Raw genomic sequence first — 51,602 nt, 5'->3', positions numbered from 1 at the left:
GGCCACACCGATACTCGTAAGAAACGCATCTTCCCCTCCCCGCCCAGGGGGTTGTATCCGGTCACCCGTACAGCAGGAGGCCCCGTTCCCGTCCGGGACCGGCGCCTCGTGCGTGTGATGCCGAGACCGCCTTTCCCCCGCAGGGGAAAGGCGGTCTGCGTACGGCAGGGCCGTGCGGCCTGACGTGAGGGAACGTCAGTCGTTCTTGCGGACGTTCCCGAAGGCCGGGTTCGGCAGGCCGATCACGTTGACGGAGTTCCCGCAGACGTTGACGGGCACGTGGACCGGCACCTGGACGAGGTCGCCGGACAGGATGCCCGGGAAGTGGGCCGCCTCGCCCGACGCGTGGCTGTCGGCGGCGGCAGCGGCGGAGAGGGCGAGAGCCTTGGCGGTACGCGACATGAAGAAGCGCTCCTCTTGATGTGGAGCTGTGGCCGGGCGTTCTCGCCCGGCCTACCGATCAACGCAGACCAGGCCCCGGGTTGTGGCCCGACCGGGTGAACTCAGCGGTTGATGCAGGTGTGGCCGAAGGCGGGGTTCGGCAGGCCGATCACGTTGACGGTGCTTCCGCAGACGTTGACGGGCACATGGAACGGCACCTGGATGAGGTCGCCGGACAGGACGCCCGGGAAGTGGGCCGCCTTGCCGTCCGCGTGGCTGTCGGCGCCCGCGACACCGGCGCTCGTACCCACCATTGCCACGGACTTGGCAATTCGATTCATCACTTTTTCCTTTCACGCCAAAGCAGGGCATTCCTCAACGAGGCCGCTTTACGATCGGATACGGATGATCACCCGATGGGACACTCCGAAACACATTCATGACGATCCCCGGCGATGAATACGGCTACAGTTGCTCCCCACCCATTGACCAAGCGAAACGGCAGTAAGTCGGATGCTCAGCCATCCGGCTCAGCAATTCAGAATTCCGTGACCGACCCCGGGGAACGACACCCGTTCGACGGTCCGCTTATACGAATACCTTCAGATGAGCGGAGTGACTGCGCGTGCAGCCGCAATTCCCCGAGGCCGAGGCCGAAGCCGGACCCGGGCCCGGGCCCGTACACGTCCTGCACCTCGTGCAGCCCGTCGACGGCGGAGTGGCCCGGGTCGTCGCCGACCTGGTGCGGGATCAGCTCCTGCGCGGAATGCGGGTGTCGGTGGCCTGCCCGGGCGCGGGGCGCCTGGGCGCGGAAGCGGCCCGGCTCGGCGCCGACACGTACACCTGGGAGGCGACCCGCGCCCCGGGCCCTGGCCTGCTCGGCGAGACCCTCCGGGCCGCCCGCCTCATCCGCCGCATCCGGCCCGACGTCGTCCACGCGCACAGCGCCAAGGCCGGGGTGGCCGCGCGGCTCGCGGTGCGCGGGCGGGTGCCGACCGTGTTCCAGCCGCACGCCTGGTCGTTCGAGGCCGTCACCGGCCCCGTCGCGCTCGCCTCGCGCGCGTGGGAGCGGGCCGCGGTGCGCTGGACGGCGCGGGTGGTCTGCGTCAGCGAGGGCGAGCGCCGCACCGGCGAGCGCGCCGGGGTCCGTAGCCGCGCGGTCGTCGTCCCCAACGGCGTCGACCTCGACCGCTACCGCCCGCCCGCACCCGGCGAGAACCCGCGCGCGCAGCTCGCCGCGCTCCGAGGGGTGGACGCGGACGCGCCGCTGGTGGTGTGCGTGGGGCGGCTGTGCCGCCAAAAAGGCCAGGACGTGCTCCTCGACGCCTGGCGGGCGCTGTCCGCCGAACTGCCCGCCGCCCGCCTCGTCCTGGTCGGCGACGGCCCCGACGAAGCGGCCCTGCGGGCGGCCGCGCCCCCGTCCGTCCTGTTCGCCGGGGCCATCGACGATGTCACCCCCTGGTACCGGGCCGCCGACGTGATCGTCCTGCCGTCCCGCTGGGAGGGCATGGCGCTCGCGCCCCTGGAGGCGATGGCCTGCCAGAAACCCGTCGTCGTTACTGATGTGGGCGGCTCCTCGCAGAGCCTGCCGCCCGGGCACGCGCTGTTCTGCCTCGTCCCACCGGACAGCCCGCAGGCGCTGGCCCGGTCCGTCGGCGCGCTGCTCGTCAACGCGCCGCTGCGCACCGCCCTGGGCGACCAGGGCCACCAGCACGTGACCACCACCCACGATGTACGCCAGACGGCGGAAGCGATCGCGGACCTCTACCGCGAACTGTCCGGCGCCCGGCGCTCCGAGTGCAGGGAACCCACCGACAAGTCAACCAGCCGATGTTGAGGAGCCGGACTCGTAGCCCGGCTTTCACATCGCTTCGCGCTCCCGACCGCCCCCCACGACAGGGCGGTCACGGGTCGCATCCACCACAAGAAACGAGGTTATGTGCCTTGCAGTGCGGGACTGCTGACGAAGCCCCACGCCGAGCGTGCGCGGCTGCGCACGCTGACCCCGGCGACGTGGTCGGCGGGCCCAGCGAGGCCGCACCGACGACAGCGGAAGAGGTCCCGCGTGGGCCGGTCGGCCCGCTCGGCGTCGCCGCAGCGCGGACAGCGCTGCGACGTGTACGCCGCGTTCACCTCAAGGAACGGCACCCCGGCACGCTCCGCCTTGTAGGCGAGGAATCCACCGAGTTGGTGAAACGGCCAGGAAGAGAGCGCGGCCCGCTGGTCGCGGGAGGGCCGTACCCGTTCGCGGATGCCGCTGAGCTCCTCAAGGGCAAGGTCACGACCGGTGCGTTGGGCGACGGCCACGATCTCCTTGCTGATGGTGTGATTGGTACGGGTGGCGTGCCTCGCCTCGCGCTTCGACATGCGTGTGGCCCGGCGGGTTGCCGAACGTGTCTGCTTGCCCTGTCTCCCTCTGGAGATCGTTCCGGGACCGCTTGCCCGTCCGGAACGCGACCTCAGAGGCCCGATTGGCCGCAGCGTTGCAGGCATGCAGGGCCGCCTCGAGTGCCGCCGCCTGAGCGGGCGCCGGCAACAGCTTCACCTGCACCACGACCTTCACCCGTTCACCGTAACCGGAGCCGCTGACAATGCCCGCTGACCAGGGGCTCCGGTATAGCCGGAGTGATGCGGGGGCGCTTCGCGCCACCAGCCCAAGAACATCGTTCCCGCCCCCTCCAAAGGGCCGAGATTCCAAGCGAGACATCCGGTGACTGCGGACCACACCGTCCCCTCCCCAGGAGGGGGCGTTCCTTCCCCGGCGGGTCCGCGCCGGGGCGGCGGGGGTGCGGCGGGGGCCGTTTCGGTGGTGGCGGGGCCCGGCAGGGCGTCCGCCGCCCCGCCGCCGCTGCCCGCGCGGGCCGCGCCCCGGCCCCGTACGGACACCGTCCTGATGGCCGCGGACGGCTGCGCCGTGCTGCTCGGGGCGGCGGCCGGCGGCGCGGGACTGCCGCGCCCGGCGGCCGCCGCGCTGGTGCTGTGCGTGCTCGTCCTGAACGGGCACGCCGGGCTGTACCGGCCGGGCGGGATCACCGTGGCGCGCGGCGTCCTCGACGAGGTGCCCGCGATCGTCTTCCGGGCGGCCGTCGCGTGGTGCGTGCTCGCGGCCGTGCGGCCGGGACCCGCGCTCGGGCTCTCGGTGCTCGCCGCCTCCTGCGCCGTACAGACGGCGGTGAGCGTGGCGGCGCGGGCCGGGGCGTACGGGGTGCGCAGGCGGCGCGCCGCGCGCTCACCGCGCTCCGCCCTCGTGGTGGGCCCGGCGACGGCGGCGCTCAGGGTGACGGCCGCGCTCGGGCGGCGCCCGCAGGGCGGGATCCGGCCCGTCGGCGTCGTGGTCCCGGTGCTCCAGCCGGTGCCCGAACCGACCGGGGTGCCGGTGCTGCGCACCATCGAGGAGGTGCAGCGCGCGGTCATCCAGAACAGCGTCCGCGACATCCTGTTCACCGACCCGGACGCCGCCGACCCCTCCCACTCCGTACTGCTGCGCCAACTGGAGGGCTGGGGCTGCGCCCTGTGGTACGTCGACACCCGCGCCCCCGGGGCGGGCGGCGGGACGGTGCGGGGCGCCCAGCTCGCCGGGTTCCCCGTGCGCCGGGTGCAGGCGGCCGGCATGAGCCGTCCGGGGTTCGCCGTGAAGCGGCTGCTCGACCTGTGCGTGGCCCTGCCCGCGCTGCTGCTCACCACGCCCGTGCTCGCGGTGTGCGCGGTGCTGCTGCGCACCAGCGACGGACCCGGCGTGGTGTTCCGCCAGGAGCGCGTGGGACGCGACGGGCGCCCCTTCACGCTCTGCAAGTTCCGTACGCTGCGCCCCGCCGACACCCACGAGGCCGCCACCCGCTGGAGCGTCGCCGGCGACGAGCGGATGAGCCGCACCGGCCGCGTCATGCGGCTGACCTCGCTGGACGAGCTCCTCAACCTGTGGAACGTGGTGCGCGGCGACATGAGCCTGGTGGGGCCGCGCCCCGAACGGCCCTACTTCGTCGCGCAGTTCGGCCAGACCCTCCCCGGCTACCCGGCCCGGCACCGGATGCCGGTCGGCATCACCGGTCTCGCCCAGGTCGAGGGGCTGCGCGGGGACACCTCCATCGAGGACCGGGCCAGGTACGACAACTACTACATCGACCACTGGTCGCCCTGGCAGGACGTGTGCGTGCTGCTGCGCACGGCGGCGTCCCTGGCACGTCCGACGGGGAGCTGACGATGGGTGAGACCGCGGCGGCGATGCCCGGGACCGCAGCCCCGCCCGCGGCCGCCTTGACCACGGCCGCCGTACGCCGCCACGCGCACCTGCTGCCGCTGCTCGCCGTCCTCGCCCTGCTCGCGGTGCCGCCACCGGGCGGCGCGGGCGCCGAGGACTCGGGCACCGGAACCCTCGCGGACGCCGCCTCCGGCGTCCTCGTCCTGTGGGCGCTCGGCTCGTCGCTGCGGTCCGGGGCGCGGCCCCTGACGCGGCTCGCGGCCGGGGTGTTCGCGGTGGCCGCCGCCGGGATCGCGGTGGCCGCCGCCGGAGCCGGGGACCCGGGCGAGGCGCTCGCCGGGATGGCCCGCTACCTCCAGATCTTCGTCCTCGTACCCGTCTCGGTGCTGCTCCTGGTGCGCGACCGGCGCGACTTCACGGTGGTCACCGCGGCGCTGGTGGCGCTCGCCCTGTTCGAGGGCGCGGTGGGCGTCCACCAGTACCTCACCGTGACCGGCGCCTCGTACATGGGCGAGGACATCCGCGCGGTCGGCACCTTCGGCGCCTCCGACATCATGGGCATGGCCACCGTCGTCGCCTACGGGCTGGTGGCCGCGGTCGCCTTCGCGCTCGCCCCCGGCGCCCGCGCGGGCCGCGCCCAGCGTCCGGCGGCGCTGGTGTGCGCGGGGCTGCTGCTCCTGCCGCTCGCGCTGTCGTTCAGCCGGGGCGCCTGGATCGCGACGGCCGTCACCTGCGTGGTGGTGCTGCTCCTGGCGGGCGTACGGCGGGCCCTGCGCGTCGCGGTGACCGCCGTCGCGCTCGCCGTGGTCGTGGTGGGCGGCGCCGGGGCCGGGACCGCGCTGCTCCAGGAGCGCCTGACCAGCATCACCCAAGTGGCCGACGCACCCGACCAGTCGGTCACCGACCGGTACACGCTGTGGAGCGCGGCCGCCGGGATGTGGCGCGAGTCGCCGCTGACCGGCGTCGGCCTCAAGGGCTTCCCGGCCCACCGCGACAGCCACGCCCCGCTCGCCCTGTCCTCCGGCAGCGACACGGCGGGCGCGGGCGCCGCCTTCCGCCGCCAGCCGCTGCTCTCCCCGCACAACATGTACCTCCTGGTCCTGAGCGAGCAGGGCCTGGTGGGGGTGTGCACGCTGGTGGCGGGCTGGGCGGCGCTCCTCGTGTGCGCACTGCGACGGCTGTACACGGCGGCCAGGGCCCCGGGCCACCACGGGGACAGGGACTGCGGACTGGCGGCCACCGGCCTCCTCCTCTGGCTCCTCGTCGACTTCTTCTACGGCGACATCGGCGGCCCCTCCACCATCCTGACCGCCTTCGCGCTCGGCCTGGCCGCGTGGTGGGCGCTGGCGCGCCGGGACGGTGCCGGGGAGGCCCCGCGGCGATGAGCGACGCCTCCCGTACGCTGCCCGGGCCCGCGCCGACGGACCGTCAGACCGATGACCACCGCCTGCACTCCCCCTCCGGCGGGTTCCTGGCCCGGGCGGCCGCCGTCACCGCCGCGCTGACGGTGGCGGGGGCGGTGCTCGGGCTGCTGCGCGACCAGACGTTCGCGCACGTCTTCGGCGCGGACACCGGCACCGACGCGTTCCTGGTGGCGTGGACGGTGCCGGAGGTCGCGGCCACGCTGCTCATCGAGGACGGGCTCGCCCTCGTGCTCGTACCGGCGTTCAGCCTCGCGGCGGTGCGACGCGGGCACGGCGGCCCCGACCCGGTCCGGGCGCTGGTCGCGGCCACCCTGCCCCGCCTCATGCTGGCGCTGACCGGGGTCGCGGCGCTGCTGATCGCGACGGCGCCCGCCCTGGTGGAGCTGCTCGCGCCGGGGCTGCCCGAGCCGGATCTGGCCGTCGACTGCACCCGCCTCACCACGACCTGCGCGCTCACCTTCGGGCTCGCCGGATACTGCAGCGCCGCGCTGCGCGGCCACGGCCGCTTTCTCGCCCCGGCGACGATCTACGTGGCGTACAACGTCGGCATCATCACCGTGCTGCTCACCTTCGGCGGCCACTGGGGCGTACGGGCGGCGGCGGCCGGGGTCGCGGCCGGCGGCTGCCTGATGGTGGCGGCCCAGGCGCCGTCGCTGTGGCGGGGGATGCGGCGGACGGGGCGGCCCGGAGCGCAGTGGGGCGACGGGTGGCTGCACGGCCTGCTGGGGCGCGCCGGACGCCCGCGCGGCGGCCGGGGTCGCGGCCGGCATTCGGGCCCCGGATCCCGCAGACTGCCCGCGCCCCGCGCACTGCCCGGCCCCAAGAAGCACTCCGCCCCGAAGCACTCCGCCCCGAAGCAGCCCACCGGCGCCCTGCGCCTGGCCATGGTCGCCCCCGTCGTCGTCTTCGCGCTCAGCCGCCAGTGCCAGACCCTCGTCGAGCGCCATCTCGCGGCACCGCTGCCCGCCGGGGCCATCTCGCACCTCAACTACGCCCAGAAAGTGGCGCAGATGCCGATGGTGCTCTCCCTGATGCTCTGCACGGTCACCTTCCCCGTGGTCGCCCGGGCGCTGGCGGCGGGCGAGACCGAGGTTGCCCGGCGGCGCGTCGAGGGCGACCTGATGGCGGCGGGCGCGATCGTGCTGCTCGGCGGCGCCGTCGTCATCGGCTGCGCCCCGCAGATCGTCGAAGTGCTGTTCCAGCGCGGCGCGTTCGGGCCGGCCGACACCGCCGCCACCGCCTCCGTGATGCGCGTGTACGCACTGGGCCTGCTCGCCCAGACCATGGTGGGCGTCCTGGTCCGCTCCTACTTCTCGGCGGCCCGCCCCACCTGGTACCCGGCCGCCACCATGCTGGTGTGCCTCGCGGTGACGGCCGCCGCCGGGGCGTGGGCCGCGCCCCTCTGGGGGGCGCGCGGCATCGCCGCCGCCAACGCGCTCGGCATCGTGACCGGCGCCCTGCTGCTGCTCGCCGGCACCGACCGCCGCTCGGTCGGGCTCGCCCGGGGCCGGGTCGGCGGCGAACTGCTGAAACTGGCCGCCGCCGGGGCCGGGGCGACCGCCGTCTGCTGGTGGTGCGCGGCCCGCGTCGCCGACCCGGTCGCCGCGATCGCCACCGGCGCGCTGGCGGCCGTGATCGTCTTCCTCGCCCTGGCCCGCGCCGCCCGCGTACGCGGCCTCGACCCCCTCGCCCTCCTTCTGACCCTGCTCCGTCTGATGTCCCGCCCCGTCACCCGAAGGCTGAAGCATGCCCGTTGACACCCCTGCCCTGTGGGCTGCGATGTACCACTCGGTCGGCGCCCGCGCCGACGACCCGTACAACATCACCGTCACCCCCCGCCGTCTGCAGCGGCAGCTGCGCTGGCTGCGCGCCCGGGGGCTGCTCGGTGTCGGCATGGCCCGGCTGCTGCGGGCCCGCGCGGCCGGCGGCGGCACCCGCCTGGTGGGCCTCACCTTCGACGACGGGTACGCGGACTTCGCCGAGGAGGCGCTGCCGCTGTTGCGCCGCTACGACTGCACCGCCACCCTCTTCGCCCTGCCCGGGCGCCTGGGTGGCGCCAACGACTGGGACCCGCTCGGCCCGCGCCGCCTCCTCCTGGACGAGCACGGCATCCGGCGCGCCCTGACCTGGGGCATGGAGATCGGCTCGCACGGCCTGCTCCACACCGACCTCACCACCGCCGACGACGACACCCTGCGCCGCGAGACCGAGGAGAGCCGCGCCCTGCTGCGCTCGCTCACCGGCCGGGACGTGCTGGGCTTCTGCTACCCGTACGGATCGGTCGACCAGCGGGCCCTCGACGCGGTGCGCGCGGCCGGCTACAGCTACGCCTGCGCCATCGACCCCGGCCCCCTGACCGGCCGTTACGCCCTGCCGCGCATCCACATCGGCGAGAGCGACACCGCGCTGCGCCTGCACCTCAAACGCCGGCTGCACCGCTGGCGCCGCCGCCCGCCCGGGGACGGCCCGGGGGCCGGGTTCGTCCCCGAGGACCGCCCGTCGGTGCTCGGCCCGCCGCGCGCACCGAGCGAACCGATCGAGCGGAGCGACGCACGCGTACCGGACCCGGAGGCCCCGTGAGAGTCCTGCACGTCATCACCGGCCTCGGCGTGGGCGGCGCCGAACAGCAACTGCGCCTGCTGGTAAGGCAGTTGCCCGCCTCCTGCGAGGTGGTCACCCTCACCAACCCGGGCGCCGTCGCCGAGGGACTGGCCGCCGACGGGGTGGACGTGAGACACCTCGGCATGACCGGCAACCGCGACCTGAGCGCACTCCCCCGCCTCACCCGCCTGATCCGCCAGGGCCGTTACGACCTGGTCCACACCCACCTCTACCGCGCCTGCCTGTACGGGCGGGCCGCCGCCCGGCTCGCCGGGGTGCGCGCGGTCGTGGCCACCGAGCACTCGCTCGGCGCCGCCACCATCGAGGGCCGCCCGCTCGGCGCCGGGGTGCGCGCGCTGTACTTGGCGTCGGAGCGGCTCGGCACCTCCACGGTCGCCGTCTCCGCGACGATCGCGCGGCGCCTGCGGGAGTGGGGCGTGCCCGCCCGCCGCATCCACGTGGTGCCCAACGGCATCGACGCGGACCGCTTCCGCTTCGACGCGGTTCGACGGGCCCAGGCGCGCACCCTCCTGGGCCTGCCGCAGGACGCCTTCGTCGTCGGCGGGGTCGGCCGCCTGGTCGCGGGCAAACGCTTCGACACCCTGGTCCGGGACCTGGCCCACCTGCCCGGCGCGCATCTGCTGCTGGTGGGCGGCGGGGAGCAGGAGGCGGCGCTGCGGGCGCTCGCGGCACGGCTCGGGGTGGCCGGGCGGGTGTGCTTCGCGGGCGAGTGCGCGTACGAGGGCGCGGGCGGCGGTACGGGCGGGGGCCTCGACCTGCCCTCCCTGCTCGCCGCGATGGACGTCCTCGCCTCCCCCTCCGCCGACGAGGCGTTCGGCCTCGCCGTGGTGGAGGCCCTGGCGGCGGGCCTCCCGGTCGTCTACACGACCTGCCCCGCCGTCGACGACCTGCCCCCCGGCCAGGCGCCGGGCGCGGTACGGGCCGACGCGGCGGGCTTCACCGACGCCCTGCGGGCCGTACGCGACACGGCGGGTGGACGCCTCCCCGTACCCCCGGCCGTGGAGCACTACACGGTGGCCGCTGCGGCGGCGCGCCTGACGGCGGTCTACGAGGCGGCCCTGCACGGCACGACTCCCGTACTCGGCAAGCACGTTCCTTCCGTCCCTTCGGACACCTCAGTCACCTCAGGAGTGAGCGCACGATGAGCAAATCCCGCAGGGCGTGGCGCCCGATGCGGTCCCACCGGGGCACCCGGGCGCTGCCGAGATGGTGGCCGCTGTCCGCGTGCGCGCTGCTCGGCACAGTGGCGGGCGGCGTGTACGGGCTGGCGCGGCCGGCCGAGTACAGCGCGACCAGTTATGTCGTGGTCACGCCCACCGGCAAGTCGGACCCCGCCACCGCCCTGGGCTTCGCCCAGGCGTACGGGCGGGTCGCGACGCAGGTCGCGGTGATCGGCGACGCGCAGGCCTGGGCGGGCGTCCCCGCCGACACGATCCGCCGCAATGTGCAGACGGCGACCTCGCCGGACGCGCCGATGATCGCCATCACGGGCACCTCGCAGCGGCCGGGAGAGGCCGCCGACATCGCCAACGCGGTGGCCCGCTCGCTGACCGTCAACGGCATGCACACCGAGGCGAGCACGGGCGTACGTCTGGTCCAGTTCTCGCGAGCCGCGAAGCCCGTCGACCCGTCGTCGGCGCCCGCCTCGCTCACCGCCCTGGTGGGCGGCTGCGCCGGGGGCCTGGCGGGCGGCCTGATCCTGCTCGTACGGCCCAAGCGGCGCGAGCCCGCGCCCGTGCCCGCTCCGGCCACCCCTGCCGGGATGCCGTACGGGGGCGCCCGGTGACGGTCGTCGCGTCGGGGACCACCCTGGTGACCGAAGTGTGCACGGACACCGGCCGGTTCGCGGCGCTGGCGCCCGAGTGGCGGCGGCTGCACGCCCGCTGCCGCACGGCGACCCCGTTCCAGAGCCACGCCTGGCTGCACTCGTGGTGGACGTCGTACGGCGTGACCGGCCGGCTGCGCGTCGTCGTGGTGCGCCGGGGCGGCGAACTGGTCGCGGCGGCCCCGCTGATGCTGCTCTTCCGCCCGCTGCGCACCCTGGTGCCGCTGGGCGGCTCGATCTCCGACTTCACGGACGTACTGCTGGACGACGGCTGCCGGGACGAGGCGGCGCGGGCGCTGGTGGCGGCGGTGCGGGAGGCGGCGGGGGGCGCGCTCGTCGACCTCCGCGAGGTACGGCCGGGCGGCGCCGCCGAACTGCTGCACGCCCACTGGCCCGGCGCGCGGGCCCACCTGCCGGACTCGGCGTGCCTGGAGCTGCCCGCGGCCCCGATGGACGACCTCCTCACCCGCCTCACCGCGAAAGCGGCCCAGCGGGTCCGCGCGAAACTCCGCAAGGTGGACACGCTGGGGGTGCGGGAGCGGGCGGTCCCGCCGGAGGAGGTCGCGACGGCCCTCGATTCCCTGCTCACCCTGCACCGGTTGCAGTGGCAGGGCCGCGGGGTGACTCCCGAACACGTACACCCCCGGTTCGCCGAGCACCTGGCCCGGTCGGTACGCCTGATGGTGGCGCAGGGGGAGGCGGTCCTGACGGAGTTCCACCTGGAGGGGCAGATCGTCGCCGCCGAACTCACCCTCCAGTCACCGTTCCTGGCGGGCGGCTACCTCTACGGCGCCCACCCCGCCCTGCGCGAGCGCAAGGTGGACGTGGCGGCGATGCTGATGCGCGCCTCCACCCGCCGCCTCGACGGCAGCGGCCGCGCCGTACTGAGCATGCTGCGCGGCAACGAGCCGTACAAGCACCACTGGCGCCCCGACACCCTCCGCAACCAGCGCTTCCTCCTGGCCCGCGGCACCCGCGCGGCCCCGCTGCTGTGGTGCTGCGTGGGGTACGCACGGGGGCGGCGGTGGACGGCGGGTTACCTGAGGGGGTGGCGGGAGCGCCGGGCCGGCGGCCGCTGATCCGGATCCGGGGACCGGTGCTGCCGGGTGACCTACTCGGTGTGCAGCACCGAGGCGATGGTCATCCGGGCCGCCGACCGGGCCGGGACCAGGGCGCCGAGGACCGCGATCGCCACACCCGCCAGGAGCATCGCGGCCAGCTGCGGCGCGTGCCAGACGTCCTTCATGTACTCCGGGAAGTCGACCACTCCGACGTGGTCCACGACGAGTCGGTGGGCCACCATCCCGAGCGGGATGCCGAGCACGCCGCCGACCGCGCCGAGACCGGCGACCGAGGTCACCGTCATCACCACCACCTGCCGGGGGGTCATCCCGATCGACTTGAGCATGCCCAGGTCCCGGCGCCGCTCACGGGTGTTCAGGAGGACGGTGTTGAAGACGCCGAGCGAGGCGACCAGGGTCAGCAGCGCGGTGAACACCGTGGAGAAGGTGATGACGGTGGCGGTACCCGCGTTGCCGGCGTCCAGCACCGACGCGTGCAGGCCCGGGTCGAGCGCCGCCACCGCCTCGGCGTAGGCGCGTGCGTCGGCGCCGGGGGCGAGCCGTACCGTGTACTCGGTGGCGTGGGCGTCCGGTGCGAGTCGGGCGAGGGTGTCCCAAGTGGCCTCCAGAGCACGGGCGTTGCCCTCGATGAGCTGACCCACGACGGTCGCGGTGACCTTCCTGCCGTTCAGCTCCAGAGTGACCCGGTCGCCGAGCTTCAGCCCGCGCTGGGTCAGGAAGGCCGGTCCGGCCACGATCTCGCCCGCCTCCTCCGGCGCCCGGCCCTTGACGACGGTGTGCTCGTACGAGGACGCGTCACCGCGGTAGAAGTCGGCGAAGACGGGCTGGGTCTGCCCGGTCATGTTCGCCTGGGACAGCGCGCGGGCCCGTACCCCCTGCGCACCCGGCAGGGAGCGCAGCCGTTGTTCGATCTGTACGTCACCGAGCCTGGTCGGGGTCCGGCCGTCGCCCGACCCCCCGGTCGTGACGTGGATCCGTTCGCCGCCGTCTTCCCGCCCGACGTGGCCGAACGCCACCAAGGTGCTGGTCAGTCCGGTCGTCAGGGTCACCGTGGTGACCCCGAGGACGATGGCCGCCAGGGTCAGCAGGGTGCGGCCGGGGCGCGCGAACGGCTGGCCCAGGCCCAGGCTGACCGGGCGCGGCAGCCGGGTGGCGCCGAGCATCCGCTGGACGCGCAGCCCGCGCCCGGTCCGCGGCGCGCCGCCCGCGCTGATCGCCCGTGCGGCGGGCAGCCGGTGGGCGCGCAGGGCGGGGACCAGCGCGGCCAGCAGGACGAGGGCGGGCATGCCCACGAGGCAGGCCACGGACACCCACAAGCTGATGTCGCCGACCGAGGCCCGGCCCACGTCGATGCCGGTGAACGCGACCTTCAGGATCGGCCCGGCCAGCGCGTCGCCCAGCAGGGTGCCAAGCACGCAGCCCACCACCGCCGGTACGGAGAGCATCGTCAGGTAGACCGCGACGACCTGGTTCGGGGTGAAGCCCAGGGCCTTGAGCACCCCGATGTGCCGGTAGCCGGAGACGACCGCCCCGCTGACCACGTTGCCGACGATCAGGGTGGAGACCAGCAGGCCGAGGACGCCGAAGAGCGTCATGAACGGGAGGTAGGAATCGGCCAGCGCGGAGAAGGCCTGCTTGAGGGTGAGGTAGGTCTGCGCGCCGGTCAGCGAGTCCTCGGGCAGTCCGGTGGTGGCCCGGGCAAGCCCGGCGCTCAGCTGGGCCTCCGTCGAGGAGTCCGTGAAGCGGTAGAGCATCTGGGCGGAAGTCGGGTGCAGTGCGGCCATCTGCCCGGGCGAGACCCAGGCGCTCGCCGACTTGCTCATGCTGGCGGCGAATCCGACGACGGTCAGCTTCGCTCCGCCGGGGATCTCCAGCTTGGTGCCGAGGAGCTCCGTGCCGGGGGAGCCCTGGACGGACCAGTTGACGACGATCTCGCCGGGCGCGGTGGCCCAGTGGCCCTCCAGCAGCTCGATCCGGTCCACGGGGCCCGCCGGATCGGCCCGGCCCACCACGCTGAGGGTGCCGCCCGCCATCCAGAGCCAGCCCTTGGGGATGTCGACGACGGCCTGGCCGAACGGTCCGGCCGCGGCCTGAACCCCGGGCTGCCGGGCGGTCCGCGCCAGCTGCTCCCGCGAGACCTTCGTGGTGTCGAAGGCCGCCACCGTATGGGCACCGCGCTGTTCGGCGTACGCCTTGTCGAAGGGGCCCGAGGCGGCGCTCAGCAGCGCCAGCGCGAGCAGGACGGTCGTGGTGGAGCAGAGCACGACGAGACCGATGACGAAGGTCTGGAGCCGGCGGCGCTTCACGGCGGCGCGCGAGGCTCTCCATACGGCGCTCACGCGGTCGCCTCCAGCACGCTCTCGCGGGCGACCCGGCCGTCGGCGACTTCGATCAGCCGGCTGGCGCAGCGGGTGGCCAGCTGCGGGTCATGGGTGACGATCAGCAGGGTCTGGCCGATCTGGTTGAGGTCGATCAGCAGATCCATCACCTGCTCGCCCGACCGGCTGTCGAGGGCGCCGGTCGGCTCGTCGGCGAGGAGCAGGGCCGGGCGGTTCATCAACGCCCGTGCCACGGCGACGCGTTGGCGCTCGCCGCCGCTCAGCGTCGCCGGATAGTTGTTCCGGCGCTCGGCGACACCGAGTTCGTCCAGGAGCTCCAGGGCCCGGCGGCGCGCCTGCCGGGCCGGGGTGCCGGTCAGCTGCGCGGCCAGCGCCACGTTGTCCAGGACGGGCAGGTCGTCGATGAGGTTGAAGAACTGGAAGATCATGCCGACGTTCCGCCGCCGGAACAGTGCCAGGCCGGTCTCGTTCAGCTTCCCGAGGTCGTGGCCCTGCACCTCGACCGTGCCCGAGGTCGGCCGGTCCAGGCCGGCCACCATGTTGAGCAGGGTGGACTTGCCGCAGCCGGAGGGGCCCATCACGGCGACCGCGTCGCCCGCCCGGATCTCCAGCGAAAGGCCGTCCAGGGCCTTCGCGTCGCCGTACTCCTTGTGTACGCCGTCCAGCCGCACCACTACCTGCCGGGCACCATCATGATCAGTTGTCATGGCTCGAACTTAGGTCCGGGTCCGATGACGGGGCGTCACCCCCCGGATGTATCCGTCCGGGCAGGTCATCCCGGGGATGTACGGAGCTGCATCCGGGGGCCGATGCGCGGCGCGCCGTACACCTGCGAAGATGATCAGGTGGGGGAATCCTGGACGATCTGGCTGGTCATCGCCCTGGCGGCGGCAGTTGGCGCCGCCGGGTGGCTGTACGTAGTGGCGCTGCGGGCGCGGCGGCGGCACCGGGCGGCCATCGGGGAGCGCGGCTGGCTCCTTGAGCGGGAGCGCGAGAGCGCGACGCGGACCGCGGTGGACGCCGAGCGGGCCAGGATCGCCGCCGAGCTCCACGACATCGTCAGCCACAACGTGAGCGTGATGGTGGTCCAGGCCGGGGCCGCCCGCGAGGTGCTCGCCACGATGCCCGCGGAGGCGGCGGCCGCGATGAGCGCCGTCGAGACCGCCGGGCGGAACACGATGACCGAGCTGCGGCACCTGCTCGGCCTGCTCGCACCCGCGCAGAACGGCGAGGACGAGCCCTACGACGTGGACCTGTCGCCGCAGCCGAGCCTGAGCCGGCTCGGCCCGCTGGTCGACCGGATCGCCTTCGCCGGCCTGCCCGTCGAGATGCGTGTCTCGGGCGAGCCGCGCCCGCTGCCGACCGGAATCGACGTCACCGCCTACCGGATCGTCCAGGAGGGCCTGACCAATGCGCTCAAACACGGGGACGGGGCGAAGGCCGAGGTGACGGTGCGGTACGCGGACCACTGCCTGCGCGTCGAGGTGCTGAACAGCGGACCGAGCGTCCTGTCGGGCGGCGCGCCCGCACCCAAGGAGCCGGGCCGGGGCCCGGCGGACGGAACGGGACGCGGGCTGCTCGGCCTGCGGGAGCGGGTCGCCGTCTACGGCGGCGACCTGGACGCCCGCCGCCGCCTCGGCGGCGGCTACCGCGTCCGCGCCCGTATCCCGCTGGACCGGCCATGACGACGCCCACCGGGCGCGCCCCGCGCGTCGTGATCGCCGACGACCAGGAGCTGGTGCGCACCGGCTTCCGCCTGATCCTGACCGCGCGCGGCATCGACGTGGTGGGCGAGGCAGGTGACGGGGCCGAGGCCGTGGCCGTCGTGCGCGGGCTGCGGCCCGATGTCGTACTGATGGATATCCGGATGCCCGTCATGGACGGCCTGGAAGCCGCCCGCCGCATTCTTGCGCAGGCCCCGGACTGCCGGGTGATCATGCTGACCACCTTCGACCTCGACCAGTACGTCTACGCCGCCCTCGCCGCCGGGGCCAGCGGCTTCCTGCTCAAGGACGTCACCCCCGCGCATCTGGCCGCCGCCGTACGCCTGGTCGACACCGGCGACGCCCTGCTCGCACCCTCGATCACCCGCCGCCTGGTGGAGCGCTTCGCCTCCGGCGCCCCGGCCACCGGTCCGGGCCCCGCGACGCCGGCCGTCCACCGGGACCTGGCCGCCCTGACACCGCGCGAGCGCGAGGTGCTGACGCTCATGGGCCGGGGTCTTTCCAATACCGAACTGGCGCGGGAACTGACGCTCAGTGAGGCGACGGTGAAGACCCACGTGGCCCGGATCTTCGCCAAACTGACCCTGCGCGACCGGGCCCAGGCCGTCGTCCTCGCCTACGAGACGGGACTCGTCTCACCGGGCGACTCAGCTGACACCACCGACCCTCACCGATAGGTGCGCGGAGGCGGTCAGACGGTGGCCACCAGCACGTCCTCCCCGCTCGACGGGCGCAGACCGTCGGTGCGGCCGGCGAAGTAGCGCTCGGCGTGCGAGGCCGCCGAGACGTGGTGGGCGTCCTTGAAGCCGGATTCGCGGGCCAGTCGCAGCATCTCCTGCGGGGCGTAGAAGCTGAGGAACGGCGTGCCGGACGCCCGGGCGCCCTCCTCGCTGGCCCGCAGGCCGGGGCGGTCGGCCTCGTCGACGAGTTCGGCCGGCAGCAGGAACGTCATGGCGAGCGTCGAGCCGGGGGCGAGCGAGGCGATCTGCCGCAGGGTGGCGGCGGTGGCCTCCTTGGTGAGGTACATGGTGACGCCGGTGGAGACGACGACCGCGGGCCGGGAGCTGTCGAAGCCCGCTGCGGCCAGTCGCTCCCACCAGTTCTCGTTCGCCTCGAAGTCGACCGGCACCAGGTGCAGCCACTCGGGGATGGCGTAGCCGAGTTCGGCCAGGCGGCGGCGCTTCCAGGCCTGCGGGCCCGGCTGGTCCACCTCGAAGATCCGCAGGCGGGAGGCGATCTCGGGCCTGCGCTGGGCGAAGGTGTCCAGGCCCGCGCCCAGGATGACGTACTGGGTGACGCCGAGGTCCGTCTGCTCGGCGATCAGGTCCTCGATGAAACGGGCGCGGGCCGCCATGGCCGCACGCAACCCGCTGGTGCGGTGCGGGTCCATGTCCGGGCGCTCGCGCCAGCCGTCGCCGGGGTCCGCGATCCGCAGACCGATCTCGTCCTCGACGACGTGCGGGGCCGGGTCGACCTGAACGTGCATCGCCCGCCACAGGGCGGTCCGTACGGCGGTGTTGTCCGGCGCGGCGATCTGCTTGTCGGCTGTCGCGTCCTTCATGATGTTCCCCCTCATGATGTTCCCCCTCGTCCGTTCCTGCGTGATCAGTTCTTGCCGGGAGCCTGCAGGCTCCACACGCGCCCGTCGGGGTCGCGTACGGTCATCTCCCTGGTCCCGTAATGGGTGTCCTCGAACGGTGTGACCACGTCGAGGTCCGCGTCGGGGCGGAAGGCGTCCGCGTCGGGCACCTTCAGCACGATCCGCGTCTGGGGCTCCTGGTCCTCGGGGACCTCGGCGATGAACACATACGCGCCGTCGCCGTTGCGGAGCAGCGCGGAGTTGTGGTCGGTCGCGAACTCCAGCTCGTAGCCGAGCGTCTGGAAGAACTTCGCCGCCCTGCCCCAGTTGTGGGTCGTCAGGAAGACGGCCTCGATTCCTTCGGTGGCCATTCCTTCGGTCGCCATGTCAGTTCTTCCCCTCGGTCGGTTGCCGTCCGGTCCCATGGGCGTCATCGAGGTAGGCACGCAGCGCGTCGGCGACCAGCGCCGACAAGGACGTGCCCGACTCGATGGCCTGGTACTTGACCTGCTTGATCAGCGAGATCGGCAGGTACACGTTGAATTGCTTGACTTCCTCATCACCCACGAGACCGATGCTAGCATCCTAGTGACCTAGCAAGCTAGACCTGATGGGACGCCGGATACGGCCTGCCCCCGCCCGGCCCGAAGGCCGGACGGGGGCAGGCGGTTCAGCGGCTCACCGGCTCACCGGTTCCTGAAGTACCAGTCGAACCGCAGGCGGAGCTTGCCGACCCAGTACTCGATCCAGGGACCCAGGTCCCCCGGCTGGCAGTTGGCCGAGGGAACGGGCGGCGATACGGGCAGCTTCACCGGAGCCGCGACCGGAAGCACGGCTGGGCTCGGCGCGGGCGGCTTTACCGGAGATGTCACCGGCAGCTTCGATGTCGGGGTGACAGGGGGCGTCACCGGCGGAGTGATTGGCGAGGTCACCGGCGGGGTCGTCACGGGCGGAGTGACCGGCGAGGCCACCGGCAGCTTCGATGTCGGGGTGACAGGGGGCGTCACCGGCGGAGTGACCGGCGAGGCCACCGGCAGCTTCGATGTCGGGGTGACAGGGGGCGTCACCGGCGGAGTGATTGGCGAGGTCACCGGCGGGGTCGTCACGGGCGGAGTGACCGACGGGGTCACAGGCGGCTTCGATGTCGGGGTGACCGGCGGCGTGACCGGCGGCGTGACAGGCGGCGTGACCGGCGGGGTCACCGGCGGGGTCACCGGCGGCTTCGATGTCGGGGTCACCGGCGGGGTCGTCACGGGCGGAGTGACCGGCGGCTTCGGGGTGACAGGGGGCGTCACCGGCGGCTTCGGGGTGACAGGGGGCGTCACCGGCGGCTTCGGGGTGACAGGGGGCGTCACCGGCGGCTTCGGGGTGACAGGGGGTGTGACAGGGGGCGTCACCGGCGGCTTCGGGGTCGGGTCCTTGCGGCCGGACAGGACCGACCGGTACACCTGCGACGCCTTCGGGTTGGCGCCGCACTGCCACACCCCGTGCGGGCAGTAGTCGGTGATGGTGTTGTAAAGCGGCTTGTGCGCGTCCATCCATTCCAGCATGCGCCGCATGTATTCGGGGTTGTCGCCGTTGCGGGAAAGCCCCCACTCCGGATAGGAGATCTGCTTTTTGTGCGCGGCGGCGAAGTCCACGTGCTGCTGCAGGCCGTACGGTTCCTCGACCTGTTCGTCGAAGGTCTCGCCCGGCGGCTGGTCGTAGGAGTCCATGCCGATGACGTCCACGACGTCGTCACCGGGATAGCATTCCGTCCACGGTACGGCGTCCCGTCCCCGGCTCGGCGCGAAATCGAAGCGGAGTTTCTGGCCGGGCACCGAGCGCATCGCGGTGACGGCGCGCCGCCAGTATGCCTTCCAGGCCTCCGGGTCGGGCCCGCAGCGATGGGTGTACGTGGTGCCGTTCATCTCCCAGCCCAGCACGATGACCGTGTCCGGGATGTTCAGCGCGACCAGGCGTTCGGCGAGTTTCCTGAAATGCTCGTCGAAAAGGCCTTCCTGGCCCTGCCTCAGCAGTCTGCGGACCCGGTTGTCCGAGACGCCTTCCTCGTTGTGGGCCTGCATCGGCACATTGAGCACGAAAAGCCGGTCGGCGCGCTCGCGCCGCCAGCGCGCCCAGCTCTCCAGGAAGTACGCACGGCCCTCGATATCGCTCCAGGTCCCCCCGGGCAGATAGGTGTGACCCACCCTCAGATCGGCTCCCCCCAGCCACTTCTCCAGCTCCCCGATCCGCTGCACGCCCCGCTCGTCGGACTCCAGGAACGCGCCGAACCAGGTGGTGGAGGGATGCTTCAGGCCCGGTTCGGCGCCGCCCGCAGGCCCAGGGTCGCGTCCCGGCGGGGCAAAGGCGAGACACGAGGCGAGGGCACCGGCCGCCACAACCGCGCACGCCGCTTTGTAGGTTGCCGTGGCCGACCGGCTTTTCCGCCCGTGTTTTCCGTTGCGGTGCTTCCCCTGGCGCATGTCCACTCCTCCACGTCGAATCCCCCATACCTCATATACCCAGTTGGAAAATATTCTTATTACGCTGATCGGGAAGATAATCAGTTGGATACGTTGATCCCCCTATTGGGGTAGGCATACAGTCACCGCCACCGGCGCCGGGGAAAGGACACCGCCAGGATGCCGCCGAGAACACGCCCGCGATGTACGAGTACGACCTGATCGTCGTCGGCGCGGGCCCCTACGGCCGCTCGATCGCCGCCCACGCCACCGCCGCGGGCCTCCACCTGCGCCTCCTGGGCCGCCGCACCGAGCGGGCTGCGCTCCCGGTGGACGAACGCACGGTGACCGCGGTCCGCCCGTACGGCCGCGACGGCTTCGAGGTGGTGACCGAGGACGGCGAGAGCATGCGCACGCGGACGGTGGCACTGGCCCTGGGACCCACCCCGTTCACCGAACCGCCCCTCCCCACAAGGGAGTTCCGTCCCCGCTCCCCCTGCGGCGAGGCCGACCGCACAGGGCCCGACCCGGCCCGCCACAACCGGTTCCGCGCCGCCCACCCGGCCCTGTTCCGCCGCCTCCCCACCTTCGTACGCATCCTCCTGACCGACCGGCCGACCGGCCCCATGAACGGTGGTGGTGCCCGCTACCGAGCGAGCACCGACCGCGTCACCGTGCTGTCGATGCCGGTACGCCGCCGCCTCAGCCGCACCCCCGACGCGCCCCCGTGGGTGGACACCCGCTTCGAATCCGCCCACCCGGGGCTGTTCTTCGCAGGCCTGCTCACAGCGGCGTTCTTCGGCCCGGCGATGCGCTCAGCGCACGGGGCGGAGTTCACGGCGCGGCGGGTCCTCAAGGGAGTCCACAGACGGCTCGGCACGCGGCCGCGCTGACGCCGGTCGACCAGGCCCCGCTCCAGAGCCACGACCACCGCGTGCGTACGGTCGCAGACGTCGCGTTTGGCGAAGACCCGCAGCAGATGGGTCTGCACCGTGGCCTCCCCGATCACCAGCCGCCGCCCGATCTCCCCGTTGGACAGACCGTCGGCAACCGCGTTCAGCACCTGTGCCTCGCGCGCGGTCAGCGCCACCTGGGCGGGCCGGCGCATCCGGGCGCGAGCCTGGCTGGGCACGAGCCCGCTCTGCGGGGCGGAGCCGACCAGGACGCGGGCCTCGGCGAAGTTCTCGCGCGCCGTGTTCTCGCCCCCACACGCTCCACCTCGCCCAGCACCCGCATCCGGGCGCCGATCTCCCCTGCCGCGGTCCGGGCCTCGGCCACGTCCAGCCGCCCGGACCGGGCGTACAGGAGGACACGCTCGGTGGGCCTGCGCTGCAGCCCGCCATCGGCGGCGATCGCCTCGGCCCGCCCCGCCTCCCCGACCCTGAAGTCCTCGGTGGTGGCTTGGTCGGTGCCGACTGCGATGCCGACGCCGAGACACAGAACGACGAACACGAACCATCCGGCCACCGCACGCCACGCGTGCCGCGCACTCCAACGGCCTATCCGCACAGGAAGTCGACTCATACCCAGGATCCTGTCCGCCGGCCCCGACCCCCCGACACGCCCGGCCGGTTGAACTCGGGGTCCACCGGGTGGTGGACGTGGGGGAGCGAGAGGCGGGTGGGGCAACCCCCGGCTCGGCCCGATGGGCGATCGCCGGAACTCACCCCATCCCCCGCAACACCCCCTTCGTGAAGTCGTCCAGCGGATGGAACAGCTCGATCGCCAGCTCCGAGAGCGTGACGTCAGCCGGGCAGTGCACCGAGAACTCGCCCCGGACCAAGGGCGACGAGCCGCTCTCGCACATCCTCAGCCACATCCCGATCCTGTCCGGCAACGGCGCCCACGGCAGCCGACCCGACCGCGCTGAAAGGGCCGGACCACCGTCACCGGTGGTCCGGCCCTTTCGCGTACTCCCCGTACTCCCGTACGTACGGCCAGGGTCAGGGTCAGACGGGCCAGCAGGGGCGGGCCATCACAGCCTTCCACTCGCGGTCGGGCCCGCCCGGCAGGGTGCGGCCCTGAGCGGCCCAGGCGGCGGCGAGCTCCTGGTAGATGGGCGGCTCGGCGACGGGCGCGGGCGGCGGGACGCTCTCCCTGCGGCTGGCGGGGATGAACGCCTGTCGGTGCCAGGTGCGTTCGGGCTCCGGCATGTCTCTCACCTCGGATTCGCGGGAGCGGTCCTTGACACCCATACCGTGCGGGGCGGCCGTTCACAGCCCGGATGGGCCATTCGGGCCATCAATCATCAGCGGACGGCAACCGCTACCGGTCTCCGTCCGCTGATGCCTGCAGAGCTCCACCCGTGGAGCCGGAATCAGCTTGTTCTTTTTCTTCCGGCCTCGAACGGCGTCCCGAACTTGATCACTCTTGATCACTCAGGAGGGGGTTCGGCGAACGTGGGGGGGCGGCCTTGGCGTGATCCTGCGTGCTGTCCAGAGCGCGCGTTTCACCTTGTCGAGACCAAGACCGCCAGGGGTGAGTCTGCTGCATCACGATGTCCGGCAGGGAGCGTTCGCGGAAGCGTCACGCTTCCGGGGAGGGTTCTACGAGTGTCTGACCGCCCGACGGGATGAGTCATTCGAGCTGACCGACGCGCTGCTGTGTGTCGACGGGCCGGTCACCTCACCGGTGGAGTTGACGCTGGTGCCCGAGCACCGGCGTGGGCACGAAGCGTTGTACGGGGCGGGGCCCTCAACCGCGGCCGGATCGACGTCGACAGGCTGCGGGCCCAGCTGGCCGACATGCCCCTGCCGCGCTTCGACGGCGGCCGCCCGTGCTCGCGGTAGACGTGTAACCGTGGCTGCGCTCGGATGCGCCGTGCTCGGCGGACCGGTTGTTCTGCCATGTCTACGGGCGGGCGAAGTCCGCGTCGCAGTCCGTCCCGGGCCGGCCGTACTCCTTCGTAGCCGTCCTGGAGCCCGGCGCCACACGTGTCCCAGGCTGAGCGGCGGCCCGTTCGGGTGACATCTGCTGCACACCACAGCTTGGGCGGTGGTTGCGGCGTTGAGGCTGCGACGTGATCTCGTGCTGCGGCTGATGCCGCCTGTGGGCAGGGAATTTGTGATGATGACGGAAACGAGCGGCGACGTGTGCGGGTCGCATGTCGCGGTGTTCAACGTGCCGATGGCCGGTCATGTGATGCCGACCCTTGCTGTGGTCCGGGAGCTGGTCGATCGTGGACATCGGGTGAGCTACGCGGTGACGGCCGAGTTCGCGGCTCAGGTGCGCGCCGTGGGCGCGGAGCCGGTGGTGTATGAGGTGCCGCCGCTGGGTGAAGCACCGGAGGACATGGCGCAGGGCGTGACTCAGGTTTTGGGGGTGAACCTGGGCGCGCTGCCCCAGTTGGAGGCCGCGTTCGCCGACCGCCGCCCCGACGTGGTGCTGTACGACGTGTACGCGTGGACGGGCCCGCTGCTGGCCGCGCGTTGGGGCGTACCGGTGGTGCAGCTGGCGCCGACGCACATCCCCTACGAAGGGCTGGTCGAGGAGTTCTTCGGTCTGCGGGACATCGCTGAGATTCCCGGCTTTCCGCAGCTGGCGGCGGCGCTGGCAGATTTCGGGGTTCCGGGGGGCGTACACGCGCTGACATTGGCTCCGCCGCGGACCGTCGCGTTCTTCCCCCGGTCGTTCCAGCGGCGGCCCCAGACTGTACGGGCGGGCCAGGCGCACTGGGTGGGACCGGCGATCAGCGACCGCTCGTTCCAGGGCCGGTGGCAGGCCCCGGAGGGCGACAGGCCGGTGGTGTACGTATCACTGGGCTCGCAGTTCAACAACCGGTCCGAGTTCTACCGGGCCTGTGTGGATGCCCTCGCCGGTCTGGACCGGCATGTGGTGATGAGTGTCGGGGAGCAGGTTGCGGGGGCGGGCCTTGGCAGGCTGCCGGAGGGCTTCGAGGTGCACGCCAGTGTGCCGCAGATGGACGTGCTGGCGGCGGCATCGGTGTTCGTCACGCACGGCGGGATGGGCAGTGTCATGGAGGCCCTGGCGCTCGGGGTGCCCATGGTGGTGGTTCCGCAGATGGCCGAGCAGCGGGTGAACGCCGACCAGGTCCAGGACTTGGGACTGGGAGTGCACCTGCCGCGTGAGCGGGCCACCCCCGGGGCGCTGCGGGAGGCGGTCCTCTCCGTCGCCTCCGACCGACGGATCGCGGCCGCGGTGGCGGGGATGCGGCAGGAGATCGCGGCGGCCGGTGGCGCGGGGGCCGCCGCCGAGGTCGTCGAGAAGGTCCTGGCCGACCGGGTGGTGGTGGGCGGCTGATGGGGACACGCTCCTCCCCGGGCCCCGGACGTATCGGAGTGGTGGTGGCCGCAGCCCTGCTGGCGGGTGCCGCAGCAGGTCCTGGGGCGGCCACGACGACGGCAGCCGTCGACGCTCCCGCGACGGCCGAAGCCGGAAGGTGAGGAGGAAGCGGGGCGCCACGTCGGGGTGCGGGTGAGCGGTGTCGCCCTCCAGGCGGCGGACGGGATCAAGCTGGCCGCGACGGTCTACGAACCGGCGGGTAGGGGGCCGTTCCCGCTGGTGGTGGTCCCCGGGCCGTGGATCATCCTGCCTGCGGACCACAGGACACACTCCGCCCGCTACCGTGCGCTCGCCGCGTCGGGATACGTCGGGTCTTCTCCGACCCACGGGGCTTGCGGCGCTCCGGCGGTGGCTCCGACCTCGCAGGCCCGGCGGACACCTCCGACCTGTCCAAGGTCGTCGACCGGACGCTGGCGCACACCCAGCACACCCCCTGCCGCCAGCAGCAGCGGCCACCTGGGCGAACTCGAACGCCGCATCCATGAAGTCGAGATGGAGAACGTCTTCCTGAAAAGACGCGCGGCGTACTTCGCGAGGGATCCCCGGTAGCGAGCAAGTACGAGTTCGTCGACGAGATGCGACTCGACATAGTGGAGTACGCATACAGCGTCGAGTACATGTGCAAGCGACTCGACGTGTCCAGATCCGGCTACTACGACTGGCGCGGCCGCCCAGAAGTTGCCCACTGTCGCGTGAAACCAACGGCAGACACCTGTCCGGCAAACGCGAGGCCCCTCAAGTCAGCGCACACGCCATTGCCCAGGACACGTCGACGTCAACGTCCGGGCCCGCCTTTCAGTCCCGCGGGGTGACGCCCCTGGGGCACTGCACCACGGCAGTCACCGTCTTGCCCGCCGCATGGATGTCCACCCGCACCTCCACCGACAGCTCCTGCACCAGATGCCAGCCGAAACCGACCGGCCTGGTCGCATCCAACGGCAGGGACCGCGGAGCGACGGTGCTGGCGTCGTGCACCGCAACGGTCACCGTGTCCGGCCCGGCCTTCAGCTGGAACCCGGTCACCCCGCCGGCGTGCTGAACCGCGTTGGCGAACAGTTCCGACACGACCAGCTGCACCGCGTCCACCGCACTCCCGCCCTGCGGCGCGGCCACGGCCAGGAAACCTCGGGCCACGTCCCTGGCCTGCTCCGCCGGCCGCAGGCTGCCGTCATCGAGGGGCCCGCGGTCTTCCTTGGAGGGATGCACCATCACGGTCTCCGGCGGCTCGGTCCTTGGGATTCCTATCCGACTGCCCCGGACAGACCGGATCATCCAGGAAATCTGCAGCCGCCACTCTCCCGGACGACGAACGGCGGCCTGCGGCCGGACACCAGACCGATGTCCTGACAGATTTCAACCCTGCGTTCGAAACCGGCGCTCAGGTCCGCCGGCTCCGGCCGGGACGCCGACCCGGGGGCGTCCCGGCCAAACGCTCGCCGCAGCCGTCGCCGGTGTCACGATGATGGTGGCACCCAGGCCCTGGCCATCGGCAACGAGAACGGCTCCACGTCGTTCAGCGGCGACGACTCCGTGCAGGACTACGGCAACGCGAAGACCAAGGGCGACGTGAGCTCGCAGCTCAGCCTGGTCGGGGGGACGCTGGACAAGCCCTGCATCGGCCTGCTCCAGAAGGTTCAGGCGCAGTCCCTCATCGCCCTGCTCAGCATCGGTGTGCAGGACATCCCGATCCTGTCCGCGCAGCAGAACCAGCAGTGCACCGAGAACTCGGCCCAGGCCAAGAAGGACGAGCCGCTCTCGCACATCCTGAACAACATCCCGGTCCTGTCCGGCGACGGCGCCACCGAGAGCTGAGCCGCTCCCCCGGCTCCGGACGCGTCGGCATTCGGCTTTTCACGTTCTTCCGCACGGTTTCCTCGCACCGGGGTCGTCCCGTTTGCCGTACTGGCTCGTTGGTCTTCGTGAGATGAGCACAAGGAGGCACTCCATGACCGCGACCACCCCGACGGCACCCCCGTCCCGGATGCGCAACCCCGCCGTGGTGCTGCCCGAGGCGATGCGGCCGCTGCTCGCCGTGTTCGAGGCCGCGAAGAGCGGCGGGGTGCCCCAGGCGACGCTGGAGCTGGTGCATCTGCGGGCAAGCCAGATCAACGGGTGCTCGTACTGCGTCCACGGCGGCGTGCTCAGCGCCAAGAAGGCCGGGGAGAGCGACGAGCGGCTGCACGCGGTGGCGGCCTGGCGCGAGGCGCTCTGCTTCACCGGTGCCGAACGGGCGGCCCTGGCGCTGGCCGAGGCGGCGACCCGGCTGAACGACCGCGCCGACCCCGTGCCGGACGCAGTCTGGGACGAGGCCGCGCGCCACTACGACGAGCGTCAGCTCGCCTCCCTGACCCTGATGATCGCCCTGACGAACCTCTTCAACCGGCTCAACGCGACGACGCGGCAGCCGGCCGGGGCGAGCTGGTGAGCGTCGTACCCGCGTAACACCGGCACCTGTGGGAGCGCCGTCTCAGAGCGGCAGCGTTATCCCGAGTTCGCGCATCGCCGAGGACGGCGGCCCGCCCTCCGAGCGCTCCGTCTTGCGGCCCTTGCTGCCCGGGGCGAGCGTGCGCGGGTCGATGGCCTCGGCGGGGGCGCCCGTCGCGTACAGACCGTCGGGCTCGCTGTCGCGGTCGTGCGGCAGCACCCAGAAGACGCGGCGGCGCCAGGTGCCCGAGGACGGCGACGCCTTGGCCTTGGGGCCGAGCAGCGCGTAGCCGACCATGCGCCCGTCGCGGTGGTAGGCGGGCCTGCTGCGGCGCGTCGGCAGCCGGTCCAGGCTCTGGCGTACGTAGTCGAGACCGGAGATGTCCTCCAGCCAGACCAGCTCGGTCTCATGGCTGATCTCGTCGTCGGTGATCAGGGAGCTCATGCCCTCTCCTCGTCGGCGAGCAGTCCGATGCCCGGGTAGTACTTCCGCGAATTGGACAAGATCATCTCCTTGGGCGAGGCCAGCCCGACCAGTTCGCGTGCGCGCGCGGCGAACGCGCGGGAGGTGATGACGGGTGCCCCCTCATTCTGACACCAGGCCCGGTACGCGGCGTAGAGGCGGGTCTGCTCCGCCCTGTGATCGGGGTGCAGGGCGCAGGTCTCCTCGAAGAAGCGTCCGGTGTGGTCCTCGGTCTCCGCGTACACGGTCGTGGCGATCCGTACCCGCTCGGGCCCGGTGAGGTCCTTGTCGCCGCCCAGATAGCGGCGGGCGCCCTCGATCAGCCAGTTCAGGATGCCCGGGCCCTCCTCGGTGACCAGGACGTCCGCCAGGTTGTCGATCTTGCGTTCGTCGGAGACGACGCGTTCGAAGGGAATCAGCCGCATCCGGCGCCAGAACGCGAAGCCGCCGGTGCCGACCTCGGGGCGGTGGTTGCCCAGCAGCCAGAGCTTGTGGGTGGGCTGGAAGCTGAAGAAGTCCTGGCGCATCCGGCGGGCCTTGATGCGGTCGCCGCCGGTGAGCAGCTTGACGCGGGCCTCGTCGAACTTGTCGCCGGGCTTGACCTCGGAGCAGACGATGACGCGCCGCCCGTGCAGCTCGGCGAGGTCGGTGGGGTGGCCCTCGAAGGGCCGGGCCATCAGGAACCCGGGGGGACCCGCGTCCGCGTAGTCGCCGAGCAGTTTCATCACCACATCAAGCAGAACCGATTTGCCGTTCTTGCCCGATCCGAACAGGAACGGCATGATCTGCCCGCCGACGTCCCCGGTGATCGAGTAGCCGAGCAGCAGATGCAGGAAGCCGATCATCTCGGCGGACTCCGGGTCCTCGCCGAACGTGTCCGTCAGGAACCGGTTCCAGCGGGGCGTGGGCATCTGCCGGGGCCCGGTCGAGGTCGAGCGGGAGTGGAAGTCCTTGTTCGGGTCCGGGGTGCGCAGCAGGCCGGTGCGCAGGTCGACGATCCCGGCGGGCGTGCACAGCGCGTACGGGTCGGCGTCCAGCAGCGCCGCGTTGAGCACCATGCCGGGGGCCGAACGGGCCTGCGCGAGCATCGCGTTCATCCCGGCCGTCGACAGGGCCCGGCGGCGGTGCTGCTGGAGCGCCTGGATCGTGTACAGGCCGCGCGGGTCGCTGTCGGCGATGTTCTCGGCCAGGTCGCCGGCCGCCCACATCACCGTGTCGTCCTCGTCGAGCTGCCAGCGGGTGGTGTCCCAGCGGTACCAGCCCAGGCCCGGCACATGCCGGTAGTCGTCCGCGAACAGCCTCACGAACAGCTTGGCGTTGCCCCGGTCCGTGAGCGTGTCCGGCAGCAGCCCGGCGTGGGTGGCCTGGGTGGCCTCAGAGCGGCTCTCGGCGCCGCTCTGAGAGGGCAGCATGGCTCCGCCGGGCGCGGGGGCCTGGGAGTGCGCCAGGATCTGCGAGGCGACCGTCTGCGGGTCGAAGTCGAACAGCACGTCGTCGTTGCGGCCTTGGCCGGAGGCGGTCACGGGCGGCTCCGGAGCTGAAGGGGGTGGCGCGAGCCGGCAGCCATGCCGCTGCGGACGATCGGGGCGGCCCGGCGGGCCTGCCCGGGCCGGGCGAACTCGGCCGCCTCCAGCAGCACCCGCTCGGCGTCGGCCTCGCCCAGGTACCCGGCGGCCACCAGCCCGCCCACGGTGTACGCGGCCCGGTTCAGCTTGTCCGTGAAGCCCGCGCCCTCCGGCACCGAGGCGCAGTCGGCGACCTCGGCCAGGGCGGAGGTCAGGACCCTGGCGGCCCGGTCGCGGCCGCCGCCCGCCGCGATGACGGCCCGTCGGGCGGGGGAAGGACCCGGCTGGGGCTTGGCGGCGGGGACGCGCTGGGAGCGCAGATGCCCGGTACGGGAAAGCTCCTCGGCGAGCCAGGCGGGCAGCGGGGAAGGCTCCTTGGCCCCTTCCAGGGGCGTGTAGGCCCCGGCGGGGGTCACGGTGCCCGGGGCCACGATGTAGCCGCCGTGCGCCCGTACGTCGACCTGCCAGGCCAGTGAGGCCCCGCCGCCCTGCCCGACCGAGGAGTGCCAGCGGCGGGCGTCCTCGGGGGCCCGGTACCAGACGTGGAGCCCGCCCGAGGGCGTACGGACGCGCAGGGTCGAGGCGTCGTCTGCGGGGCTGTTGTGGCCGCGCAGGGCCGCGAGGACACCCAGGGAGTGGAACCCGTTGGTCAGACCGGTGAGATCGACCTGGTCCGGGATGGGGATGCCCGGCAGGATGCGGTCGCGGCCCGGCAGCTGCTGGGGGTGGTCGTCGATGTCGATGACGACGAGGCCTGCGGCGCCGCAGGCCACGCCCACGCCGAGGTCGGGGTTGGCACCCCACCACTTGTCGATGCGGGCCGGGTCGACCGTGGCCGCGCGGAAGCCGTGGCACCAGCGACCGATGGCGATGCAGGAACAGTTGTCATGACGATGGCCAGGCCGGCGGCAGCGTGAGCAGTTGGCCACCGGAGTCTTGCGGCCCGGCGCGAGCGGGTGCACCGGCCAGTCCTGGGAGGCGCACCAGCGGGCCATGAGCAGGGGCTGAGCGACCGGTTGAGCGACCGAGGGCGCAGCGACCAGAGACTCTGGGGCCGACTGCTCTGAGTCGCTGCGAGAAAACCGCAGCTCAGCAGTCATGTGGTTCCCCTACTCAGCGACTGAAGCGACTCAACGACGAACATAGGTTAGCGAAGCTTGCGGCCGGTGTGGCGCAGGGCCGCGCAAAACCCCCGTCTCCCGTGTCGATGAGGGGACGGTCAGCGACCGAACCCGGCGGGAGCGACTGAAGGCCAGCGACTGGGATTCTTTTAGTCGCTGCGCTCAGTGCTGTCCAAAACCGCAGGTCAGGCGGTTATGAGAGATCATTCAGCGACTCAAAGCGACTCTAGCCCCCTACTTATCCAACGCACACGCACACGAGGACGGAAAACAGAGTTCCTGGGGAATATAGGAGCTTGAGTCGCTTCAGTCGCTGATTGTCCGATGAAACATCATCTGACCTGCGGTTTTGGCGCAGCGACTGAACAGCGACCGAACTTTTCCCGGTCGCTCGCTTCAGTCGCTGCCCGCCCTGGAGCCCCCGGGACCCGTCACCCTCGCCGCCCGAATCAGCGACTGAACGCGCTCGGAGCGACCGAACGGCAGCGACTGAAGCGCTCCCCGGGTCGGTTGTCGTAGCGACTGAAGCGACCGAGCGCCGCACCTGCTCCCCCGACTGGTCCGGGACACGCCAAGAGGTCCGGGCCTCAGTCGCTTCGGTCGCTTCAGTCGCTACGACAACCGCAACCCCGGCCGGTCTCCGTGCTTCCGGGCCTTCTTTTTTGCCTTCCTTGGCCTTGAGTCGCTCCGGTCGCTTCAGTCGCTGGGCGCGGCGACCGAAGCGAGATGTTCCTGCCAGGCCTCGCGCACCCCGCGCCACTCCTCCCCGCAGCGACCGGCCCGCTCGGCGGTGAGCAGCCCGGTGCCGCGCAGGCCTGCGTTACGGGCGGGGTCGGCGCCGTAGAGGTAGCAGAGGTGGTTGGTGGCGCGGACGAGGTCCGAGGAGTGCTCGTCCCGGCCCCCTTCGTCCGCTGGGCCCTTGCCCGCGCCACCGGCCGCCGACAGCTCGTACTCCCGGGCCGCCACCCGCAACTGCCGCTCCCCCGCCGCGCCCCTGCGGATCAGCATCAGGGCCGCGAACCGGTCGGCTGCGTCCTCCTCGGCCCGGTCGCCGAGATCCAGGCCGAGGGTGTCGGCGAGGGCGTGCCCCGCCTCGTGGAAGAACGTTTCCGCCAGCACGGCGGCGACCTCGTCGTCGGCCGGCCGTACGCCCGCGCCCTCGAACAGCTCCCGCTCCTGCGCCACGTCGTCGTAACAGATCTCGATCCGCCGCGCCCCGGGGTCGTAGGCCGAGCCCTCTCCCCCGCAGGAGAGGCCTACCACCGCCACTGCCCGGCCGAGCCGTTCGGCGGAGACGAAGGCGTTGAGGTCGGCAGAGGCCCGCTCCAGGACTCTGCGCCCGCGCAGGAAGGCGGCGTTGGCCTTGTCGGGGGCGGAGGGGGGCGCGTAGCGGACGGAGAAGCCCGTACGGGGCGCGGGGCGGCCCTTGCCGTCCCCGGGCGCGTCCGAGGCGGCTGAGGGCCCGCAGGCGGCCGCGCTGAACGTCAGTAGGGCGGAGGCGACCCCCGCGTTCAGCCTGGCCCGGGCACCGCCGTAAAGGACCGTGCCGCTTCTGCCACTCCCCCACCTGCGCATAGGCGCATTAAAGGTGCTGACGAAACGTTTCGTCAGCACCTCGGGGAATCCGGGCCGACTTTCGGGCGACCGTCCGCGCCGGGACATGGGGGCGGGACGGGCGCCGGGCACGCCGGCGCTGGGCACGGGAGGCGTGCCGAGACTCGGCAGCGTCCGGGCATCCCGGCTCGGATACCCGGCCCCGCGCGATGCCCGGCAGAACCCGACGACAGGCCCTGCACTGCCGGTTCTGGCATGCGCACGGATGGCAGTCCCCCGTGACAGCGGACGTACGGACCGAAGCCGCCCCAGGCTGCGGGCTTCTCCGATCGGCCGGGCTCAGCATGCAACAGAGAAGACCGCGTTTTCTCCCGATGATTTTTCTGCCTAAAACCCGTGGGGGCAGTGGACGCGACCCCGCTCCTCAGACGCGGGAGGCGCTGCCATGTGGCCGGGCCGCCTTCTGCCTTCAGTGGCGCGGGGAACTGCGCGCCCAGCCCCCACCGGCTCGCAGACAAAACCGGCCCACAGACAATCAGGGGCCCGGGGACGCCCCCGCCGACGCCGTCACAGGGCCGCAGTCAATCGTCGTCGATCAGCCGCTCCGCCGACAGCGCCCAGCGGTACGTGAGTTCCGCCAGCGTCGACACCTGCCACAGCTCACGCAGCTTGCCGATCTCCTTCGAGAGCGTACGCAGCCCGATGCCCAGGCGCTGCGCCGTGATCCGCTGCTCGATCCCGGCGGCCGTGTCCCGCAGGATCTCCCGCTGGAGCCGGGTCGTACGCGCCCCCGCCGCCACGTCCGCGGCCCGCGGATCGCCGTGCCAGATCTCCGCGCGCCGCCACTCCTGGTCGAAGCCCTCCGCCATGTACGCGACGGCCGCCCGGTCCAGCACGTGCCAGGCGGCATGGCTGGGCACCGAGTTCACGATGTGGTCGGAGACGAACGCGGTGCGCCGGTCCACGATGATGCACCGCTGGAACGGCCCGATGAGCGTACGGAACTGCGCACCCTTGCCGGTCATCACCCGCGCCCACTGCCGCGTCGCCTCGTCGTCGCGGACACTGTCGCGGTACAGCGTGCGTACGCTCACCCCGCGCTCCAGCGCCCGGCTGTCCCGGTCCATGGCGATGGCGAGCAGCTCCCGGCTGCGCGGGCCGCCCGGCTGGGCCGTGAGCAGCTCGCCCTGCGCCTGGCTGATCGCGTGCTCGATACGGGCGTTGACCAGCCCAGGCTCCGTCAGGAACTCCGAACCGCGCCCCGAACGCCACTTGGCCCGCTCGAAGTGCACGCTCAACTCGTCCGCGTCCTCGGGTATCGCCGCCATCCGCGCCGCCCGGGCCACCATCTCCCGCAGGTCCGCGTCCAGTTGCCGCCGGGCCGCCTCCTGCGGGTCGAGCGCGATCGGGATGTCCGGCAGATCGGCGTCGACCGCCACCAGGCCGCGCTCCCGCAGCCGGGCCAGGACCGGCCCGTCCTCGGGGGTGAGGGGCTCGTGCCGGGTGATCCGTCCGTACAACTCGACCGCCTCCGGCGGCAGACGGTCCGTACGCCGTGCCGGATTGTCGCTCTCCACCTGGTTCGCCCCCGTCGGTGCGCTGCGTGCGTACGCCCGGCGCACACACGCAGCCGCCACCGCTTGATCGCCGCCTGTCGGACCAGGCAGCGTACCGGTGGGCCTGTACGGGACCCGGCCCTGCCGGTACGCCCCGCCCGGTCCCGGCCGAAAACGCTCGCACGGACGGCCGATGTTCGATCCCGGTCCGTGCGTAGGACGTTTGTACGACGGGGAGGGTGCTGCCACTCCTCCCCCACCGCCCACACCACGGCGTACGAGAGGAAGCACCGATGCAGCACCGCGAGGGACCCACGGCAACACCCGCAACACCGCTGTCGGCCCCCGGCGCTCCGCAACCCGCTCCGGGCGTACGGCGGGACTCCGCCTGGGGCTGCTGATCCCCGCACCCCGCACCGGCACAGCTCACCGCGGCGGCCGCCCTCCTGCCGGGGGCCGCCCACGCATGGGGAACACGTTCATGGACAAGGTTGCTCTGCGCGGCCTGCTGCGCGAACGCCGCGCACTCATCACACCCGAGAGCCACGGCCTGAACCGGCCCACCCGCCAGGGCCGGCGCGCCCCCGGCCTCTCCCAGGCCCAGATCGACCAACTGCTGCACCGCGCCCCCGACACCTACGGACGCCTGGAGTCCGGCCGCTACGGCAACCCGCCCGCCGACCTCCTCGAAGACGTGGCCCGCCTGTTCGGTATGAACGAGCAGGAATGGATCGCCCTGTGGCGGTACGGGCTCGGCCAGGATCCCCCCCACCCCCTCAACTCGCGGTCCGGCGAGGAGATCCCCGGGGTCTGGCAGGAAGCCGTCGACGGCATCACGCACATGGCGTACGTCCACGACCGCTCCTGGAACCTCCTCGCCTTCAACTCCGCCTTCGCCGCCCTCTTCCCCGACGGCCGCGCCCCGCACAACACCATGCGCTGGATGGCCCTCGACCGCACCGCCCGCTCGGTCCTGGCCGACTGGGAGAACGCCTGGGCCCCCTTCGCCCTCCCCCATCTGCGCGGTGCGCTCGCGGCCGACCCCCACGACGAGACGCTCAAACAGATCGAGAAGGAAGTCCTCACCGACCCCGTCACCTCCCGCATCTACGACCGGGCCGGCGCCCACCTCCCCCTCGACGGCGAGGAACGCCCCCTGCACCACCTCTCCCTCGGCCCCGGCTGGGTCACCCTGTGCGCGGCCCAGCCGATGGCCGCCCCCGGTGCCCGCATGACGATCCTGGTCTTCCACCCCGGCGAACGCCGCCGTCACACCCGCACCCCGATGCTCCGAGCAGACACCCCGAGGCACCCATGAGCGTCCTGGACCTGTTCCTCCTCCTGCTCTTCATCTGCTGGACGTCGATGTCGGCAGCCCTCCTCACCGACTACCGCTCCCTGCGCACCCGCCTCAGCAAGTCCCACGCCCGCAACGACCCCTACGCGATCCGCCACCGCAGCAAGATCCTCGCCGCGCTCTCCTGGGGCGGCGTGGTGACGGGCATCTACGGCCTGCTGGGCGTCCTGTACGTAGCGCTGACCTAGGACACGCCCAACCGGACGAGACCAGAGCCCGACCTATCACGCCGTGATAACCCAAGAGCCCAAAGCCGCCGGCGGAGAGCCCATCCTGCGTCCGTCCCAGCTCCGGGACGCCGCCACCGCTGCTGAGAATTCACGTACTCCGAGGGAACGTTTCGCGCGGACGGCTCCTCAACACGGCGACGGAATTCCCTCGCCGACGCAGGAGGACCAGGACCCATGCCGCTCCGGCCCCACACCCACACCCCCGCCCCGACCCGTGCTGCCGCGCTCGTCGCGTCGGTGCTCACCGTGGACGCTGCGCTCCACCTGTACTGGACGACGGGAGCCACCTGGCCCGCGGCCGACGACGAGAGCCTGTCCGACGCGGTTCTCGGGACGGACGTGCCGTTCACACCACCGGTCCTGCTTCCTCTCGTCGCCCTCCTCATCACCGCGGCCGCCTTCGTCCTCGCCCACGCTCGCCGGCCCCACCACCTGCTGCTCCGCATCGCCACCCTGGCCGTGGCCGCAGGCCTCTCGCTGCGCGCTCTGGCGGGGATCTACTGGCTGTTCGCCAAGGAGACCGGCACCGCCTTCTACTGGCTCAACCTCATCCTCTACACCCCACTGTGCGCCGTCCTGGCCGTCGCCGCCCTGCGCGTGGCGCGGGGGAAGGATGCGGCCCGTGCCTGATGAACAACCCGACGACCGGACGGTCCGGCTCGTGCGAGCCGCCCAGCATGGCGACACCCTCGCCATGGCCGAACTCCTGGACGTCCTTGCCCCATACGTGGGCCGCGTATGCGCGCCCATAGCCCTGGGCCAGGGCGCGGACGCCGCGCAGGAGGCCCTGGTGGCGGTCTTCAAGTCACTGCGCACCCTGAGGGACCCCGCCGCACTGCGTGGCTGGGTCCGTGCCATCGCGGTACGGGAGGCGATCCGCACCGCGCACCGCGCCGCCCGCACCGTACCGGCCGATCTCAGCGCGCTTCCCGCCCGCGGCGACCCCCAACTCTCCGCCGACATCAGGGACGTACTGGACCGGCTCTCCCCCGAGCACCGCGCGGTGCTGATGCTGCGTGACGTCGAGGGCCTGGACGAGCGCACCGCCGCCGCCCTGCTCGGCATGCGCACGGGCACCGTCAAGTCGCGGCTGCACCGGGCCCGCGACACCTTCCGGAAGGCGTGGACGTCATGAACGAGCCCTGGCCCACCACCGACCTCGACCCGGTACGCCGCCTGCACGCCTTGGCCGGCGGCATTCGCGGGGCCCACGTGACCGAGGCGCACATCGATGCCTCCTTCGAACGGGTCTGGGACCTGCTGGGCGACCTGGAAGGCACCTTCGGACAGGTCGTGCCCGACATGGAGCGGCTGTGCGTCGTCCGTCGGCAGGGCGAGCGAGTAGAGGCGCTGGCGCGCAGCAAGTACGGGATGCGGGCACGACTGCGCGGGGTGCAGCGCCCCGGCTGGTGCTGGCTGCAGAGCCGGTTCCTGCTGCTCGGTGTGGCTGCGGCGGCCGACGGACAGGGAACGCGGGTGGCATTCACCGGAGGGGTGCGCCTGCCGACCCGCGCCGCCCTGATCCCCCTGGGCGTGCGTCGTGAGGGCAGCCGCAGCGTTCGGCGCCTGACGGCCCTGCTGTGACCGGGAAGATTCCGGCTCCGGGTGTGCGGAGCCGGCCCACGACCTGAAGCAGATGTGCGGGCCGGCGGACACGGTACGAGAAACGGATGACGCGAGGCTGACCTATCACGGCGTGATAGGTCAGCGGCCGCAACCAAGTCGGGGGAGCCGAGTTATCACGGCGTGATAGGTCAGCGGCCGCAACCAAGTCGGAGGGGCCGAGTTATCACGGCGTGATAGGTCAGCTTCCCGCACCGGGGCTATCACGCCGTGATAACTCCCCTCCCCCACCCAGTACTTCACCACCACATCGCCTGATTCACCCCAATCACCCCAACTTTCCCGCCCGCAAAGCCAGAAAGCTAACGTGTCGGTCCCTCAATCGATCTACAACGTTAGTAGAGTTACGTTCATGACCTCACCTGCAACCAGAAGCGACCGGGAGAAGGTCGTCTCGAAGCTTCCCCTGCGGCTCCGCCAGGAGTTGAAGATCCGCGCGGCACAGCTCGGAGTCGACATCCAGGAAGCCGTCGAGACGGGCATCACGAGCTGGCGCAGTCTCGGCTCGAACCTCTCCCCCATCGACACCTCCGGCGCCGAATCGTTCGCCACCTTCCTCCCCGCCGCCCAGTGGACCGGCTTCCGCGCCGACTGCAAGGACCGGGGCGTCTCCCTCATCCAGGGCCTCGCCCAGTCCGTACAGGTGTGGCTCGACCACCACCCCGCCCCGGCCGTACGGCGGCCCGCGATCGTGCGGCGCATCGTCGTCTGCAACCAGAAGGGCGGCGTCGGCAAGACCGCCATCACCGCCGGGACGGGCGAGGCCCTGGCCGAAGACCCCACGGTCCTCATGCCTGTACGCGTCTCCAAGCACTTCGCCGCCCTCCTCGACGAAGCGAACGACACGGACACGGACAACGGCGGCGACCGCTACGACCCCCTCGCCCTCGAAGACCTGCCCGGCCTCGGCCAGCGCGTCCTGCTCGTCGACTTCGACCCGCAGGGCCACCTCACCAAGCAGCTCGGCCAGGATCCGCTGCCCATGGGCGGGGACTCGCTCACCAACCACATGGCCGGCGACGCCAAGGGCGAGCTGCGCGAGGTGATCGTCGCCATCGACGAGGACCGCTTCGGCGACCGCCTCCACCTCCTGCCCGCCTGCACGGACGCCTTCCTCCTCGACGTACGCCTGGCATCGGTACGCGCCCGCGAAGCCGCCCTCGAACGCGCCCTGGCCCCCGTCGAAGCCGACTACGACGTCATCCTCATCGACTGCCCGCCCAGCCTCGGCCTGAGCATGGACGCCGCCGCGTACTACGGACGCCGCCGCCCCGAGGAGGTGCCCGGCAACTCCGGCACGCTCATCGTCGTCCAGGCCGAGGACAGCAGCGCGGACGCCTACGACCTGCTGACGTCGCAGATAGAGGACATGCGCACCGACCTCGCGCTCGAACTCGACTACCTCGGGATCGTCGTCAACCACTACGACGCCCGGCGCGGGTACATCGCCACCTCCTCCCTCCAGTCCTGGATGGACATCAAGGACCCACGCGTCGTCGGCGTCATCGGAGACCTGAAAGAACAGAAGGAAGCGGTACGGGTCAAGCGTCCGCTCCTGTCGTACGCCCCGCGCTGCGACCAGTCCGTCGGGCTGCGCGCCCTCGCCCGGGAGATCAGCAAGTGAGCAAAGCCAAGGACCTCGGAGCAGGCACGTCGTTCGGCCAGGCCCGAGCCGTCTCCGCCCGGCGCGCCGCCATCGGCGCCGCCACCGGCGCCCCGACCGCCGGCGTCCCCGACCCCACAGAGCTCCCCGTCGGCCGCATCAGCCAGAACCCCGACAACCCGCGCGAGCAACTGCGCGACCTGGACGGCCTGGCCGACAGCATCCGCGAGATCGGCCTCGTCAACGCCATCACCATCGCCTCGGTCGAGGCCTATCTGCGCGAACGCCCCGACCGCGCCGACGACCTCGACCCCGACACCCGCTATATCGTCATCGACGGCCACCGCCGCCTGGCAGCCGCCAAGCTCGCCGGCGTACCGACCGTCCGGGTCAGCGTCGACAACGCCCTCGTCTCCACCGACGAGGCACTCCTCGAAGCGGCCTTCGTCGCCAACGTCCACCGCGACGACATGAACCCGCTGGAACAGGCGAACGCGCTCAAGAAGCTCGTCGAGTTCTACGGCTCCCAGAACCGCGCCGCCAAGAGGCTCGGCATCGCCCAGTCCACGATCTCCTCCAAGCTGTCGGTCCTGGACCTGACCCCCGAACTCCAGGCCGACCTGGTCGAGGGCCGCCGCAAGGTCGAGCACGTACGGAACCTGTCCAAGTACACCGCCGACCAGCAGCGCGAACAGGCCGACGCCCGCGCCGCCGCATCGGACGAACGCCGCGAGGCGACCCGACGCGCGGCGGAGCTATCACGCCGTGACAGCTCCTCGATCGTCCCGGACCTCGCACCGAACGACAGCTCCTCGGCCATCGCCGCCCTGGCACGCGGCCAGAAGGCCGAGCTGTACTCCCGGCCCGAACCCGGCGAAGCGGACGACCTATCACGCCGTGATACCCCACCGACCGACCTGGCCCCCTCACCCCCTGACAGCCCTGCACGCGACGCCGACCTATCACGCCGTGATACCCCCAGGACCGACGCGGACCTATCACGCCGTGATAACTCCACGCCCGATGCCGACCTATCACGCCGTGATAGGTCGGAGGCCGAACCTGACCCCCTCCACGGCAGCGACCTCCCCGCCCCGCGCCCCGAGACCAACTCCGGCCCCGGCGCCCGGCCCGTCGTCAAGATGCCGTGGAACGACGGCGTCGCCTGCGCCGAAATCGCGATCTCACGGATGACCCCCCCAGAGCGCAACCGGATGCTGGAACGCCTCCAGGAGGAGGCGGCCCGGGAAGCCATCAGAACGGAACCGGCAACAGCCGACTGACGGCCCGGCGCTCGGCGTAGCCGTACGTCGGTACGTCGACAGGGGAGCCATCACGCCGCCTCAGGCGCGGCGAGCGGTCCCCGAGAAGGCAGCCGGATTATCACGGCGTGATAGGTAAGCGAGCCCATCGGGCATCAGCAACTGACCTATCACGCCGTGATAACCGGAGCCGGGGGAGTGCGGGAAGAACCGCTCGCTGATGACTCGCTGTGCCGCGTTCTCCTCCACCATCGCCTTGATCAGCTCTCCGCCAGGAGCCGCGCGGCCCGGGGGCGCCCAGATTTTCAGAACGCTCGAACCGGGTGTCGAGTGCCATCACGAAACCCCGGCTCCAATGATCTGCACATCGGATGAATAGATGCAGAAAGCGGTATACCGGCATAGACCCGACTCGCATAAGAGGGCCTCTGGCGCCCGTTCCGGAGGGTGTTGGTGTGATCGGGTCCGGGAGCCTGTGTGAAGCCGTCAGGGGGCCGCACAGCGCCACGTGGTTTCGGGAGCCGCCTTGTTGGCCTTGAAACCGGCCTGGAAAGTGGACTTCTGTGACTGAGCGCTTCAGTTGGCCCTTTAGCGCCCAAGTTGGCCCGCTGAGCGTGATGGTTGGCCCGTGGAGCGGGGCAACGAGCAGCCTGACGGCCATGATGTAGATCACAGGGGCTGGACCTCAATCTTGGTTGAGGGGGCAAGGTTCTGGGCACCGAGGGATGCCACTTAAGGGACCCAGGACCTGCGCTATCGAGGAGCCTTAGATGTCTGACAACCGCGTCATTGTGGTGACTGGTGCGACTGGGAGGCAGGGTGGCGCCACCGCGCGCGCACTGCTGTCTCGCGGCTGGACGGTGCACGCACTGGTCCGTGACCCGAACAAGCCCGAGGCGCTGGCGCTGAAGGAGGCCGGCGCCGTCCTGGTCCGCGGTGACCTGGACGATGTGGCATCGCTGGATGCGGCCCTGCGCGGCGCGTACGGCGTGTTCAGCGTGCAGACCTTTGCTGGACCGGACGGCTTCGCCGGCGAGATCCGGCAGGGTGAGGCCGTCGCGGAGGCGGCCGCCCGCGCGGGTGTCGCGCACTTCGTCTACAGCTCGGTCGATGGCGCCGACCGCCCCGGCCAGGTGCAGCACTTCGCCAGTAAGGGTGAAGTCGAGCGGCACATCACGGCGCTCGGTCTGCCCGCGACGATCCTGCGGCCAACCTTCTTCATCACCAACTTCGAGCACCTGGGCCCCCAGTGGGTGGACGGCGAGCTCACGCTGACGATGGCGCTGGCCCCAGACACGAAGCTCCAGATGATCACCCCGGGCGACATTGGAGGCATCGCCGCCGACGCATTCGACACCCCGGCCGACTACCTGGGGCGCACCGTCGAGATCGCCGCAGACGAGCTGACCGGCCCGCAGTTGGCCGAAGCCTTCGCTCGCACCGCCACCCGTCCGGTGCGCTTCACCTCCCAGCCGATCGAGCAGGTACGCGCCCACAGCGAGGAGCTGGCCGCCATGTTCGACTGGTTCGACACGGTCGGCTTCAAGGCCGACCTGGCGACGCTGCGTGCACAGCACCCCGGGCTGACGTCCCTGGAAGCGTGGGTGGGCGAGTACTGGTCAGCGCCTGCAGTACCGGCCTTCGTGGCCTGAGACACGCGTAGCCAAGGTTGTACAGACTGAGCGCTTCAGTTGGCCGATCGGGCCAACTGAAGCGCTCAGTCACAACTTCTGTCGACGACATATGGATCCGGCCAGCATCACGGCCAGCGTCACGGCCGGGGGACAGGACCTGTCACCGGTCGTCGGACTTGCCGTCGGACTTGCCGTCGGGCTGCTCCGACTCCGCTCCGCCGGAGCGGACATAGGAGCTGCCTGGTTGCTGTCAGTCGTCTGCCGTACGGCGCGACCCTGCCGGAGGTCGAGGGAGCGTTGACGTTCACCGCCGAGGAACGAGCCGCGGCCGACGACCAGAACTGGCTCGACGAGAGTACGGACGAGAACGTCCTGGACGGCCCGCTGCGCCAGTGGCGACAAGCGGCCGAGGCCGGCCTCGGCCTGTTCGGGGCCAATCTCCAGATCTACTGAGCACAGGGGCCGACGGCGGGGGAGAGGGAGAAACAGCGCAGGCGGTCGGTTTTCGGCTAGTCTGGTGCGGCCGGCTCGCCGGAGCCAAGTGACTCACTGACACGGCTCACCGGCCCACCGCAGGCGAGAGGACGACATCCGTGACAGTCGAGTACAGCCTGGCCGACGCCCAGCACCTCCCGTACGTCAAGCACAGCCTGCTCGAAGTCCACACGGAGGCTCGGGCTTCCGACGCCGAGCAGTTCGAGGCGCGTCTTCATGCGGCCGCCGCCAGGCCCGGCTGGACGACGGCCATCGGATACGAGGGGGGCCGGGCCGTCGGGTACTGCCACGGTTTCTCCCTCGCGGCGGACACCGACTGGTGGGCGAACGTGATCGTGCCGTTGCCGGAGTACGTCACGAGGGAGAGCGGGCAGCGGACGGCCGTCCTCAGCGAGATCGTCGTCCGCGAACCCTGGCGGGGCACCGACGTCGCCGCACAGCTCCACGACATATGGCTCTCGCTCCGGCCGGAGGAGCGCGTAACGCTCCTGGTGGACTCCGCCATCGGCGGCGGAGCGCTCCAGACCGTCTGCGAGACCTGGGGGTACCGGAGCGTCGCCGACCACCGAGGACCCGGCGACCCCACCGTGTACACGGTGATGATCCGCCCCGTACACCGCCCCTGACCGGCCCGCGCACGACGCGACTGCCGTAACGACCTGCGGGGCAGGCCGAGTTGCCGTCACGGCGGGGGCGGGGGAGGGGCAGGCAGAGGGCCTGGCACCGGTGGTTTCTCCGGCACGCCGATGACGGGCAGGCCGGTGCCCGGAGTCGCCCCAGGGCTCGCGCGGCGCCGCACACCCACCCATCAGCCGCCCCCTAGTACGCCAAATCCCCAGGCACCACACCCGCCCCGCCCCCGGCCACAGAAGTCCCACCGTCCCGCGGCCCAGGCGGCACAGCCGCCACCCCCAGCTGCGCCAGCCCCGCCGTCAGCTCCCCGCGCGAAGCCACCACCGCCGGTACGCAGTCCGGCGCGAGCCGCACCGCCGAAGCGAGCACCTCGACCAGGCTGAGCGGGTCCTCGACGCCGCCCAGATGCCGGTACTCCACCGCCGCCAGCACCGCCAGCCGCTCCCACAGCCCCAGCCCCGCCCGCCGGTGCTCCCGCAGCAGCACCCGCGACGCCTCCTCGACGTCCACACCCGCGCCGTACAGCTCGTGCAGCCGCCCGCGAAGCTCCTCCATGTACGCCATGTACGCGCGCACTTCCGCCTGTCCCACCAGCGGCCCGTGCCCCGGAACCACCACCCGCGGATCCAGGTCGAGGATCTGCCGGCACGCGTCGACGACCCCGCTCAGCGGCCCGGCCCAGTGCACCGGCACATCCCCGGCGAACAACACGTCCCCGGCGCACACCACCCCGCTCTGCGGCAGGTGCACGACCAGGTCGCCGACGGTGTGCGCGGGCCCCACCTCGTACAGCTCCACCGGCGTCGAGCCGACCAGCAGATCCAGGCGGCCGCTGAACGTCCGTGTGGGCGGGGCGACTTCGAGGCCGCCGTAGTCGTACCGCCCGAAGTGCGCCAGCAGATACCGCTCGAAGGCGACCTCGTCCCGGCACCCGTCAAGCATCGCCTGCAACTGCCCCGGCGTCGGCTCCGCGCACAGATGCGCCAGATTGGCGTCGGTACTGATGATCTCCGCGTCCGGGAACAGGCCGTTGCCGTAACTGTGGTCGCCGTTGGCGTGCGTGTTGACGACCGTCGACACCCGGGCATCCGGCGCCGATACCCGCCGCGCCGCCGCGGCGAGCGCGCGGGTCAGATCAGCGGTGTACGGGGTGTCCACCAGCAGGGTCTCGGCGCCGGAGGTCACCACGACGCAGTTCGCCATGCCCCAGGTGCCCGGGAACTGCGGCAGCCACGCGTGGACTTGGTCGTCGAGCCGGACGAGTTCGGTAGGAATACGCATGCCCGCATTCTGCGCGGGGCCGACCGGGGGCGGCCGAGCGGGGTCGGCCCGAGCCGGCAGACGGGGGCAGGCCGGGCAGCCCCCGCAGCCACCCGCGCACCATCGGGCCCGATCTGGTGATGGACCGTCAACTCGCAAGCCGAAGAGCCTATTTGCTCGACTCCAAGCCCGCAGACGCCCGGGGGAGGGGCGGTGGTTCCCTTACCCAGGGCGTGGCCCGGACCGGGCCCGGTGCGCAGGGTGGCGGCAAGACGATCCGATCCGCCCACCATGCGCGATGTAAAGGACGCTTGACATCGCTCAGGTGTAAAGCCTACTTTCCATACATGCGGAACGACCTACGTCAGCTACGCGTGGCCCAGGGCCTCTCCCAGCAGGAGTTGGGGCAGGTGCTCGGCGTGTCCCGGCAGACGATCAACGCCATCGAGCAGTGCCGATACGACCCCTCACTGCCCCTGGCGATCCGTATGGCCCGCTACTTCGCAAAAACGGTGGAGGAGATCTTTCATGTCGATTGACCACAAGCCCGAGGCCACGCGCGGCCAGCGCTGGGGCGTTCCGGCCCTGGGTCTGGCCATCGGTGTCGGCTACATCGCGATCTTCATGGCCCGGCACGAGCCTGGGATGGCTGCCGCCGGCTTCGTCGTCATGGCCGTCTACGTGCTGATCCTCGTCATGGCATCTCGCCGCTCGGAAGCAGCCGCCCTGCTGCGCGGCGAGGCCACGGACGAGCGCCGCCACGCCATCAACCAGCGTGCGTCCGCGTTCACCATGAACGTACTCGTGCTGGTGCTGCTGACCGGATTCGTGACCGAGCTGATCCGCGGACACAGCGGCCACCCCTGGGACGTCCTGTGCGGCGTGTCCGGCGCTATCTACATCGCGGCCACCATATTCTTCTCCCGCCGCGGCTGACTGCCTCTCACCGGCGGGCGCCGTGTTCCGGCAACGTGGGCGCTCGGGTGTGCGTGGGGCGCGGGGGATGCGCTATATTGGATCTTGAGCTTGCGGTCGCGATCAGCGGTTGCGGGCCCGGCGTTGGTGGTCCAAGGAAAGGCGCCCCACTTCCTGTGGGGAGATGCAGGTGCAAGGCCTGCCCAGCGCTCAAGTGCACAAAGGCCCTGGCCTCCCTAAGGGAGGCGAGGGCCTTTTGCCTGCGGTCACCCAGCGCGTCCATCCCGCTGGAAGACGTGCGACGTTTGCGAACGTGTACTCGTTCAGGTACGCGGTCTGCGTACGGGGCTCTGCGCTGTGTGCTCGGCCTCCGATGGTCTCGTTGTGCCAACCGGTGTGCAATGGCCTGAGGTTCGCCAGGGCGGTGCGCCCTGCCGGGAACGGGTGGACTGCACGCTTGGGCACGGTGCACGGTGAACCTGCGCATCCCTGGTCCCGCGCCCCGTGCTGCTGCGCGGGCTGTGGGGCGCAGTTACCTGTCCGGGCCGGGCGATGCCGATGGGGCCATGGGGGGAGGCCGGCCATGTGCCCGACCACGGCGGTTCGTAGCCCGGCCATGCTGTCGCTCGACGAGGGGCTGGGCGTCGGTGGCCGGCGGCAGGGCTGAGCAGTTCTCCACGTCGATGCGCGTCAGCTCGTACACCCGGGCAGTGCGTTCCGCGTCACCGTTGTGAACCTCGCGTCGTGTTATCACCGCGTTATGCCCGTGTTATGCCTCCCGGTCACGATTGCTTCATCGGGTCTGCGGCGGGGCCCCGGGCCGGGGGCATCGCACGGAGTGCCTCCCGCCGGGAAGCCGTCCCGGGCTCGGACATGAAGATCAAGAGCGGCCGTGTGTCGCTGACCTGTGGGGGGTTTCCTTGCTTCGCTTCAAGAGCATCACTGCGGCCGCTGCGGGCGTGGGCCTGGCCGCTGCCGGCCTTCTGGCCGGCGCCGGAACGGCCACCGCCGGCACCAACGGCCAGCAGGTGACGGTGTCGACCCGCTGGTCCGACCAGATCAGGATCTGCGGCCGCAACCAGGCCGACGAAGAGGCCTGCACCGGCTGGATCGCCACCCCCAACGACTGGACCGCGCTGCCCGGTTGGTGGTGGAAGGGCGAGCTGGTGATCCAGGGCTACCAGCAGGAGAACGGGGAATACCGCGTCGGCTACTGCGACGTGCTGCCCTCGCAGCCCTCGGACTGGACGCAGTGCAACCTCTACGGCACGCTCTGACTCCTTCGCGAGGCGACTGTGCCCGTGCCGGCGGGGCTGGACCGCCCATCCGTGACCAGACGCTGTCTGCCCCGGCCCGCGCATGTCAGGGCCGGGGGCGCCATCCCGTACATCTGATTCATCTACAGGGGACACTCATGCGCAAGACGACCAAAATGCTTGTCGCGGGCGCCGCAGCGGTGGCATCCGTCGCCGGTGTGGCCGGAACCGCTTCGGCGAACACCACAACTGCCTTGTACCGTGGCCAGACCCTGAACGTCGGGGACTCGATCACCGGTATCACCGGCACCAGCACTTGGTACCAGCTGACCATGCAGTCGGACGGCAACCTTGTCGAGTACCGCTGGGACGGCGACCCGACCCAGGGCTCCCAAAGCCGTACGGTGTGCTGGGCATCGAACACCTATGGGTCCGGCGCCAACCACGCGACGTATCAGGCGGACGGCAACTTCGTGGTCTACACCCCGGGCGGTTTCGCGGCATGGGCGTCGAACTCCGCGGGTGGAGGGGGCTCGACCGTGGACATCAGCTCGCGCGGTGCCCTGTACGTCGGCACCAGGCAGATCTCCGGGGCGTGCTGACCACTCTCCCGAGCTGACCGACGAGTCGGTGCCAGGAGGCGAGCAGCGCGGGAGTGTGGCGCAGATGCTCCCAGTCCTCGATGTACGCCCTCTCGAAGGTGCCCCCCGGATGCCAGAGCCGCGTCAGCGAGTCGTCCGCATGGGCGGACCTGCATGGACCGGGTTGGGTGAGACGCGTCGGACTTGGTACGACCCGAGCCACACACCACACAGCCCGGGACAGCCGGCCTTGAGTACCAGCACTCATGACACGGCCGCCGCACTGCGGTGGGGTAGAGGCATGTCTCGCTCCCTGCCGCTCCCCTGGGCTCTGCGCACCGCCGCTCTGCTCGCCGTCGCGGGCACCGCAACAGCCTGCGCCGGCCGCGTTGACCCTTCCGCGCGCTCGGACAGACAGGCATGGGATGCGATGTACCCACCTGCCCTGGACGCGGTGAAGGCCGTGGACCCGCACATCAGACCGGAGGAACTCGCCGGGGGACGCGACGCGTGCCACCCCGCGGATTTCATCGGCGACTCCGAGGACGAGAGCGAGGTCATCGGGTCCGCCCAGATCACCCTCTACGCGTCCCCGTCGGACAAGCGCACGCCGACGCAGCTCGCACGCGACGTCGTCACGCGGATGGAGCGGCAAGGATGGAAAGGGCCACGCCCTGACGACATCGCACCAGTGAACGGCGAGGTCTCCGCGAGGCTGAAGATGCCCGGCTCAGGCATGGCCACCGTCTCCGCGAGCCACGAACGCCCCACCGAGGCCCCGGCCTTCAACCGGATGACAGTCGACCTGACCACCGAATGCCTGCGTAACTCGGACCGGCACGGGTGAGCGGTCGTCTCCCCTCGTCCGCGAGCCGAGGCGCCGGGCTCCTTGTTGACCAGGCTCTCGAACTCGTGGTGGTGGTCATGGAGCCAGGGCAAGCAGGAAGGCTCCTGAGCGATCACCGATTTGTCGCGGGTGTGCGCTTGTACTCCACGATGACCGGCGTTCCGTTCCCGTCCAGGCCGGGGGAATCGATACGGCCCGGGTGCCGCCCTGTGGGGTATCCACTCGCCAGGAAGCGGATACCGAGAGTCGTCACCGGCGAGCCAGGTGTCTGGGGCACGTGCCCCTCGCAGGCGTGGAACGGCTCAGGGCCGCTCATCGGCTCCCCTTCGCCTGCCTCGGTCCTGCGAACGAGCAAACGAGCGAACGAGGTCCGGAGACTTTCATTCCGGTGTCAGCCGCCGGCAGCGCCGGCAGTGTTCAGGAAGTGGTCTGCGTCCTGGGGAGTGGCGAGCCGGCGGAGCTCCAGCCATGAACTGTCGGCGAAGTGGATGCGGAAGGTTGCGAAACCACGCGGTTGACCGGCTTCCGCTTCGATGCGTGCCTCGTGGCGGCTGAACTCCGTCACGATCTGGAAGTCGTCGGCCTTCGTGGGCGACAGACGGCGGCGCGGCGAGGCGGCCACGCAGATTCGGTCCCGAGCCAACAGGACGAGGCGTCGCGGGTTGGGGGACTGCGAGTACCAGCGCAGCAGTAGCTGGCCGGCGGTCAGGCCCCAGTCTCCGTCGAAGACTCCCTCAGCCGGGTCCCGATCGGCCGTTGTCGGCGGCGTAGGCAACCGAGTGTCGCCATCGGTCGTCTGCTGGCCTTGCCTGCCCGGTGCGGGCTTGGACCTGAGATGCCCGTCGGTCTTCTTGCTCAGCGTGTCGAGGAGGTACCACGGGACGATGATGAAGAACCCCAGCACGGCGCCCACGTAGAGCAGCCAGTGGTGTCGCCCCTTGAGCCGTCCCTTCCCCGCCGCTCGGTGGACGTCCTTGGGCGGCGCCGGGATCGCCTTCCCTATGCCGCACCACACCAGGGCCACGGGTTCCTCGCCCAGGATCTTCCGGGCCCGTCGTTCCACCTTGCGCTTGGCCATTCGAAGATCGTACGACGGGACGGCCGGGGGATCGGAGGTACCCAGTGCCTCGTACAGCTCACCGGTCTGCTGCTGGCAACATGGTGCCCACGGCGACGACCGGTTTCGCCAGACGGCGCAGACGCGGCAGGCGGTCCATCACCACCGTCGCGCACACGATCACGAGGACCGCGACTCCCACGCTGCACCATCGCGGTCTCGGTGGCGGCGTCCTCGCTCAGGCCGTAGCGGGCGATCTCGAACTTGCGGGCCCGCCACCACTCCGTCCGGGTATTGATCACCACCCGGCGCAGGTAGGCGTCCGCGAGGTTCTTGTCGACGATCTGGTCCCACCGGTCGAAGGTCTGCGTGAAGGCGGTCTGGAGCAGGTCCTGGGCGTCCACCGGATCAGGAACCAGGCGGCGGGCCGTGCGCAGCAGCGCGTCCTGCCTGAGCCGTACGTACTCCTCGCAGCGCAGCGCCTCGTTGCCGCTGAACACTTCGGCGTCCTCCTCGTTCCGGGGCCGACGTGTGCCCGCACCGATGGAGGGAGGCGGCCGATGGCGGGCCGGAGGTGCCGGGATACCTCCGCGTCCGGCGGCAGCCAGGGCGGCGTGGCCGTGCCCTGCCGTGCACCGCCCTGCCGTGCCAGCCTCGTTCAAGGGCAGGCCGTGGGGGTGTCCGCCGGGCGTCCGGAGCCCATCCGCCACCCGGCGGAGCGCGCCCCCGCCGGGTGGCGGTCCGATGCGGGGCGGCCGCATCGGACCGGTTGGCGCTCGTGGACACCGTCTCCTCGGCGCTGGTTCATGACGCTCTCGGCCCCGCGGTCGTGGTCTCAGGGGCGGACGGAGCAGAGGGCCGAGTGAGCAGGCGGGCGATGGTGGTCGAGCCGACGCCGTGGAGCAGAACGCTGCCGAGCACGGTGAGCGTCGTCGCGTACAGGACGGTGTCCGCGTGGGGCCCGTCGGGGAGGGTGTTGAAGGCGATCAGCCCGAACACGATCGAGGTGGTGCCGCGTGGTCCGAGGGCTCCCAGCATGAGTCGTTCGCGCCAGGTGAAGTGTGAGCCGAGGAAGGCGAGCAGGATCGGCACGATGCGTACGACGGTGAGGGCGGCGACGCAGAGCGCGACGGTGGGCCAGTGGACGCCGTCGCCCAGTGCGAGCACGACGGCGTTTCCGAAGAAGAACCACATGCACATGGTCAGGATCGAGTTGGTGTCCTCGATCAGCCGGAAGTCCGAGGCGTCGGGGGCTTGGGCGCCCCCTCGCCGGGTCGGGGACTGCCGGACGTAACGGAAGGCGATGCCGCAGACGAACGAGGCCACGAAGCCGTTGCCGTCAGCCGCCACAGTGGTGGTGTAGGCGAGCAGTGGTGCGACCAGCACCAGGATCCGGCGTGACTGTTCGGTCATCCAGTGCATGCGGTCGGCCGAGTTCATCAACCAGGCCAGCAGCGGCCCCAGCACGATGCCGGCGACGAGTGCCTTCGCCGCGGACGGAACGGCCGTGCCCAGTGCCTGCATGGGGGTGTGGGCTTGTGCGGTGGAACCGGCCAGGATCAGAGCGAACAGGAAGATGGGCGACACGATCCCGTCGTTGTAACCGCCCTCCACGTTGAGGACGTTGCGCACCCGTGCCGCGATGCGCGTGTCGCGTACCAGTGTCTCGGCCGGGGCGAAGTCGGTCGGAACCACGATGCACGCGATCAGCAGCAGGAGCGCCGCAGGCAGCGCGGGCAGCAGCAGCGAGCCCAGCAGGACCATCGCGGCCAGACTCAGGGGCAGTGCCACCAGCAGTGCCCGGGCGGCCGCGCCGGGATCGTTGCCGAACAGTCGCCCGCCCGGCAGTTCGGTCGCGTCGACGAACAGCAGGACCGCCAGGATGACCTCGGCCACGTGCTGGGCGACCTCGGAGTTCAAGGTGGCGGCGATCTCGCTCTGGGTGAACAACCCGGTGATGATCCCCGCGAGGACCAGCACCAGAGGGGCCCTGACGTGCCGCTGCTCCAGCCATCCGGCGACGAGCGACCACCCGGCGGCCGCAGCGGTAATCACGATCAAGGTGAAGACCATGTGGATTCCTGTTTCGGGACACAGAACGTGACGAGTTACGGGGCGAAGAGGGAGTCGGCCCGTGCATGCCGGCGCTTCGCACGCACGCGGAACCTGCACCGACCGGCGGGATGTCCACTGCCGATGGACCGGACTTCCCGGTGCGCGGTGGGGTGCGCGGTGGGGTGCGCGGGTCAGTCCGCGCGGGACGGGATGCGTATCCGCACCCGGTAGCCGCCCTCGTCGGTCGGGCCGGACGCGACGGTGCCGTGCAGGATGTCGGCGCGCTCCTTGAGGCCCGGCAGGCCCTGGTGTGCGCCGGGCAGGGGCAGGGAGGGGCGGGACGGCGCGCTGTTGGTGACCGTCACGCCGACGGCGTCGCCGTCGTGCCGGGCGGCCAACGTCCTGACCGACTGGGGAAGTTGATCCCGTTCGGTGTCCTTGAGGAGGAAACCGGCCGCGCCCGAGTGGAGGGCCGTGAGGACGTACTCGTCGGTGTCGAAGGTGGTGAGCATCGCCACAACAGGGGGAGCGGGCAGGGCGCGCAGCTGAGCCAGCACCGTGAGGCCGTCCACGTCCGGCATCCGGATATCGAGGAGGACGACATCCGGACGGTGTTCCCGCACCGTGTCGAGGGCGTCCCCGCCCGACGCCGTGGCGACGACCTCGATGTCGTCTGCCGCGCCCAGGATGAGGCGGAAACCGGATCGGACCAGCGCCTCGTCATCCACCGCCACTACCCGAATCACGTGCGTCGCACCCCGTCGTCAATCGATCCCTGTCGTACTCGACCGTAAGGTCCCTCGCCATCCCCGGCGAGGTCATGAGCCCGGTTCCAGCCGGTCGGGGGGCCAGTTCCCACCAGTCGGCGGTGGCATCGGCACGTGTCGGATACCGCGCCGACCGGCAGGTTCCAGCCTGGGGCGGGTACGGCTCCCTACCCTGGAGTGAGGTCACGGTGATGCGTTTGCCGGTGGAGCCGATGCCCGCCCAGGCCCGTGAGACGCTCCCCGGCCCGGGTGCCCTGCCGGGTGGGCCGGCGTTTGAGGCGAAGTCCGACGGTTCTCCAGACATTCAGATGTGTCTCACCTGCTGGTGCCGTCGTTTCAGGAGCCTGTGCGCGAGGGTGGCCACGGGAGTGCGGGCGCGTTCTTCGTCGTACGCATGACGATGTGCGACCCGTTCCAGGTGAAGGCGATCGGTACGTTGCGCGGGGTTCCGTCCTTGGCGACGTGGGCCGGGCGGGTCACGTCACGGGCGGGCAGCTCATGGCTGATCGGGCGGTTCAGAACCTCGATGATCTCGTTCGGCTGCGTGGTTCGGTTTCTCCTTCTCAGCGCAGTTGCTCGGCCAGTCCGAGGATGATGGGTTCGTCGACGCGCCGGCCCCGGAGCACCGGACCGTGCAGCAGACCGTCGAATACATCACCGAACACCTCGACAGCGACCTTGCCACCACCGTGCTCGCCGGGTACGCGGGAGTCAGCGGACGTCATCTGTCCCGGCTGTTCCTCGACCAGCTCGGACAGACACCAGCCCAGTTCGTACGGACCGCCCGAGCCGAGGCGGCCTCACAACTCCTCGTCTCCACAGCACTGCCGCTGGCTTCGGTCGCGAGGCGTTGCGGGTTCAGCTCCGCCGAAACGATGAGGCAGGTGTTCGTGGACCACTACGGAACGACACCCAGCCAGCACCGCACGGTCCACAGCGCTCCCCAGGCCGCACCCTCCGCGCGCAACCTGATCCCTCCTGCGGGAGGGCCGGAACACCACCCGGCCATCGGCTGGCTTCGGGAGCAGGGCCGAGCCATCGGTAGCTGAAGTGGCGAACGTTCCTGAACAGCCCGTGGTTACCGTTCACCCGGGTGCGACGTAATTCGCGGGTTCTGGATGTTCTGAGGGACTGAAGGCGCAGGTCATCGGGCTGTGAGGGGCGCGAACGCCTGGAAGTTCCTAGAGACGCGACTTTCCTGATTCACCTGCGCTGGCCTGTGGCTTCGGCCTGTCGTCTGGAGCCGTGTACGTGAAGACGACGAAGCGGGAGAGCAAGTCCGGGACGGTCCGGTACCTGCACCTGGCCCACAACGAGTGGGACCCGGTGAAGGGGCGGGGGGGGGGGGGGGGGGGGGGGGGGGGGGGGGGGGGGGGGGGAGTGACGCACGCACAACGCCCCGCGTGCGCGAAAGCGGAGGAGAT

50 protein-coding genes and 5 pseudogenes are annotated in these 51,602 nt (G+C 71.5%); 32 read left to right on the top strand and 23 right to left on the bottom strand.

The genetic code is table 11. The features are described 5' to 3' along the window. Nucleotides 1-195 precede the first annotated feature (195 nt). Together ACZ499_RS13595 and ACZ499_RS13590 are read right to left on the bottom strand one after the other, a co-directional pair. Nucleotides 196-402 (bottom strand): chaplin, encoded by a 207-nt coding sequence (locus ACZ499_RS13595; protein WP_468674681.1) that lies wholly within the window; start codon nucleotides 400-402, stop codon nucleotides 196-198. Nucleotides 403-503: 101 nt separating this feature from the next. Continuing rightward, on the bottom strand, nucleotides 504-722 hold the full coding sequence (locus ACZ499_RS13590) for a chaplin (protein WP_468674680.1): 219 nt from the start codon (nucleotides 720-722) through the stop codon (nucleotides 504-506). Nucleotides 723-1,006: 284 nt separating this feature from the next. Here ACZ499_RS13590 and ACZ499_RS13585 point away from each other — a divergent pair, with 284 nt between their 5' ends. After that, a complete protein-coding gene (locus tag ACZ499_RS13585; RefSeq protein ID WP_468674678.1) occupies nucleotides 1,007-2,218 on the top strand; it encodes a glycosyltransferase family 4 protein in 1,212 nt (403 codons plus the stop codon). Between the two features lie 98 nt (nucleotides 2,219-2,316). Here ACZ499_RS13585 and ACZ499_RS13580 read toward each other — a convergent pair whose 3' ends face one another. After that, the gene (locus tag ACZ499_RS13580; protein ID WP_468674675.1) at nucleotides 2,317-2,748 is read right to left on the bottom strand and encodes a zinc ribbon domain-containing protein; all 432 of its coding nucleotides are present in this window, start codon (nucleotides 2,746-2,748) and stop codon (nucleotides 2,317-2,319) included. Nucleotides 2,749-3,187: 439 nt separating this feature from the next. On the opposite strand from ACZ499_RS13580, the gene ACZ499_RS13575 reads away from it, so the two are divergent. From ACZ499_RS13575 to ACZ499_RS13545, 7 genes are read left to right on the top strand one after another with little or no spacing between them, the layout of a single operon-like run. Then, a complete protein-coding gene (locus ACZ499_RS13575; protein WP_468674673.1) occupies nucleotides 3,188-4,579 on the top strand; it encodes a sugar transferase in 1,392 nt (463 codons plus the stop codon). Between the two features lie 2 nt (nucleotides 4,580-4,581). Further along, complete coding sequence (locus tag ACZ499_RS13570; RefSeq protein WP_468674671.1) at nucleotides 4,582-5,964, top strand: O-antigen ligase family protein; 1,383 nt, start codon at nucleotides 4,582-4,584, stop codon at nucleotides 5,962-5,964. Then, the gene (murJ, locus tag ACZ499_RS13565; RefSeq protein ID WP_468674670.1) at nucleotides 5,961-7,760 is read left to right on the top strand and encodes a murein biosynthesis integral membrane protein MurJ; all 1,800 of its coding nucleotides are present in this window, start codon (nucleotides 5,961-5,963) and stop codon (nucleotides 7,758-7,760) included. Before ACZ499_RS13570 ends, murJ begins: the two co-directional genes overlap by 4 nt. Nucleotides 7,761-7,782: 22 nt before the next feature. Continuing rightward, a complete protein-coding gene (locus tag ACZ499_RS13560) occupies nucleotides 7,783-8,583 on the top strand; it encodes a polysaccharide deacetylase family protein (protein WP_468675015.1) in 801 nt (266 codons plus the stop codon). After that, the gene (locus ACZ499_RS13555; protein WP_468674668.1) at nucleotides 8,580-9,770 is read left to right on the top strand and encodes a glycosyltransferase; all 1,191 of its coding nucleotides are present in this window, start codon (nucleotides 8,580-8,582) and stop codon (nucleotides 9,768-9,770) included. The genes ACZ499_RS13560 and ACZ499_RS13555 overlap by 4 nt, the downstream gene beginning before the upstream one ends. After that, the gene (locus tag ACZ499_RS13550; RefSeq protein WP_468674667.1) at nucleotides 9,767-10,411 is read left to right on the top strand and encodes a YveK family protein; all 645 of its coding nucleotides are present in this window, start codon (nucleotides 9,767-9,769) and stop codon (nucleotides 10,409-10,411) included. The genes ACZ499_RS13555 and ACZ499_RS13550 overlap by 4 nt, the downstream gene beginning before the upstream one ends. Beyond that, the gene (locus tag ACZ499_RS13545) at nucleotides 10,408-11,529 is read left to right on the top strand and encodes a GNAT family N-acetyltransferase (RefSeq protein ID WP_468674665.1); all 1,122 of its coding nucleotides are present in this window, start codon (nucleotides 10,408-10,410) and stop codon (nucleotides 11,527-11,529) included. The genes ACZ499_RS13550 and ACZ499_RS13545 overlap by 4 nt, the downstream gene beginning before the upstream one ends. A gap of 32 nt (nucleotides 11,530-11,561) precedes the next feature. On the opposite strand, the gene ACZ499_RS13540 is transcribed toward ACZ499_RS13545, so the two are convergent. After that, nucleotides 11,562-13,871, bottom strand: coding sequence for an ABC transporter permease (locus ACZ499_RS13540; RefSeq protein ID WP_468674664.1), 2,310 nt, complete (start codon nucleotides 13,869-13,871; stop codon nucleotides 11,562-11,564). After that, nucleotides 13,868-14,578: an ABC transporter ATP-binding protein gene (locus ACZ499_RS13535; protein WP_468410334.1), complete on the bottom strand. Its 711-nt coding sequence runs from the start codon at nucleotides 14,576-14,578 to the stop codon at nucleotides 13,868-13,870. Before ACZ499_RS13535 ends, ACZ499_RS13540 begins: the two co-directional genes overlap by 4 nt. Before the next feature lie 138 nt (nucleotides 14,579-14,716). Here ACZ499_RS13535 and ACZ499_RS13530 point away from each other — a divergent pair, with 138 nt between their 5' ends. Together ACZ499_RS13530 and ACZ499_RS13525 are read left to right on the top strand one after the other, a co-directional pair. Beyond that, nucleotides 14,717-15,556 carry a sensor histidine kinase gene (locus ACZ499_RS13530; protein WP_468674662.1) on the top strand — a complete coding sequence of 280 codons (840 nt, stop codon included), beginning with the start codon at nucleotides 14,717-14,719 and terminating at the stop codon, nucleotides 15,554-15,556. Next, nucleotides 15,553-16,272 (top strand): response regulator, encoded by a 720-nt coding sequence (locus ACZ499_RS13525; RefSeq protein WP_468410338.1) that lies wholly within the window; start codon nucleotides 15,553-15,555, stop codon nucleotides 16,270-16,272. The genes ACZ499_RS13530 and ACZ499_RS13525 overlap by 4 nt, the downstream gene beginning before the upstream one ends. A gap of 14 nt (nucleotides 16,273-16,286) precedes the next feature. Here the strand turns inward: ACZ499_RS13525 and ACZ499_RS13520 are convergent, their stop codons facing one another. The 4 genes and pseudogenes from ACZ499_RS13520 to ACZ499_RS13505 form a co-directional block, all read right to left on the bottom strand. Then, the gene (locus ACZ499_RS13520; protein ID WP_468674660.1) at nucleotides 16,287-17,156 is read right to left on the bottom strand and encodes a class I SAM-dependent methyltransferase; all 870 of its coding nucleotides are present in this window, start codon (nucleotides 17,154-17,156) and stop codon (nucleotides 16,287-16,289) included. 44 nt (nucleotides 17,157-17,200) lie between these two features. Beyond that, nucleotides 17,201-17,545 carry a VOC family protein gene (locus ACZ499_RS13515; protein WP_468410475.1) on the bottom strand — a complete coding sequence of 115 codons (345 nt, stop codon included), beginning with the start codon at nucleotides 17,543-17,545 and terminating at the stop codon, nucleotides 17,201-17,203. 16 nt (nucleotides 17,546-17,561) lie between these two features. Then, complete coding sequence (locus ACZ499_RS13510; protein WP_389895094.1) at nucleotides 17,562-17,741, bottom strand: ribbon-helix-helix domain-containing protein; 180 nt, start codon at nucleotides 17,739-17,741, stop codon at nucleotides 17,562-17,564. Between the two features lie 713 nt (nucleotides 17,742-18,454). Then, nucleotides 18,455-19,639: pseudogene (locus ACZ499_RS13505) on the bottom strand (glycoside hydrolase family 26 protein); the annotation flags it as partial. 182 nt (nucleotides 19,640-19,821) lie between these two features. On the opposite strand from ACZ499_RS13505, the gene ACZ499_RS13500 reads away from it, so the two are divergent. Next, nucleotides 19,822-20,511 (top strand): hypothetical protein, encoded by a 690-nt coding sequence (locus tag ACZ499_RS13500; RefSeq protein WP_468675028.1) that lies wholly within the window; start codon nucleotides 19,822-19,824, stop codon nucleotides 20,509-20,511. 2 nt (nucleotides 20,512-20,513) lie between these two features. Here the strand turns inward: ACZ499_RS13500 and ACZ499_RS13495 are convergent. Together ACZ499_RS13495 and ACZ499_RS13490 are read right to left on the bottom strand one after the other, a co-directional pair. Continuing rightward, a pseudogene (locus ACZ499_RS13495) lies at nucleotides 20,514-20,732 on the bottom strand (response regulator transcription factor); the annotation flags it as partial. Between the two features lie 77 nt (nucleotides 20,733-20,809). Then, nucleotides 20,810-21,142 (bottom strand): annotated as a pseudogene (locus tag ACZ499_RS13490) (MMPL family transporter); the annotation flags it as partial. A 230-nt stretch (nucleotides 21,143-21,372) separates the two neighbouring features. Here ACZ499_RS13490 and ACZ499_RS13485 point away from each other — a divergent pair. Further along, a pseudogene (locus ACZ499_RS13485) lies at nucleotides 21,373-21,471 on the top strand (rodlin); the annotation flags it as partial. 96 nt (nucleotides 21,472-21,567) lie between these two features. Here ACZ499_RS13485 and ACZ499_RS13480 read toward each other — a convergent pair. Next, complete coding sequence (locus ACZ499_RS13480; RefSeq protein ID WP_468675026.1) at nucleotides 21,568-21,771, bottom strand: hypothetical protein; 204 nt, start codon at nucleotides 21,769-21,771, stop codon at nucleotides 21,568-21,570. Between the two features lie 325 nt (nucleotides 21,772-22,096). Here ACZ499_RS13480 and ACZ499_RS13475 point away from each other — a divergent pair. Beyond that, nucleotides 22,097-22,550: pseudogene (locus tag ACZ499_RS13475) on the top strand (transposase); the annotation flags it as partial. Nucleotides 22,551-22,684: 134 nt separating this feature from the next. Further along, nucleotides 22,685-23,878 carry a macrolide family glycosyltransferase gene (locus ACZ499_RS13470; protein ID WP_468674658.1) on the top strand — a complete coding sequence of 398 codons (1,194 nt, stop codon included), beginning with the start codon at nucleotides 22,685-22,687 and terminating at the stop codon, nucleotides 23,876-23,878. Nucleotides 23,879-24,715: 837 nt separating this feature from the next. On the opposite strand, the gene ACZ499_RS13465 is transcribed toward ACZ499_RS13470, so the two are convergent. Then, complete coding sequence (locus ACZ499_RS13465) at nucleotides 24,716-25,129, bottom strand: ATP-binding protein (protein ID WP_468674657.1); 414 nt, start codon at nucleotides 25,127-25,129, stop codon at nucleotides 24,716-24,718. Nucleotides 25,130-25,450: 321 nt separating this feature from the next. Here ACZ499_RS13465 and ACZ499_RS13460 point away from each other — a divergent pair, with 321 nt between their 5' ends. Together ACZ499_RS13460 and ACZ499_RS13455 are read left to right on the top strand one after the other, a co-directional pair. Then, nucleotides 25,451-25,732 carry a rodlin gene (locus ACZ499_RS13460; protein WP_468674655.1) on the top strand — a complete coding sequence of 94 codons (282 nt, stop codon included), beginning with the start codon at nucleotides 25,451-25,453 and terminating at the stop codon, nucleotides 25,730-25,732. Between the two features lie 133 nt (nucleotides 25,733-25,865). Next, nucleotides 25,866-26,345, top strand: coding sequence for a carboxymuconolactone decarboxylase family protein (locus ACZ499_RS13455; protein ID WP_468410389.1), 480 nt, complete (start codon nucleotides 25,866-25,868; stop codon nucleotides 26,343-26,345). A 42-nt stretch (nucleotides 26,346-26,387) separates the two neighbouring features. Here ACZ499_RS13455 and ACZ499_RS13450 read toward each other — a convergent pair whose 3' ends face one another. The 5 genes from ACZ499_RS13450 to ACZ499_RS13430 all read right to left on the bottom strand — a co-directional run bounded on the left by ACZ499_RS13450 (nucleotide 26,388) and on the right by ACZ499_RS13430 (nucleotide 32,624). Beyond that, nucleotides 26,388-26,789: a DUF6009 family protein gene (locus ACZ499_RS13450; RefSeq protein ID WP_361383932.1), complete on the bottom strand. Its 402-nt coding sequence runs from the start codon at nucleotides 26,787-26,789 to the stop codon at nucleotides 26,388-26,390. Then, nucleotides 26,786-28,219, bottom strand: a complete 1,434-nt coding sequence (locus ACZ499_RS13445; protein WP_468675014.1) for a DNA primase family protein — start codon at nucleotides 28,217-28,219, stop codon at nucleotides 26,786-26,788. The genes ACZ499_RS13450 and ACZ499_RS13445 overlap by 4 nt, the downstream gene beginning before the upstream one ends. A gap of 107 nt (nucleotides 28,220-28,326) precedes the next feature. Beyond that, nucleotides 28,327-29,367, bottom strand: a complete 1,041-nt coding sequence (locus ACZ499_RS13440; RefSeq protein ID WP_468674653.1) for a bifunctional DNA primase/polymerase — start codon at nucleotides 29,365-29,367, stop codon at nucleotides 28,327-28,329. A gap of 822 nt (nucleotides 29,368-30,189) precedes the next feature. Then, entirely contained in the window at nucleotides 30,190-31,068 is an 879-nt protein-coding gene (locus tag ACZ499_RS13435) for a DUF4344 domain-containing metallopeptidase (protein WP_468674652.1), read from the bottom strand. A gap of 560 nt (nucleotides 31,069-31,628) precedes the next feature. Continuing rightward, complete coding sequence (locus ACZ499_RS13430; protein ID WP_468674650.1) at nucleotides 31,629-32,624, bottom strand: hypothetical protein; 996 nt, start codon at nucleotides 32,622-32,624, stop codon at nucleotides 31,629-31,631. A gap of 460 nt (nucleotides 32,625-33,084) precedes the next feature. Between ACZ499_RS13430 and ACZ499_RS13425 the strand changes: the two genes are divergently transcribed. From ACZ499_RS13425 to ACZ499_RS13380, 10 genes are all read left to right on the top strand, one after another. Further along, nucleotides 33,085-33,921 carry an MmyB family transcriptional regulator gene (locus ACZ499_RS13425; protein ID WP_468674649.1) on the top strand — a complete coding sequence of 279 codons (837 nt, stop codon included), beginning with the start codon at nucleotides 33,085-33,087 and terminating at the stop codon, nucleotides 33,919-33,921. After that, nucleotides 33,918-34,148: a hypothetical protein gene (locus tag ACZ499_RS13420; RefSeq protein ID WP_468674648.1), complete on the top strand. Its 231-nt coding sequence runs from the start codon at nucleotides 33,918-33,920 to the stop codon at nucleotides 34,146-34,148. The genes ACZ499_RS13425 and ACZ499_RS13420 overlap by 4 nt, the downstream gene beginning before the upstream one ends. Nucleotides 34,149-34,364: 216 nt before the next feature. Continuing rightward, nucleotides 34,365-34,820 carry a DUF3995 domain-containing protein gene (locus ACZ499_RS13415; RefSeq protein WP_468674646.1) on the top strand — a complete coding sequence of 152 codons (456 nt, stop codon included), beginning with the start codon at nucleotides 34,365-34,367 and terminating at the stop codon, nucleotides 34,818-34,820. After that, entirely contained in the window at nucleotides 34,804-35,325 is a 522-nt protein-coding gene (locus ACZ499_RS13410) for an RNA polymerase sigma factor (RefSeq protein WP_468674644.1), read from the top strand. Before ACZ499_RS13415 ends, ACZ499_RS13410 begins: the two co-directional genes overlap by 17 nt. Further along, complete coding sequence (locus tag ACZ499_RS13405; protein WP_468674642.1) at nucleotides 35,322-35,774, top strand: hypothetical protein; 453 nt, start codon at nucleotides 35,322-35,324, stop codon at nucleotides 35,772-35,774. Before ACZ499_RS13410 ends, ACZ499_RS13405 begins: the two co-directional genes overlap by 4 nt. A gap of 391 nt (nucleotides 35,775-36,165) precedes the next feature. After that, on the top strand, nucleotides 36,166-37,437 hold the full coding sequence (locus ACZ499_RS13400) for a ParA family protein (RefSeq protein WP_468674641.1): 1,272 nt from the start codon (nucleotides 36,166-36,168) through the stop codon (nucleotides 37,435-37,437). Then, nucleotides 37,434-38,699, top strand: a complete 1,266-nt coding sequence (locus ACZ499_RS13395) for a ParB/RepB/Spo0J family partition protein (RefSeq protein WP_468674640.1) — start codon at nucleotides 37,434-37,436, stop codon at nucleotides 38,697-38,699. Before ACZ499_RS13400 ends, ACZ499_RS13395 begins: the two co-directional genes overlap by 4 nt. 749 nt (nucleotides 38,700-39,448) lie before the next feature. Beyond that, a complete protein-coding gene (locus tag ACZ499_RS13390; RefSeq protein WP_468674637.1) occupies nucleotides 39,449-40,330 on the top strand; it encodes an NmrA/HSCARG family protein in 882 nt (293 codons plus the stop codon). Nucleotides 40,331-40,609: 279 nt separating this feature from the next. Further along, complete coding sequence (locus tag ACZ499_RS13385; RefSeq protein ID WP_468674636.1) at nucleotides 40,610-40,765, top strand: hypothetical protein; 156 nt, start codon at nucleotides 40,610-40,612, stop codon at nucleotides 40,763-40,765. Nucleotides 40,766-40,905: 140 nt separating this feature from the next. Then, complete coding sequence (locus ACZ499_RS13380) at nucleotides 40,906-41,433, top strand: N-acetyltransferase (RefSeq protein ID WP_468674634.1); 528 nt, start codon at nucleotides 40,906-40,908, stop codon at nucleotides 41,431-41,433. A 193-nt stretch (nucleotides 41,434-41,626) separates the two neighbouring features. On the opposite strand, the gene ACZ499_RS13375 is transcribed toward ACZ499_RS13380, so the two are convergent. Then, nucleotides 41,627-42,721 carry an MBL fold metallo-hydrolase gene (locus tag ACZ499_RS13375; protein ID WP_468674632.1) on the bottom strand — a complete coding sequence of 365 codons (1,095 nt, stop codon included), beginning with the start codon at nucleotides 42,719-42,721 and terminating at the stop codon, nucleotides 41,627-41,629. A gap of 326 nt (nucleotides 42,722-43,047) precedes the next feature. On the opposite strand from ACZ499_RS13375, the gene ACZ499_RS13370 reads away from it, so the two are divergent. The 5 genes from ACZ499_RS13370 (at nucleotide 43,048) to ACZ499_RS13350 (ending at nucleotide 46,299) form a co-directional block, all read left to right on the top strand. Next, nucleotides 43,048-43,239: a helix-turn-helix transcriptional regulator gene (locus ACZ499_RS13370; protein ID WP_468410419.1), complete on the top strand. Its 192-nt coding sequence runs from the start codon at nucleotides 43,048-43,050 to the stop codon at nucleotides 43,237-43,239. Continuing rightward, nucleotides 43,229-43,636 (top strand): DUF2178 domain-containing protein, encoded by a 408-nt coding sequence (locus tag ACZ499_RS13365; protein ID WP_468674630.1) that lies wholly within the window; start codon nucleotides 43,229-43,231, stop codon nucleotides 43,634-43,636. Before ACZ499_RS13370 ends, ACZ499_RS13365 begins: the two co-directional genes overlap by 11 nt. An 899-nt stretch (nucleotides 43,637-44,535) precedes the next feature. Next, nucleotides 44,536-44,892, top strand: a complete 357-nt coding sequence (locus tag ACZ499_RS13360; protein ID WP_468674629.1) for a hypothetical protein — start codon at nucleotides 44,536-44,538, stop codon at nucleotides 44,890-44,892. 137 nt (nucleotides 44,893-45,029) lie between these two features. Beyond that, nucleotides 45,030-45,473 carry a hypothetical protein gene (locus ACZ499_RS13355; protein ID WP_468674627.1) on the top strand — a complete coding sequence of 148 codons (444 nt, stop codon included), beginning with the start codon at nucleotides 45,030-45,032 and terminating at the stop codon, nucleotides 45,471-45,473. Between the two features lie 280 nt (nucleotides 45,474-45,753). Continuing rightward, nucleotides 45,754-46,299, top strand: a complete 546-nt coding sequence (locus ACZ499_RS13350; protein WP_468674626.1) for a hypothetical protein — start codon at nucleotides 45,754-45,756, stop codon at nucleotides 46,297-46,299. A 391-nt stretch (nucleotides 46,300-46,690) separates the two neighbouring features. On the opposite strand, the gene ACZ499_RS13345 is transcribed toward ACZ499_RS13350, so the two are convergent. The 4 genes from ACZ499_RS13345 to ACZ499_RS13330 form a co-directional block, all read right to left on the bottom strand. Continuing rightward, nucleotides 46,691-47,377, bottom strand: a complete 687-nt coding sequence (locus ACZ499_RS13345) for a hypothetical protein (RefSeq protein ID WP_468674625.1) — start codon at nucleotides 47,375-47,377, stop codon at nucleotides 46,691-46,693. Continuing rightward, nucleotides 47,299-47,856, bottom strand: coding sequence for a sigma factor (locus ACZ499_RS13340; RefSeq protein ID WP_468674623.1), 558 nt, complete (start codon nucleotides 47,854-47,856; stop codon nucleotides 47,299-47,301). Before ACZ499_RS13340 ends, ACZ499_RS13345 begins: the two co-directional genes overlap by 79 nt. 304 nt (nucleotides 47,857-48,160) lie before the next feature. Further along, on the bottom strand, nucleotides 48,161-49,429 hold the full coding sequence (locus tag ACZ499_RS13335) for a cation:proton antiporter (RefSeq protein WP_468674621.1): 1,269 nt from the start codon (nucleotides 49,427-49,429) through the stop codon (nucleotides 48,161-48,163). A 173-nt stretch (nucleotides 49,430-49,602) separates the two neighbouring features. Next, a complete protein-coding gene (locus tag ACZ499_RS13330; protein ID WP_468674619.1) occupies nucleotides 49,603-50,157 on the bottom strand; it encodes a response regulator in 555 nt (184 codons plus the stop codon). A gap of 653 nt (nucleotides 50,158-50,810) precedes the next feature. Between ACZ499_RS13330 and ACZ499_RS13325 the strand changes: the two genes are divergently transcribed. Beyond that, nucleotides 50,811-51,227 (top strand): helix-turn-helix domain-containing protein, encoded by a 417-nt coding sequence (locus tag ACZ499_RS13325; RefSeq protein WP_468674616.1) that lies wholly within the window; start codon nucleotides 50,811-50,813, stop codon nucleotides 51,225-51,227. The last annotated feature ends 375 nt before the right edge of the window (nucleotides 51,228-51,602 follow it).

This window comes from Streptomyces sp. NPDC031265 (genome assembly GCF_055570295.1).
Note: the sequence above shows the minus strand (reverse complement) of the source record. Positions and strands in the feature narration are given on the sequence as shown.

Excerpts from the sequence above, each read along its gene's own strand:
- ACZ499_RS13595 (WP_468674681.1), bottom strand. The coding sequence starts at position 402 with ATGTCGCGTACCGCCAAGGCTCTCGCCCTCTCCGCCGCTGCCGCCGCC.
- ACZ499_RS13590 (WP_468674680.1), bottom strand. The coding sequence starts at position 722 with ATGAATCGAATTGCCAAGTCCGTGGCAATGGTGGGTACGAGCGCCGGT.
- ACZ499_RS13580 (WP_468674675.1), bottom strand. The coding sequence starts at position 2,748 with ATGTCGAAGCGCGAGGCGAGGCACGCCACCCGTACCAATCACACCATC.
- ACZ499_RS13570 (WP_468674671.1), top strand. The coding sequence starts at position 4,582 with ATGGGTGAGACCGCGGCGGCGATGCCCGGGACCGCAGCCCCGCCCGCG.
- murJ (WP_468674670.1), top strand. The coding sequence starts at position 5,961 with ATGAGCGACGCCTCCCGTACGCTGCCCGGGCCCGCGCCGACGGACCGT.
- ACZ499_RS13560 (WP_468675015.1), top strand. The coding sequence starts at position 7,783 with ATGTACCACTCGGTCGGCGCCCGCGCCGACGACCCGTACAACATCACC.
- ACZ499_RS13550 (WP_468674667.1), top strand. The coding sequence starts at position 9,767 with ATGAGCAAATCCCGCAGGGCGTGGCGCCCGATGCGGTCCCACCGGGGC.
- ACZ499_RS13535 (WP_468410334.1), bottom strand. The coding sequence starts at position 14,578 with ATGACAACTGATCATGATGGTGCCCGGCAGGTAGTGGTGCGGCTGGAC.
- ACZ499_RS13525 (WP_468410338.1), top strand. The coding sequence starts at position 15,553 with ATGACGACGCCCACCGGGCGCGCCCCGCGCGTCGTGATCGCCGACGAC.
- ACZ499_RS13520 (WP_468674660.1), bottom strand. The coding sequence starts at position 17,156 with ATGAAGGACGCGACAGCCGACAAGCAGATCGCCGCGCCGGACAACACC.
- ACZ499_RS13515 (WP_468410475.1), bottom strand. The coding sequence starts at position 17,545 with ATGGCCACCGAAGGAATCGAGGCCGTCTTCCTGACGACCCACAACTGG.
- ACZ499_RS13500 (WP_468675028.1), top strand. The coding sequence starts at position 19,822 with ATGTACGAGTACGACCTGATCGTCGTCGGCGCGGGCCCCTACGGCCGC.
- ACZ499_RS13480 (WP_468675026.1), bottom strand. The coding sequence starts at position 21,771 with ATGCCGGAGCCCGAACGCACCTGGCACCGACAGGCGTTCATCCCCGCC.
- ACZ499_RS13470 (WP_468674658.1), top strand. The coding sequence starts at position 22,685 with ATGATGACGGAAACGAGCGGCGACGTGTGCGGGTCGCATGTCGCGGTG.
- ACZ499_RS13465 (WP_468674657.1), bottom strand. The coding sequence starts at position 25,129 with ATGGTGCATCCCTCCAAGGAAGACCGCGGGCCCCTCGATGACGGCAGC.
- ACZ499_RS13455 (WP_468410389.1), top strand. The coding sequence starts at position 25,866 with ATGACCGCGACCACCCCGACGGCACCCCCGTCCCGGATGCGCAACCCC.
- ACZ499_RS13450 (WP_361383932.1), bottom strand. The coding sequence starts at position 26,789 with ATGAGCTCCCTGATCACCGACGACGAGATCAGCCATGAGACCGAGCTG.
- ACZ499_RS13445 (WP_468675014.1), bottom strand. The coding sequence starts at position 28,219 with ATGCTGCCCTCTCAGAGCGGCGCCGAGAGCCGCTCTGAGGCCACCCAG.
- ACZ499_RS13440 (WP_468674653.1), bottom strand. The coding sequence starts at position 29,367 with ATGGCCCGCTGGTGCGCCTCCCAGGACTGGCCGGTGCACCCGCTCGCG.
- ACZ499_RS13435 (WP_468674652.1), bottom strand. The coding sequence starts at position 31,068 with ATGCGCAGGTGGGGGAGTGGCAGAAGCGGCACGGTCCTTTACGGCGGT.
- ACZ499_RS13425 (WP_468674649.1), top strand. The coding sequence starts at position 33,085 with ATGGACAAGGTTGCTCTGCGCGGCCTGCTGCGCGAACGCCGCGCACTC.
- ACZ499_RS13420 (WP_468674648.1), top strand. The coding sequence starts at position 33,918 with ATGAGCGTCCTGGACCTGTTCCTCCTCCTGCTCTTCATCTGCTGGACG.
- ACZ499_RS13415 (WP_468674646.1), top strand. The coding sequence starts at position 34,365 with ATGCCGCTCCGGCCCCACACCCACACCCCCGCCCCGACCCGTGCTGCC.
- ACZ499_RS13410 (WP_468674644.1), top strand. The coding sequence starts at position 34,804 with ATGCGGCCCGTGCCTGATGAACAACCCGACGACCGGACGGTCCGGCTC.
- ACZ499_RS13405 (WP_468674642.1), top strand. The coding sequence starts at position 35,322 with ATGAACGAGCCCTGGCCCACCACCGACCTCGACCCGGTACGCCGCCTG.
- ACZ499_RS13400 (WP_468674641.1), top strand. The coding sequence starts at position 36,166 with ATGACCTCACCTGCAACCAGAAGCGACCGGGAGAAGGTCGTCTCGAAG.
- ACZ499_RS13390 (WP_468674637.1), top strand. The coding sequence starts at position 39,449 with ATGTCTGACAACCGCGTCATTGTGGTGACTGGTGCGACTGGGAGGCAG.
- ACZ499_RS13375 (WP_468674632.1), bottom strand. The coding sequence starts at position 42,721 with ATGCGTATTCCTACCGAACTCGTCCGGCTCGACGACCAAGTCCACGCG.
- ACZ499_RS13370 (WP_468410419.1), top strand. The coding sequence starts at position 43,048 with ATGCGGAACGACCTACGTCAGCTACGCGTGGCCCAGGGCCTCTCCCAG.
- ACZ499_RS13365 (WP_468674630.1), top strand. The coding sequence starts at position 43,229 with ATGTCGATTGACCACAAGCCCGAGGCCACGCGCGGCCAGCGCTGGGGC.
- ACZ499_RS13355 (WP_468674627.1), top strand. The coding sequence starts at position 45,030 with ATGCGCAAGACGACCAAAATGCTTGTCGCGGGCGCCGCAGCGGTGGCA.
- ACZ499_RS13350 (WP_468674626.1), top strand. The coding sequence starts at position 45,754 with ATGTCTCGCTCCCTGCCGCTCCCCTGGGCTCTGCGCACCGCCGCTCTG.
- ACZ499_RS13345 (WP_468674625.1), bottom strand. The coding sequence starts at position 47,377 with ATGGCCAAGCGCAAGGTGGAACGACGGGCCCGGAAGATCCTGGGCGAG.
- ACZ499_RS13335 (WP_468674621.1), bottom strand. The coding sequence starts at position 49,429 with ATGGTCTTCACCTTGATCGTGATTACCGCTGCGGCCGCCGGGTGGTCG.